The sequence below is a fragment of the Microbacterium altimontanum genome, from assembly GCF_058349865.2.
Window position 1 is genome coordinate 1 of the sequence record NZ_JBYRJB020000003.1, and the last position, 54,316, is coordinate 54,316.

The following is a 54,316-nucleotide window of genomic DNA, read 5'->3' on the forward strand; positions in this document are numbered from 1 at the left end:
GGGTCCAGCCACACGCCCCGGTCTTGATTCGCCCGCACATGCCGGGTCTGCAGGGATTCGGTGTGCGCGCGTTCCCGGGCCGCGTGTGCCCGGGTGCGGAACTTCCCCGCTGGCAGCACCGTCGCCGGTCCCGCCACGGCCGCGTCGAACCGGGCCCAGCTGTCCGGGTCGTCGGCGGGCAGGGACCCGGCCAGCCCCGCGGTGGTGGCCGCGTTGCGGTCATCCACGTCCCCGGCCACAAACGCCGCCCACACGGTCGGGCAGCGTTCCTGCAGCAGTTCCGCGTCGGCGGCACGGGAGCGCACCAGGGTTTCGGACAGGTGGGTGCGCACGGCGAGGTCGCAGACCGCGGCGCGCACCGCCATCCCGCCGTTCCGCGCGGACTTGCGCGATGCTCCGGTCGCGGGGGTCGACCCAGCCCGGGTCGAGGGTCGGGTCGGGTCCGCACCACGGGTCCGGGCACGCGGCCGCGTCGGCGAGCACCCGCGCGAACAGTCCCCACTGCCGGGCGGCCAGCCGCCGCATCCCGGCCGTGACCTCACCGACATCCTCCACGGCGACATCGTGCGCGGCACCGGAGGTGAAGATGTCCCCACCCCACCCCGGCTCCGGCGCCTCACCGGGAACGAGCATGTCGTTCTCGTCGACGCACAGCTCCGGATCGAACCCCTCAGAGTCCAGCACCGGCGCCGACGAAACCTTCATACCCTCACTGTAGGAGTCACCTCCGACATTCGAACCGGGCTCTGAAGGGCAGTGGTCGAGTCTCGACATCCATGGCTCCGCGATCGTAATCGGCTCCATGGACATCCGAACCGCGTCGCTAGACTCGTCCACGGACCGACGACGCTCCGAGATCCACCTCTCTCACACCCAAGGAGTCATCCGTGGCACTTATCGAGGCTGTCAACGCGCGCGAGATCCTGGACTCACGCGGCAACCCGACCGTCGAGGTGGAGGTGCTCCTCGATGACGGCGTCGTCCAGCGCGCGGCCGTTCCCTCGGGCGCGTCGACCGGCGCCTTCGAGGCCTACGAGCTGCGCGACGGCGACAAGAGCCGCTACGGCGGCAAGGGAGTGCTCAAGGCCGTCGCCGCCGTGGTCGACGAGCTCGGCCCCGCGATCGAGGGGGAGGACGCGACCGACCAGCGCCTCATCGACTCGATCCTCATCGACACCGACGGCACCGAGAACAAGTCGCGCACCGGCGCCAACGCGATCCTCGGCGTGAGCCTGGCCGTCGCCAAGGCCGCCGCCGACAGCGCCGACCTGCCGCTGTTCCGCTACCTCGGCGGCCCCAACGCGCACATCCTTCCCGTCCCGCTGTTCAACGTCATCAACGGCGGCGAGCACGCCGACAACGGCATCGACATGCAGGAGTTCTTCCTCGCGCCCATCGGCGCGGGAAGCTTCGCCGAGGCGCTGCGGTGGGGCGCCGAGACGTACCACGTCCTGAAGGGCGAGCTCAAGGCCGCCGGCTTCTCGACGGGCCTCGGCGACGAAGGCGGCTTCGCCCCCGATCTGCCCAGCAACCGCGAGGGCCTCGACTTCCTCGTGAAGGCGATCGAGAAGGCCGGCTTCACCCCCGGCAGCGACATCGCGCTGGGTCTGGATGCCGCGGCCACCGAGTTCTTCAACGACGGTGTGTACCGCCTCGACCAGAAGGACTGGAGTGGCCCCGAGCTCATCGAGTACTACGCCGGACTCGTCGACGCCTACCCGATCGTCACGATCGAGGACGCCCTCGCCGAGGACGACTGGGACAACTGGAAGCTGCTCACCGACAAGCTCGGCTCGAAGATCCAGCTCGTCGGCGACGACCTGTTCGTCACGAACCCCGAGCGCCTCGCCGAGGGAATCCAGCGCGGCGTCGCCAACTCGCTCCTGGTGAAGGTGAACCAGATCGGCACCCTCTCCGAGACCCTCGATGCCGTCGAGCTCGCGCACCGCTCCGGCTACACGACGATGTTCTCGCACCGCTCCGGCGAGACCGAGGACACCACGATCGCCGACCTCGTGGTCGCCGTGAACTCGGGTCAGATCAAGTCCGGCGCGCCCGCGCGCAGCGAGCGCGTCGCGAAATACAATCAGCTTCTGCGCATCGAAGACGAGCTGGGCGACGCGGCGGAGTTCATCGGCCGCGCGGCGTTCCCGCGCTTCAAGGGCTGAGACCGCCCGGCGCACCGGCCGACACACGAGAGGGGGAGTCGAGATGACGAGTTCGGCTCCCCCTTCTCGTCCGCGCGGCAGGGATGACGCATCCCGCCGTCCTGTCGACGTGCGAGGCTGGCTCGCGGGATCCCGCATCTCGGGCTTCACCGTCATCATGCTGGGCCTCGTCGTGCTCGCGGTGTTCGTGCTCGTTCCGACGATCGGCACCTATGTCGGGCAGCGCCAGCAGATCGCCGCGCTGCACCACGCCGTGCAGCTCACGAAGGACGAGGTGGCGGTGCTCGAGCGACAGCGGGAGCGGTGGAGCGACCCGGCGTACATCACGACGCAGGCGCGCGAGCGGCTCTACTATGTGCGGCCCGGCGAGATCCCGTACCTCGTCGACGACGACCTCGACGCGTCGGACGTCCCACGGGAGAAGGCCCGCGTGAGCGACGAGGTGGAGGCGACGCACACCGACTGGATGTCGCAGCTCGTGCGCTCGGTCGCACAGGCGGGGCTCGCCCGCACCGCGACGGGACCGGCCGATCCCGTGTCGCCGAAGCCGTCGCCCTCGGCGACGCGCTGATCCGCAGCATCCGGCCGGCGGCCTCTCCGCAGCAGCCGGCGGCCACTTCCGCCCGGGAACCGGCCGATCTGCATCACCGGATCCGGCATCCGCCGATCAGCACCGTCCCAGCACCCGCCCGCTAGCCTTGACCGCGTGACGACCCCGCCGTTCCCGCCCGTGACCGACGCCGACCTCGCGGTGCTGCGCACCCAGCTCGGCCGCCCGGCTCGCGGCGTCGTCGGCATCGCCGCCCGCTGCGTGTGCGGCAATCCCACCGTCGTCGCCACGTCTCCGCGTCTTCCCGACGGCACGCCGTTCCCGACGTTCTACTACCTCACGCATCCCGCCGCGACCGCCGCGATGTCGCGCCTCGAAGCGGATCAGGCGATGCGCGAGCTGCAGGACGAGCTTCAGTCCGATGAGCAGTTGCAGGCCGCCTACCGGCGCGCCCACGAGGCTTACCTCGCCGACCGCGCCGCCTTCGGCGACGTGTCGGAGATCGACGGCATCTCCGCCGGCGGCATGCCGGTGCGCGTGAAGTGCCTGCACGCCCTCGCCGGTCACGCGCTCGCCGCCGGTCCGGGCGTGAACCCGATCGGCGACGCCGCGCTCGAACGGTCCGACTGGTCGCCCGCCCGCTGCGCGTGTGTGGAGCCGGGCCCGCTGCTCGGCACCGGGGAGCCCGGATGAGGCGCGCGGCCGTCGCCCTGCTCGCCGCAGCGATCGCCGTGCTCGCCTGCACGGGTGCGGCGGCGGTGCCCGAACCCGAGCCGACCGGCGATCCTGTGCGGTCGCAGGAGTACTGGCTCGCCGGCAACGGCGTCGAGAAGGCGTGGAAGACCACGAAGGGCGATGGCGTGCGGATCGCCGTCATCGACACCGGAATCGGTCACGCCCCCGAGCTCGACCCCGCCGTCGTGGGCGGAACCGACGTCTCGGGCGCCGGTCGCCCCGATGGCCGCACGCCGGTCGGTGCCGTCGACGCGAACCACGGCAGCTGGGTCGCTTCGCTCGCCGCCGCCCGCGGCACTGGGAAGGACACCGGGATGATCGGCGTCGCGCCCGAGGCCAACCTCCTGTCGATCTCGATCGGTTTCCCCGACGCCAGCCCGCCGGTACCGTTCGTGAAGCAGGTCGCGAAGGCCATGCGCTGGGCGGTCGACCACGGCGCCGACATCATCAACCTCTCGTTCACCACGAACGCGCTCGACTGGGACGCCAGCTGGGACGACGCGTTCCTGTACGCCTACCAGCACGATGTCGTCGTCGTGGTCGCGGCCGGCAACCGGGGGAACGGCACCGAGCGGGTCGGTGCTCCCGCCACGATCCCCGGCGTGCTCACCGTGGCGGGCGTCGACCCGTCGGGACACGCCAGCGTCGAAGCCTCGACGCAGGGCATCACGATCGGCGTGGCGGCGCCGAGCGAAGAGCTTCTCGGCGTCTCGGCCGACGGCGAGGTGATCGTGTGGGACGGCACGAGCGGTGCCGCGCCGATCGTCTCGGGCATCGCGGCGCTCGTCCGTGCGGCGCATCCCGAACTCGACGCGGCCAACGTCATCGAGCGCATCATCAAGACCGCGAAGCCGGCGCCCGGCGTGACGCAGGTGCCGAGCCCCCTGTACGGCTACGGGATCGTGGATGCTGCGGCCGCCGTGTCGGCGAAGGTTCCGACGGTGTCGCAGAACCCGATGGGCGACCTCAAGGAATGGGTGCGCCTGTACCGGCGGGCGCCGGCGCAGCAGCAGCCGACCCCCACCGAGAAGCCCGTCGAGGTGTCGCCGCTGCCGCCCGCCGACACAGTCACGCGGGCCGGATCGCCGCTGCTGCCGAGCCGCGAGCGGGTGCTGTACGGCTCGCTCCCGCTCATGGCCGCGACGCTGCCCGCTATACTGGTGGGGCTCGGCGTCACCGCAGCTGCCCGACGCATCCGATCGGCGCGCGCACCTCGCACGCCTCGCCGTTAGATTCCCTAGGAGTTCTCCCCACCGTGAACACCGCTGTGACCACCGTGCCCAAGATCCTCGTCGTCGGCGGTGGATACGCCGGCTTCTACACCGCCTGGAAGCTCGAGAAGCACCTGCGACGGGGCGAGGCCGAGGTCACCATGGTCGACCCGCTGCCCTACATGACCTACCAGCCGTTCCTGCCCGAGGTCGCCGCCGGATCGGTCGAGCCGCGTCACGCCGTGGTCGCGCACCGCCGCCACCTCAAGCGGACGACGGTGATCACGGCGAAGGTCACCGGGATCGACCACGCGAACAAGACCGCGACGATCACCGGCCCCGACGGGCAGAGCTGGCAGCACCCGTACGACCAGATCGTCGTGACCGCGGGTGCCGTCTCGCGCACGTTCCCGATCCCCGGCATCGCCGACAACGCGATCGGCCTGAAGACGATCGAAGAGGCCGTCGCGGTGCGCGACCGCCTGATGAGCAACTTCGACCGTGCCGCGGCGATGCCGGCCGGTCCCGCCCGCGACCGCCTCCTCACCGTCATCGTCGTCGGCGGCGGCTTCGCCGGCATCGAGGCGTTCGCCGAGCTGCGCTCACTGGCCTCCGCCCTGCTGAAGGACTACCCGCAGCTCACGTTCGACGACACGCACTTCCACCTCATCGAGGCGATGGGCCGCATCATGCCCGAGGTGTCGCTGCCCACGAGCGAATGGGTGCTCAAGGACCTCGCCAAGCGCGGCGCGTACGTGCACCTCGACACGCAGGTCACGAGCGCCGTGGACGGCAACGTCGAGCTGTCGACCGGCGAGACGATCCCGTCCGACCTCATCGTCTGGACCGCGGGCGTCATGGCGAACCCGACGGTGGTGCGCGGCGGCGACCTTCCCGTAGAGGAGCGCGGACGCATCCGCACCCGTGCCGACCTGCGCGTGGGAACCGCGGAGGAGCCCGTCGAGGGCGCCTGGGCCGCGGGCGACGTCTCGGCCGTTCCGGATCTCAGCGGCGGCGGCGTCGGCGGGTACTGCGTGCCGAACGCCCAGCACGCCGTGCGTCAGGCGAAGCTGCTCGCGAAGAACCTCGTCGCCGTGCTGCGCGGTGAGCTACCCAAGGACTACTTCCACAAGAACCTCGGCGCCGTGGCGGGCCTCGGCCTCTACGACGGCGTGTTCCAGTCGGGCAAGTTCGCGCTGAAGGGCTTCGTCGCCTGGGTCGCGCACCGTGGATACCACGGCCTGGCGATGCCGACGTGGGAGCGCAAGTGGCGCGTGCTGTGGGGCTGGTGGAACAACTTCTGGCTCGGCCGCGACATCGTGAGCCTCGAGGCCGTGCAGGCCCCGCGCGCCGCGTTCGAGCAGTTCGCCGCGCGTCCGCGACCGCCGCAGCCGGCCGAGGCAGCGCCCAAGCCCATCGAGACGCGCGCCGGCGACGTCGAGAAGAAGCCCGCGGCGAAGAAGCCCGTCGCCAAGAAGGCTTCCGCTTCGGCCTGATCGCCGTCTGCCACGAGACCCTCGCACCATCCGGTGCGAGGGTCTCGTGCGTGCCGCGGCGGTGCCCGGGCCGGTAGCCTGGCTGCAGGCCCCCGTAGCCCAATCGGCAGAGGCAGGCGACTTAAAATCGCTTCAGTGTCAGTTCGAGTCTGACCGGGGGTACGCCGCGGACGCGCCTCCCGTCTCGCCTCGCGGACCCCGCCGCGACGCCGCGCGGATCCGTCGAGCAGAGCCCGCGGCGCGCTCTATGCTGGACGAGTCGTCGATGCGCGAAGGAGCCCGAACCGATGAGCCTCGACATCCTCGCCGCTCGGCCGTACGCCGGCGCGGCCCCGTGGACCGACCCTGCCGCGTACTGGTCGGCGATGACGGATGCCGTGGCCGACGTCTCCGGACCGGTCGCCGCCGTGAACCTCCAGGCGCTGCGCCACAACGCGCTCGACATGGTGGTGCGGGCGGGCGGCGTGCCGATCCGCGTCGCGAGCAAATCGGTGCGCGTGCGAGAGATCGTCGACGCCACGCTGGCGATGGCCGGCTACCACGGTGTCCTCGCGTTCACGCTGCCCGAGGCCCTGTGGCTGGCCGCACACGGTCTCGATGACATCGTCGTCGGCTACCCGACCGCGGATCGTGCAGCGATCGCCGCGCTCGCGTCCGATGCCGACGCCGCCGCGCGCATCACGCTCATGGTGGACTCGACCGCGCAGCTCGATCTCATCGACGCCGTGGCGGCGCCCGGCTCACGCGCGCCCCTGCGGCTGTGCATCGACGCCGACGCCTCCTGGCGGGCGCCGGGCTTCGGCCATGTGGGAGTTCGCCGGTCGCCGGTCCACGAGGTCGCCGAGGTCACAGCGCTCGCGCGGCGGATCGCCGCACGCGACGGCTTCAGCCTCGTCGGCCTCATGATGTACGAGGCCCAGATCGCCGGTCAGCCCGACCACGACGGCGCCTCGGATCCGGTTATCCGCTGGATGCAGCGCCGCTCGGCCGACGAGCTGCTCGCGCGACGGGGCGCGATCGTCGCCGCGCTCCGCGAGGTCACGGCGCTGGAATTCGTCAACGGCGGCGGCACAGGCTCGCTCGAGCTCACGGCATCCGATCAGTCCGTGACCGAGATCACCGCCGGAAGCGGCCTGCTCGCCGGCCACCTGTTCGACCGCTACCGCGCCTTCCATCCCGCGCCTGCGGCGGCATTCTCTCTCGAGGTCGTGCGCAAGCCCGCCGACGACATCGCCACCGTGCTCGGCGGGGGATGGATCGCCTCGGGGCCGCCGCTCGCCTCGCGTCAGCCGCTGCCGGTCTGGCCCGCGGGGCTGAAGACGCTCGGCCGGGAGGGCGCCGGCGAGGTGCAGACCCCGCTCCAGGGAGAGAGCGCGCGCGGGCTCCGGGTGGGCGACCGCGTGTGGTTCCGGCACGCCAAGAGCGGGGAGCTCGCCGAGCGCGTCGACGCCTACCGGCTGATCGACGGAGGGCGGATCATCGGCGAGGCGCCGACGTACCGCGGCGAGGGGAAGGCGTTCCTGTGACACGTCCCGGCGGAGAATGGCGCAACTGGGGCCGGTCGGCGAAGGCCCACCCGCAGCGGGTCGAGTTCCCCTCGAGCACCGAGGCAGTGCGCCGCGCCGTGCAGTCCGCGGCGCGTCGCGGTCTGCCGGTGAAGGCCGTGGGAGCCGGCCACAGCTTCACCGGCATCGCCGTCGCACCGGGAGTGCTCCTCGACCTGTGCGACCTCACCGGGGTCGTGCGCGTCGACCGCGAACGTGGCCGCGTGACGCTGCGCGCCGGCACCCGGCTGCACCAGATCCCCGCGCTGCTGAAGCCCTACGGCCTGGCGATGGAGAACCTGGGCGACATCGACCGGCAGTCGATCTCGGGAGCGATCTCGACCGGAACGCACGGCACCGGCGTGCGGTTCGGCGGCCTCGCGACACAGGTGGTGGGCGCTGTGCTCGTCACCGCCGACGGCGAGCTGCTGACGGTCGACGAGGAGCAGAACAACGAGCTTCTCCCAGCCGTCGCACTGGGACTCGGCGCGCTCGGCATCCTCGTCGAGGTCACGCTCCAGTGCGTGCCGTCGTTCATCCTGCACGCCGTCGATGAGCCGGGGCCGCTCGAAGCGACGCTCGACGGGCTGCACGAGCGCGCGGCGGCGGCCGATCACTTCGAGTTCTACTGGTTCCCGCACACCGACATCGGCCTCACCAAAACCAACACCCGGCTCCCCGGCGACGCCCCACGCCACCCGCTGCCCGCCGTCGGCCGGTGGATCGACGAGGAGTTCCTCTCGAACGGCGTCTACCGGGCGGTCTGCGCGGCGGGCACCGCCGTGCCCGCCATCATCCCGGCGTTCTCGCGGCTCGCGGTCAAGCTCACCGGCGACCGCGAGTACACGGAATGGTCGAACCGGGTGTTCACGCAGAACCGCGGAGTGAGGTTCCGGGAGATGGAGTACGGGCTCCCCGTCGAGAACCTGCGACCGGCGTTCGATGCGCTGCGCGCGCTCATCGACGAGCGGGGCTGGCGCATCTCGTTCCCGGTGGAGGTGCGCTTCGCGGCGGCAGACGATGTGTGGATGTCGACGGCGCACGGCCGCGCCACCGGATACATCGCCGTGCACCGCTACTGGCGTGAGAACCCGACCGAGTACTTCGAGGCTGTCGAGCAGATCATGCTGGGCTTCGGCGGCCGCCCGCACTGGGGGAAGATGCACACACTGGATGCGCCGGCCCTGCGGGAACGGTATCCGCGCTTCGATGACTTCGTCGCGCTGCGCGACCGGCTCGATCCCGACCGGATGTTCCAGAACGCGTATCTGCGCCGCGTCCTCGGTGAGTAAGGCCTGGGAGAACAACCCCTTCCCACGGCCGTCGGAATGCTCGCCATTAGGATGGGGGCAGATCGAACGGAGTCGCGCGCAATGGAATGGTTGATCCCGGTCCTCATCGTGGTCGCAGTGATCCTCATCGTGGGGATCTATCTGTGGGCCACGTACAACTCGCTGGTGCAGCTCAACGTGCGCGTCGACGAGGCGTGGAGCGACATCACGGTGCAGCTGAAGCGGCGCGCCGACCTGCTGCCGAACCTCATCGAGGCGGTCAAGGGCTATGCCGCCCACGAGAAGGCCGTCTTCGAGAACGTCACGCAGGCGCGCGCCGAGACGCTGAACGCCGGCGGTCCTGCCGCGGCCGGTGTCGCCGAGGGACACATGCAGCAGGCGCTGAAGTCGCTGTTCGCGGTGGCCGAGGCGTACCCGCAGCTCCAGGCCAGCCAGAACTTCCTGCAACTGCAGCACAACATCGTCGACACCGAGGACAAGATCCAGGCGTCGCGCCGCTTCTACAACGGCGGAGTCCGCGAGCTGAACACCAAGATCAAGGTGTTCCCGAACAACCTGTTCGCGCGAAACCTCGGCTTCCACGAGCGGGAGTTCTTCGAGGTCGTCGACGGCGCCGCCATCGCGGAGCCGCCGCGCGTGCAGTTTTGACACGTGGCGCGGGGGAGCGCTGAGCGGTGTACTCGGCGATCGCGCGCAACAAGCGCAACACGTGGTTCATCCTCATCGCGTTCGTGCTCCTGCTCGGTGCGCTGGGCGCGCTCGCGGGTTGGCTCGCCGGGCACAACTGGTGGATCACCGCATTCATCCTCGTCTTCGCCGGCGGCTACGCCACGGTGCAGTACTTCTGCGCCGACCGTGAGGCGCTCGCCCTGTCGGGCGCGTTCGAGGTGACGAAGGAGTCGGCGCCCCGGTACTACCGGATCGTCGAGAACCTCTGCATCACGACCGGCACGCCGATGCCGCGGCTGTACGTCGTCGAGGACCCGGCGCCCAACGCGTTCGCGACCGGCCGGGATCCCGACAAGGCGGCGATCACCGTGACGACGGGGCTGTTCGAGATCATGACCGACCGCGAGCTCGAGGGGGTCCTCGGCCACGAGCTGGGCCACATCCGCAACTACGACATCCGCGTCTCGATGCTCGTGTTCGGGCTGGTGGTCGCGATCGGGATCATCGCCGACGTCATGCTGAGGGTCGCGTTCTTCGGCGGCGGACGCCGTTCGAACGGCAACGGGGGACAGGCGCAGCTCGTGTTCCTCCTGTTCGGCGTCGTGGCCGCGATCGTCGCGCCGCTTCTGGCCGGCGTCGTGCAGGCGGCGATCTCGCGGCAGCGCGAATACCTCGCCGACGCGACGAGCGCCATGACGACCCGCGACCCCGACGGACTCGCGTCGGCCCTCGGCAAGCTCGCCGAGTACGGCCGTCCGCTGCAGAAGGCGAACACGTCGATGGCGCACCTGTGGATCGCCGATCCGCTGCGGCCGGGCGCCGTGGCCCGGATGTTCGCGACGCATCCGCCGCTGCCCGACCGCATCGCGCGCCTGCACAGGATGGGCGGCGAGTTCTGAGCGACACGCGCACCGGGCGCGTCCGGTTGCGGCCCTAGACTGGCCGAGTGGCAGAGACCGACGGCAAGCCCCGCACGTCGTGGCGTGACGCCCTGACGCAGCGCACGGTGGACACCCGGATCGGCGCAACGGTCCCGCGGGGTCTGCGCGTCGCCACCGCCTACTCATGGCGGCTCCTCGTCGTCGCGGGAGCTGTGGCGCTGGCGATCTGGCTCATCATGCAGCTGAAGCTCCTCGTCATCCCGCTTTTGGTGGCGATCCTCATCACGGCGCTCCTGTGGCCGGTGTTCTCCTGGATGCTGTCGCACCGGGTGCCGCGGTGGCTGTCCATCGTGATCTCGGTCATCGGCACGCTCGTGATCGTGACAGGGCTGCTGTGGCTCGCGATCTGGCAGATCACACTTCAGGCGCATTCGGTGCGCGAGCGCACCGTCGCCGGCGTCGCGCAGCTGCGGCAGTACCTCATCGACGGCCCGCTGCAGCTCACCCCGACGCAGATCGACGGGTTCCTCGGTCAGGCGTGGTCGGTCCTGCAGGAGCAGGCGTCGCTGCTGTGGACGGGCGCCCTCGCGATCGGCAGCACGGTCGGCCACATCGCGACCGGAGCGCTTCTCGCGCTGTTCATCCTGCTCTGCCTGCTCGCCGACGGCGGCGGCATCTGGCGGTGGACGGTGCGCCTGTTCCCGCGCACGGCACGCCCCGCCGTCGACGGCGCGGGCCGCACCGGCTGGAGCACCGTGGTGAACTACGCGCGGACGCAGCTGCTCGTGGCGACGATCGACGCCGTCGGCATCGGCCTCGGCGCGTTCCTCCTCGGCGTGCCGCTGGCCGTCCCCGTCGGCGTGCTCGTCTTCCTCGGCTCCTTCGTCCCGATCGTGGGCGCCGTCGTCACCGGCGCCGTCGCCGTCTTCCTCGCGCTGGTCTACAACGGCTGGTGGATCGCCCTGTGGATGCTCGTCGTCGTCCTCGGCGTGCAGCAGCTCGAGGGACACATCCTCCAGCCGCTGCTCATGGGCTCCGCCGTCAAGGTGCACCCCCTCGCCGTCGTGCTCGTCGTCGCCGGCGGCGCGATGATCGCCGGGATCCCCGGCGCCCTGTTCGCGGTGCCGCTGGCCGCCTTCGTCAACGTCGTCGCCGTCTACCTGAGCCGGCGCGGCTGGGAGGACGCAGGCCAGTTCCACGCGCCCGACCTCATCTGGAACACGGTGCCCCGCACCAGGAAGAGCGGTGCATGAGCGCTCCCACCCTCGCCGACTTCGACGACGCCGCGGCGACGCTGAGGGGGGTGATCACCGCGACCCCGATCGACCAGTCGCTGTACCTCTCCGATCTGCTCGGCGTGCCGGTGCACCTCAAGCTCGAGAACCTGCAGCGCACCGGGTCGTTCAAGATCCGCGGAGCGACGTACCGGCTGTCGCGCCTCACCGACGCCGAGCGTGCGCGGGGGGTCGTCGCCGCTTCCGCGGGCAACCACGCCCAGGGCGTCGCGCTGGCGGCGCAGGAGCTCGGCATCCACGCGACGATCTACATGCCGCTCGGCGTTCCGGTGCCGAAGCTCCTCGCCACGCGCGGTTACGGCGCCGACGTCGTGCTCGAGGGCGAGACCGTCGAGACGCCGCTGCGCCTGGCGGCGGAGTTCGCCGAGCGCACGGGCGCCGTGCTCATCCACCCCTTCGACCACCGGGATGTGATCGTCGGGCAGGGGACCCTCGGGCTCGAGCTGTGGGATGCGATCCCCGACCTCGACACGGTGATCGTCGGGATCGGCGGGGGAGGGCTCATCGCCGGCGTCGCTGCGGCCGTCAAGGCACGGGCCGCCGCGGCCGGACGCACGGTGCGGGTGATCGGCGTGCAGGCGGAGAACTCCGCGGCGTATCCCACGTCGCTCGCCGCCGGAGAGCCGCTGCAGGTGCCGACGGCTCCCACGATCGCCGACGGCATCGCGGTGGCGCGACCCGGCGACGAGCCGTTCGCGATCATCCGGGAGCTCGTCGACGAGGTCGTCACGGTGACCGAGGACGACATCGCGCGGGCCCTGCTGGTGCTGCTCGAGCGCGCGAAGCAGGTCGTCGAGCCGGCCGGCGCCGTGGGCGTCGCGGCCATCCTCGCCGGCAAGATCCGGCCCACCGGCACGACGGCGACCATCCTCTCGGGCGGCAACATCGACCCGCTGCTGCTGCAGCGCGTCGTGGCGCACGGGCTCGCGGCATCCGATCGGTACATGACGCTGCGCATCCCGCTGCCCGACCGGCCGGGTCAGCTCGCGCGCGTGTCCGAGCTGCTCGCGCAGGCGGGGGCCAACGTCATCGAGGTGCTGCACACGCGGCACGGTCAGGGCATGCAGATCAGTGAGGTGATCCTGCAGCTCAGCGTCGAGACCCGCGGCGCCGAGCACCGGGCCCTCGTGATCGAGACGCTGCACACCGCCGGGTTCGACCCGATCGTCGTCGAGGACTGATCCGGCCGCGGCCGGCTACTGGCCGTTGTACGTCTCGACCTTGACGATCTCGACGGCGATCTCACGCCCGTTCGGCGCCGTGTAGGAGGTCTTGTCGCCTTCCTTGAGGCCCATGATGGCGGTGCCCAGGGGCGACGCTTCGCTGTAGACGTCGAGCTCGCTGTCGGCGGCGATCTCGCGGTTCCCGAGCAGGAAGACCTCCTCGCCGCCCGCGACGACCGCGGTCACGACGGTGCCCGACTCGACGGTGCCGTTGCTCTCGGGCGCGTCGCCGACGACGGCGTTCTTCAGCAGCGACTGCAGAGTGCGGATGCGCGCCTCCTGCTTGCCCTGCTCGTCCTTCGCGGCGTGGTAGCCGCCGTTCTCCTTGAGGTCGCCCTCTTCGCGTGCCGCTTCGATGCGCTTCGCGATCTCCTCACGGCCCGTGGTCGAGAGGTGTTCGAGCTCGGCGGCGAGGCGGTCGTACGCCTCCTGGGTGAGGAAGGTCACCTGAGCGTCTGAAGACACGTCTTCTCCTTCGGTCGATGCACTTGTCTGTGCAGGGATGGATGCGTTCTCTGACTCCGCATCCGCGGTCGATGCAGATGCCAAGACGCCCCGGCACCGGGCCAGGGCGTCTGAGATCCGGCCCAGCCTATGCCACCCAGCAGGTGTTCACCAAACCGTTCGTCGCCTCGGCGACGGTGGGGATCGTCTCGGAGTACGCCTGCATGTGGTCGGTGGAGGGGGGAAGTTTGACGACCTTCCAGCCGACGATCCCGTGCTCCGGATCGTCGGCCTCCAGTACGCAGACGACCTCGGATCCGACGGGGGCGGTGAGCTGGAACTGCACCTGGACGGACCGATGGTCGATGACCTTGTACCCGGTGCCGACGGCGTCGACGTTCCCGGAGGTGGCGAACGCCGACCACGCGAGGAACGCCACGGCGGCGAGCCCGGCCACCCCGACGCCGACCCACATCCACACGCGTCCGCGGGCGGCGTGGGTGCGACCGTAGCGGTCGTCGAGCATCTCCTGGGTTGTCATGCGGGCTCCGTCGGGGGAATAGGCTTGATCCAAGGCTATGCGCTCCCGCGCGGAATGAGGAAAGATGCACGCTGCGATCGCCGCTCTCGCGGTCCTCGCCGACGCCACCCCCAGCCCCACTCCGACGAGCCCGCCGGCCGAGACCGTGACGCCCGGGACGTGGGGATTCGTGGCGATCGCCGTCCTGGCCGTCGCCGTCGTGCTGCTGCTGTGGGACATGATGCGCCGCATCCGCCGGGCCCGCTATCGCGCGCAGGTGCAGGAGGAGCTCGACGCGGAGCAGCGCGAGGCCGAGCAGGCCGCGGACGCCACCGCGACCGATGCCCAGGACGTCGACGCCGCCGACGACGAGGACCGTCGCGACTGACGTCAGCCCGCGTGGTACGCGGGCGCCAGCGAGATCAGCAGGCAGGCGGTCCAGTGGCACAGGAACGCCAGGACCGTGCACACGTGGAAGATCTCGTGGAAGCCGAAGCGATGCGGCCAGGGATTGGGCTTCTTGAGGGCGTACACGACGGCGCCGAGGGTGTACAGCACGCCGCCGACGATCACCAGGACCATCATCGGGACGCTCGCCTGGAACAGCGGCACGATGTACATGACCGCCGCCCAGCCCAGCACGAGGTAGAGCGCGACGTAGAGCCAGCGCGGCGCATTGATCCAGAACACCCGGAAGAGGATGCCGAGGATGGCCCCGGCCCAGACCAGGGAGAGCAGCAGGACCGTCTGGGGCGTCGGCAGGGCGAGCACCGCGAGCGGAGTGTACGTGCCCGCGATCAGCAGCAGGATGTTGGCGTGGTCGATGCGCTTGAGCACCGCTTTCGTGCGGGGCTTCCAGTTGAAGCGGTGATACAGCGCGGAATTGCCGAACAGCAGCAGCGACGTGATCATGAAGACCGTGGCGGCCCACTTCGCCGGTGTGCCGTGTGCGAGAACGATCAGCACGATGCCCGCGGCGATCGCGACGGGGAACGTGCCGGCGTGGATCCAGCCGCGCCACGTCGGCTTGATGTCCACGGCGGCATCGTGCGCCGCCGCCTCCAGGAGGGGCAGCTGCGGCATGTCGGCGCCGGTGTCGGCGGGCACCTGCGACTCGGGCTCGGGACGTCGGGAACGGCGGCTCACCCTCCTGAGCCTAAGGCGCCTCGCATGCCGTGGGTCGTACATAGGGTTCGCATGGCATGAAGCGGTAGCGTGGGATGGTGATGTCCACGCGGCCGAATCAGGGGCAGGGTCCCCTCTATCGGCTCTACATCGGCCGGCTCCGCCGCCAGATCGCCCCGGAATCAGTGCCGCACCACGTGGCGATGATGATCGACGGCAACCGGCGCTGGGCGCGTCAGCTCGGCTACGCGACGGCCGCGGAGGGCCACCGCGCGGGCGCCGCGAAGATGCGCGAGTTCCTGGAGTGGTGCGACCGGGTCGGCGTGAAGGTCGTCTCGCTCTACCTGCTCTCGCTCGACAACCTCCGCAAGCGGCCGCCGCTGGAGCTGTCAGATCTCATCGAGATCATCGCGGAGCTCGCCGAGAACCTTTCGCACGTGCGGGACTGGCGCGTGCAGCACGTGGGGCGCAGCGACGGTCTCCCGCCGGCCCTCGCCCGCGTGCTCGCCGACGCCCAGGCCCGCACCGCGCAGAACACCGGGCTGCATGTGAACCTCGCGGTCGGCTACGGCGGGCGCGGTGAGATCGTCGACGCGGTGCGCAGCATCATCGCACAGCACGACTCCAGCGGCGGCACGCTCGAGGAGCTCGCGGCCAGCCTCACGCCCGAGCAGATCGGCGAGCACCTCTACACCGGCGGCCAGCCCGACCCGGACCTCGTGATCCGTACATCGGGCGAGCAGCGGCTGAGCGACTTCCTGCTGTGGCAGTCGGCGCACAGCGAGTTCTATTTCGTCGAGGCCCTCGGTCCCGACCTGCGCGAGGTGGACTTCCTCCGCGCGATCCGGGATTACGCCGACCGCGACCGGCGCTACGGCGGGTAGCCGCTCGGTCCCACGGCGAGGTTCTCCTTCGTCGAGGCGCTCGGCCCGGACCTGCGCGAGGTGGACTTCCTCCGCGCGATCCGGGACTACGCCGATCGTGACCGGCGCTACGGCGGGTGACGGGCCGCTGTCCAGGGACCGTTCGCCTGTCGCATATCGACCTTCCCGGCGCCGTGAGGGTCGATTCGCGACAGGTGAGCGGTCCGTGGGCGAGTGCGGCACCGTGACACAATGACACGGTGACCGATCTGGAGCCCTACCTCGCCTCGTTCGACGCCGAGCCCGGGTACCTCGACTGGGCGGCGTTCGGGCCGCTCTCGGCGACGGTGCGCGCGGAGGCCCAGGCCGACGGCGAGCTGCTCGGCAACGGACGCCGCTCCAGCATCGATCTCGTGGCCTCCCGGTCGACGCTCGCGCGCGAGATTCTCGCGGACCTTCTCGATGCATCCGTCGACGACGTCGTGCTGCAGCCCTCGACGACGTACGGGCTCATGCAGGCGGTGTACGGCCTCTCGGGCGCCCTCCTCGTCTCGCGCGCCGAGTTCCCGAGCGTGCCCGTCGCGGCCACCCGTGCGGCCGCGCTGCGTGACGACCTCGAGGTGCAGTGGTTCGAGCCGCGCGACGGGTTCGTCACCGCCGATGCGGTGCGAGAGGCCCTGACCGACGAGACGACAGCGGTGGCGGTGAGTCTCGTCGACTACCGCACGGGGTACACGGCCGACCTCTCCGCTCTGCGCGACGTGATCGGCGACCGGCTGCTGATCGTCGACGCGGTGCAGGGGTTCGGGGTGGTCGAGGCCGACTACGCCGCCGCCGACGTCGTGTGCGGCAACGGCTACAAGTGGCTGCGCGCCGGCAAGGGCACGGGATGGGCGCGCTTCGGTGAGCGGGCGATGGAGCGCATCGAACCGGTGCTCTCCGGTTTCGCCGGCGTCGATTCAGATCCGCTCGCCGCCGAGACGGTCGGCGGACCGGCACCCACTGCGGCGGCGTTCACGGTGACCGGTGCGGACTTCCTCGCGGCCGGGCGTCTGGCGACCGCGCTCGACGAGGTGCGGTCGGCCGGGGTGGCGGCCATCGCCTCGGCCGTCGCGGATCGGGCGGACGAGATCGTCTTCTACGCCGACCGCTACGAGATCCCGCTCGTCACGCCGCGGGAGCGCGAGCATCGCGCCGGCATCGTTGCGCTCGCGCCGACGGTGCAGGATGCGTCCGCCCTGGCCGCGGCGCTGCTGAACCGCGGAGTGACGTTCACCGCGCGGTCGGGCCAGATCCGGCTCGCCCCGCACGCCGCGACCGGCGAGGACACCATGCGCCTGCTCGGCGACGCGTTCGCCGCGTTCGCGTCCGCTCGCACCTGGTAACCCGACCCGTCGGCGAAAGTTCCTCAGCCGACCGCGTGTCGAGCACGCGTCCCCGGCACTGGACGGCTTACGTTCATGGCATCGGACACGGCGTCCGATCGAGTCGGCCGAACGGATCGCGACTCGTGGTCATCCGGTCGACTCGTAAGAGCCGGGACGACGTCCCGGGGCGGGAGCGGGTTGTGACCACACGAGCACCACAGCACCAGCTGATCGACGACACCATCGACGAGGCGGAAGACCTCGATGCGTCGCTGTGCACCTACGTCCTCGACACGTCGGTGCTGCTGAGCGATCCGCGGGCGTTCTTCCGCTTCGCCGAGCACTCCGTCGTGATCCCCGTCGTGGTGATCACCGAGCTCGAGGGGAAGCGCCACGACCCCGAGATCGGCTACTTCGCGCGGCAGGCTCTGCGCCACCTCGACGAACTGCGTGTCGAGCATGGGCGGCTCGACTTCCCCGTGCCGGTCGGCGAGGGCGGCACCCTGCGGGTCGACCTGGGGAACACCGACACGTCGGTGCTCCCGGCGGGCCTGCGGCTCGGCGACAACGACACCCGGATCCTCGCCGTGGCGATGCACCTCCTGCAGGACGGCCAGGATGTCACCGTCGTCTCGAAGGACCTGCCGATGCGCGTCAAGGCCGCATCGCTCGGCATCACCGCCGAGGAGTACCTCGCCGAGCAGGCGGTGGACTCGGGATGGACCGGCATCGCCCAGCTCGACGTCTCCGGCGACGAGATCAGCGATCTGTACGAGACCGAGATCGCGGTCGACGACAGCGTGCGCGGGCTGCCCGTGAACACCGGCCTCGTGATCCACTCCGAGCGCGGATCCGCGCTCGGCCGGGTCACCGGCGACGGCGCGTTCCGGCTCGTCCGGGGAGACCGCGAGGTGTTCGGGCTGCACGGCCGCAGCGCCGAGCAGCGCATCGCGATCGACCTGCTGCTCGATCCCGAGGTGGGCATCGTCTCGCTCGGTGGACGCGCCGGAACCGGCAAGTCGGCGCTGGCACTGTGCGCGGGGCTGGAGGCCGTTCTCGAGCGCCAGCAGCAGCGCCGGATCATCGTGTTCCGGCCGCTGTTCGCCGTCGGCGGCCAGGAGCTCGGCTACCTGCCCGGCGACCAGCAGGAGAAGATGAACCCGTGGGGCCAGGCGGTGTACGACACGCTCGGCTCCGTGGTGTCGGCGAACGTGCTCGACGAGGTCATGGCCCGCGGTCTGCTCGAGGTGCTGCCGCTCACGCATATCCGGGGCCGCTCCCTGCACGACGCGTTCGTCATCGTGGACGAGGCGCAGTCGCTCGAGCGCAACGTGCTGCTCACGGTGCTCAGCCGCATCGGGCAGAACTCCCGGGTCGTGCTCACCCATGATGTCGGGCAGCGCGACAACCTGCGGGTCGGGCGCCACGACGGCATCGCCTCGGTGATCGAGACGTTGAAGGGGCACGACCTGTTCGCGCACGTGACCCTGACCCGGTCGGAGCGCTCGCCGATCGCGGCGCTCGTCACCGACCTGCTGGACGGCGGCGAACTGTCCTGAGCATTCCGTCGGCGGCCGGGATGCATCATTTCCGGCCGCCGACGCGATGAGAACCCTCTCAGTGAGAGGAGTCTCACCCCCTCCGGCGCGATATCACGGGTGCCAGGAGGCAGTATGGAAGGACGGGCGACGAGCCCGTGGAGGGATGTCGAATGGACGCGCGGGCAGCGCTGTTGATCGGCGGTGGAACGGCCGTGGTCGCCTCTGTGGCCGTCGCCTCCACCGTCGCGATCTCGAGCGCCGCGGCGCTCACCGATCGGACCGGCGTGCCGTTGGCGGATTCCGCCATCGTCGTGCACGGCAGCCCGGCGGCCGCGCCGTCCACGTCCACCCCGCAGGTGGCCGAACGCGCCAGCGACACGTCGTTGACCGCCTCGGCCGGAGCAGCGCAGGGAGTGCAGACGGTGCCGGCCCCCGCGGCCCAGCTCGTCGCACGGCAGAGTCCCGAGCAGCAGAACAACGAGAAGCAGAGCGCGGCACACGAGAGTGTCGCGGCGGCGCCGCAGGTCACGGCGACGCATCCGGGTCCGGCGAAGGCGTCTCGTTCTGCGGCGCGGGTGGCGAAGAAGCCGCGGCCCTCGTCGCCGGCGGTGGCCGAGAAGCCCGCGCAGAGCAGCGACTCCTCCCGTGCGGCGGCGAACCGCGGCACCGTCGCTTCTCGCCGGGGCGCGCGCGATGACACCCTCCGGCTCATCGAGCAGTGGCGCGAGCGGATCCGCGCCAGCTTCGAACGCGGCGCCCGTGCCGGCGCCGCCGCACTGATCCCCGCCGATACGGCGGACACAACGTCCGGTTCCGGCCATCCCCAGGCCGAGATCGGATCGCAGAGAGAGCAATCGCACCGTTCCCCAGACAGACGCGATTGACCCGGGTTCGGCGACTTCTGATCGTCACCCGCCTCCAACCCCCGGCGTCCCCCAGCGCCGGGGGTTTCTGCATGCCCGGGGACGTCTGACCCTGCCGCGGATCAGCCCCAGCGGTACCCGGCGCCGCGCACCGTCGTGATGCGGTCGTGCCCGAGCTTGCCGCGCAGGTACCGCACATAGACGTCGACGACGTTCGAGCCCGGGTCGAAGTTGAGCCCCCACACCTCGCTGAGCAGCCACTCGCGCGTGAGCACCTCGCCCGGGTGGCGCAGGAACTGCTCGGCGAGCGTGAACTCGCGAGCGGAGAGCTCGATCTCACGACCGTCCACCGTGGCGCGGCGGGCGAGCAGGTCGAGCACGACATCGTCGCGCGCGAGGATGTAGTTCTTGCGCGGCGTCGCCTCACGCAGCCGTGAGCGCACGCGCGCGAGAAGCTCCTCGAACGTGAAGGGCTTCGGGACGTAGTCGTTCGCGCCGGCGTCGAGTCCCTCGACGGTGTCGTGTGTGCTCGTGCGTGCGGTGAGCATGATGACGGGCATCGTGGAACCCGAACCGCGCAGGGTGCGGAGCACCTCGAAGCCGTCCATCTCGGGCAGGCCGATGTCGAGCAGCAGCAGGTCGTACTCGCCGGTCAGGGCCATCTCGAGCGCCGCATCGCCCTCCTCGACGATCACCGGTTCGTAGCCGGCGGCCTCCAGTCCCTTGCTGACGAACGCCGAGATGTGAGGCTCATCTTCGGCGATGAGGATCCGTGTCATTCCGCTGCCTCTCGTTGGAGCACCACGTCGCCGGCGCGCACCGGCTGTGGGAGGGTCTCGGCGCCGGTCCGCACCGGCACCCGCACAGTGAAGGTGGCTCCGCCACCCGGGGTGTCGGTCACGTCGCACGTGGCGCCGTGTGCCTTCACGATGGCATCGACGATCGCAAGACCCAAACCCGACCCGCCGACGGTGCGCTTGCCGCCCGCGCGATCGAAGCGCCGGAAGATGCGGTGCCGGGCGGCCGGAGGGATCCCCGGACCGTGGTCGCGCACCCACAGATACACCTCGTGGGTCGTGGCGGTGCTGCCGATCTCGATCGGGGAGCCCTGTGGCGTGTACTTGGCGGCGTTGTCGGCGAGCTGCAGCCAGGCCTGCAGCAGACGGTCCGGCTCACCCTGGATGCGGACGTCGGCCACGGCATCCATCGTCCACGGGTGGTCGGGGATCACCGCCACGAGCTCGCCGACCCTGCGGGTCAGGGAAGCGACGTCGACCTCGCGGATCGTGAACGACTCACCGCCCTCGACGGCGGCGAGCATGTCGATGTCCTGCACGAGACGGGTCATCCGGTCGAGCTCGGCGATGCCCAGCGCGCGCGTGTTCGCGACGTCGTCGGGGTCGGTGGCGTTCATCAGCTCGAGATGGCCCCGCACGATCGTGATGGGCGTCTTCAGCTCGTGGCGCACGTCGTCGAGGAGCTGCCGCTGCACGTCGACGGAGCCCTCGATGCGGTCGAGCATCGAGTTGACGGTGCGGGTGAGGTCGGAGATGTCGTCGTTGCCCTCTGCGGGCAGGCGCGCTCCGAGATCGTCGATCGTGATGGCGTCGGCCGTCTCCCGCAGGTGTCGGATGGGGGAGAGCAGCCGGCCGGAGACGAACCATCCCACGCCGCCGATCGCGGCGAGCATCGCCAGGGCGGCGATCGCGTAGGTGATCGCCGAGGCGAGCACGGGGCGCAGCTCGGCATCGAGGTCGACGGCACGGATGTACGTGCCGGCCGCGCCGTCGCCGGGCATCGTCACGGGGACGGCGATGTACCGCAGCGACCCGCTCGGGGCGGCCACGGTGCCGAGAACGGCGGTGCCGGCATCCTGTGCCTCGGCGGACGCCCGTTCGATGAGGGCGTCGTCGTCGGCGATGCTGAAGCCGCTCAGGGTGCTGGGCTGGTACCGCGGCACGCCGTCGACGACCGCCACGGCGCCCTCGTTCTGCGCGGGGACGAGGCTGCGCACGGCCTCCTGCAGGAATGCCGCGAGTGACGAGAACTTCGTGATGTCGATCTCGGGCACCGTCGCGGTGGTGCCGTCCGACGGCCGCGGCGTCGCGGACGGGCCGGCGTCCGCGGAACCGGCGACGGTGTGGAGCATCGCGACCTGCGCGCGCAGGCGGTCGTCGACGCTCGCGAGCACGCGCTCACGCTGCACCACGAACGTCACGCCGCCGACCACCGACAGGCCCACGCACGCCACGGCGAGGATCGCCCCGAGGATCCGGGTGCGAGCCGAGATCGGGCGGCGCGCGCGGTGCACGGAGCCATTATCACCCGCCGCGGCCACCAGCACCCGGCGGCGGTTCACCCGGCGTGCGTCATCGAGAGCAGGTCGAGCTTCTCGTCGAGCTGCGCCTCGGTCAGCTCGCCGCGCTCGACGTAACCGAGGTCGATCACCGCTTCGCGCACCGTGATGCCCTTCGCCACAGCGTGCTTCGCGATCTTCGCGGCAGCCTCGTAGCCGATGAGCTTGTTCAGCGGCGTCACGATCGAGGGCGACATCCCGGCGAACGCCGCCGCGCGCTCGAGGTTCGCCTCGAGGCCGTCGACGGTCTTGTCGGCGAGGACCCGCATGGCGTTGCTGAGCAGACGGATCGACTCGAGAAGCGCCGTGCCCATCACGGGGATCGCGACGTTGAGCTCGAACGCGCCCGAGGCACCCGCCCAGGCCACCGTCGCGTCGTTCCCGACGACGCGCGCGCACACCATGAGCGTCGCCTCGGGGATCACCGGGTTGACCTTGCCCGGCATGATCGACGAGCCCGGCTGAAGGTCGGGGATGTGGAGCTCGCCGAGGCCCGTGTTGGGGCCGGAGCCCATCCACCGCAGGTCGTTGTTGATCTTCGTGAGCGACACGGCGATCGTGCGCAACGCGCCGGACGCCTCGACGAGGCCGTCGCGGTTGGCCTGCGCCTCGAAGTGGTCCTTGGCCTCGGTGATCGGCAGCTCGGTCTCGGCCGCGAGCAGCTCGATGACCTTCTGCGGGAAGCCGAGCGGCGTGTTGATGCCGGTGCCGACCGCGGTGCCGCCCAGGGGCACCTCGGCGACGCGGGGGAGCGCGGCGCGGACCCGCTCGATCCCCAGCCGCATCTGCCGCGCGTATCCGCCGAACTCCTGGCCGAGGGTCACCGGAGTCGCGTCCATGAGATGCGTGCGGCCCGACTTGACCGCATCCTTCCACAGCTCCGCCTTCGCTTCGAAGGCGACGGCGAGGTGGTCGAGCGCCGGGATGAGGTCGTCGATGAGCGCCTGCGTCACGGCGATGTGCACCGACGTCGGGAACACGTCGTTCGAGGACTGCGACGCATTGACGTGGTCGTTCGGGTGCACGGCGGAGCCGAGGGCACGCGTCGCGAGGCTCGCGAGCACCTCGTTCATGTTCATGTTCGAGCTCGTGCCCGAGCCGGTCTGGTAGGTGTCGACGGGGAACTGGTCATCGTACCGGCCGCTGATGACCTCGTCGGCGGCTCCCGCGATGGCGTCGGCGATCGCCGGATCGAGCACGCCGAGCTGCTTGTTCGCCTGCGCGGCGGCCTTCTTGATGCGCGCGAGCGCCGCAATCTGGGTGGACTCCAGCCCCGAGCCCGAGATCGGGAAGTTCTCCACCGCGCGCTGGGTCTGCGCGCTGTACAGGGCGGACGCCGGCACGCGCACCTCGCCCATCGTGTCGTGCTCGATGCGGTAGTCGATGTCGGTCACTTCTTCGTTCCTCCTGAGTGCTGAGTGGATGCGGCTCACAGGCCGGGGATCGTCACGGGGCCTTCGACGACGTGCGGCACGACGGTGCCCTCGCCGAGCTGGTAGATGCCGCCGACGATGCCGAGGCGCCCGTCGGCGACCGCGTCGGCGACGATGGACGACGCCTGGAGCAGTTCGGCCACGGTCGTCCGCAGGTGCTCACGGCCGACCTCGGCCGCGTCGGCGGAGTCGGGCGTCACCCCGCTCGCGCGGGCGATCCGGTGGACGGCCGGCACGATGGGCGCGATGAGGCGCCAGATCTGCGCCGGAAGCTCGGGGGCGTCGGGGCGGGTGCTGTCGATGGCCGACCGCACGGCGCCGCATGCTTCGTGCCCGAGGACCACGAGAAGCGGGACACCCAGCACCGCCACCGCGAACTCGATGCTGCCGAGGGCCGAGGGCGAGACGACCTGGCCGGCGTTGCGCACGACGAACATGTCGCCCAGGCCCTCGTCGAAGACGATCTCGGAGGCCGGGCGGGAGTCGGAGCAGCCGAAGACGACGGCGTGCGGATGCTGCCCGTCGGTGAGCTCCCGGCGCCGGTCGGCGCTCTGACGCGGATGCAGCACAGTGCCCTCCACGAACCGGGCGTTCCCGGCGGCGAGGCTGTCCCAGGCCTCCTGCGGGGTCAGCTGCACTCGCGTCGATGTCATCGCGTTTCCTCTCGCATCGCTTCGATCTGGTCGGTCAGGCCGGCTGCCGCCACCGCTGCCGTGCGGGCATCGGACGCGCCGTAGATGAGGATGCGGTCGGGCCCTGCCTGAGTGCCGATCGCATAGCTGATGTTCGCGCTCTGGGTCGCGTCGCCGATCGCGTAGCGCGTCCACTCGACGCCATCGATCGTCACGGTGCCGTCGGACGCGGCGCCGCCCAGGAGTCGCGCATCCCACGCAGTGTCGGCGTCGAAGCCCTGCGCGACGCGCAGGAAACCGGCGCTGGCATTGGTGGCGTACACGACCGTCCACGTCGCTGTGTCATCACCGCCGACGGCGGCGGAGTTCGCGTGCCAGTCGCCGGGAACGTGCGGGACGACGACCGTGCGACCGTAGGACGTGGACGCGGTCTTCGCGAGGGCGGGCACGTCGACGGACGTGCTCGCGCCGAGATCGCCGCGGGGGACGATCATCACGATGACGGCCACGACGGCAAGTGTCGCGAGCAGCGCGGCGATGAGGTTGCGGGCCGTCTGGCTCGACCGGTAGACCTGCGACGACGCGGCCTTGCGCTGAGCGGTCTCCTCGGCGGTCTCGGGCCTGCCGAGCTCTGCGACGACGCGTCCGGTGCCGGCCATCAGGCCTCGGCCTCCGCGCGAGCCGCATCGAGACGGCGCTTGGCGCCGAGCAGCCACTCCTCGCAGCGGTTCGCGAGCGCCTCGCCGCGCTCCCACAGCGCGAGGGAGTGCTCCAGGGTCGGCGCACCCTGCTCGAGCTCGGAGACCACGCGCACGAGCTCGTCGCGGGCCTGCTCGAATGTGAGGGAGGCGACCTCGGTCTCGCCCGCACCGGGTTCCGTCATGTCTTCCAGCTTAGTTCGCGTCGCCGACGGCCTGCTCGGGCACCTCGCCGTCGCTGGTGGCGCCGATCGATCCGCGTTCCAGGGTGACAGTCAGGCGTGTGCTCGGCGGGGCCTGCTGCGCGTCGCGCAGGATCGTGCCGTCGGCGAGGTGCGCGATGGCGTAGCCGCGGGCGAGCGTGGAAGCCGGCGAGAGTGCGCGCAGCGACGCGCGCAGCTCGGCGACGCGGCGCTGCTGGGCGTCGACGCGACGGTCGACGATGTCCCGGCCGCGGGCGGTGAGCATCCACAGGTCCTGTGTGCGTCCCTGGAGCATCGTCGAAGGATCGCGCAGCACCGGCCGGCTGCGCAGCTGTTCGAGCTGCGCGATGTCGTGCGACACGCGTGCCGTCAGGCGCGTCGCGAGGCGCGCGCGCAGCTGTCCGACGAGAGCGCGCTGCTCGCCGACATCCGGCACCGTCCGCTTCGCCGCATCCGTCGGCGTCGACGCGCGCAGGTCGGCCACGTCGTCGAGCAGCGGGTGGTCGTTCTCGTGCCCGATGGCGCTGACGATGGGGGTGGATGCCGCTGCCACGGCCCGCAGCAGGCGCTCGTCGCTGAAGCCGAGGAGCGTCTGCGGATCGCCCCCGCCACGCGCGATGATGATGACGTCGACCTCGGGATCGGCGTCGAGACGGGCGAGGGCCGCGAGCGTCTCGGGGACGCACCGGTCGCCCTGCACGGCCGCGTGGATCGTGCGGAACCGCACCTGCGGCCAGCGCAGCTCGGCGTTGCGGTGCACGTCCTTCTCGGCGTCGCTGCGCTCGCCGGTGATGAAGCCGATGCAGTGCGGCAGGAACGGCAGGCGCTTCTTGCGCGCGGCGTCGAACAGGCCCTCGGCGCGCAGCCGCACGCGCAGCTTCTCCAGATTCTCAAGCTGGTCGCCGAGCCCCGCGTGACGCATCTGTGAGACGGCGAACGTGAAGTCGCCGCCCTTGACGTAGTAGTCCGCCTTGACGCACGCCACCACACGGTCGCCGACCTGCAGATCGTCGGCGAGGCGCATCCGCACACTCGACCACAGCCGGAACGACAGCGTGGCGTCGGTGCCGAGGTCCTTCATCCGCCCGTACACGGCGCCGCCGCGCAGATTCCAGCTCGTGAGCTCGCCCTCGACCCAGACCGATCCCCAGCGCTGCACGAAGCCGTGGATCGTGTCGTTCAAACGCGACACAGAGGTCGGGGCGTCGCTCGTGGAGTCGCGGGGATGCACGCTGTCGCCGGGAGGCGCCTGTCCGGGCACCTCGGCGGGGCGGAACGTCGTCATGGGGTCCTTCCGTCACCGGCACCCGTTCGACGCGGCTCGGCCGCCGTCCGGGTGCCCGCCCGTAGAATCGAGGGGTGAGCACCCCCGCTGTTCGTCTTCCCGTGCCCCGCGTGCCGGCGAGGATGCGGGACGAGCCGCTCCAGGATATCCCGGTGGTCGGACACAAGCGGGTGCTGCTGGCCGCCCCGCGCGGATACTGCGCGGGCGTGGACCGGGCGGTGGTCACGGTCGAGCGGGCGCTCGAGCGGTTCGGCGCGCCGGTGTACGTCCGCAAGCAGATCGTGCACAACGTGCACGTGGTGAGCGACCTGGAGGCGAAGGGCGCAGTGTTCGTCGACGAGGTCGACGCGGTGCCCGCGGGCGCGCACGTCGTCTTCAGCGCCCACGGCATCGCGCCGGCGGTGCGGGATGCCGCGGCGGAGCGCGGTCTGCAGACCATCGACGCGACGTGCCCGCTGGTGACGAAGGTGCACCGCGAGGCCGTGCGGTTCGCCCGCGACGGCTTCGACATCCTCCTCATCGGGCACCCGGGGCACGAGGAGGTGGAGGGCACCGCGGGCGAGGCGCCCGACCGGGTCACGGTCGTCGCGTCGCCGGAGGAGGCCGACACCGTGCAGGTGCGCGATCCGTCGAACCTCGTCTGGCTCTCGCAGACCACCCTCTCGGTCGACGAGACCCTCGCGACCGTGCAGCGGCTGCGGGAGCGGTTCCCCGAGCTGCGCGATCCTCCCACCGACGACATCTGCTACGCGACCCAGAACCGGCAGACGGCGATCAAATCGATCGCGGCCGCCGCCGACCTCGTGCTGGTCGTCGGCTCGGCGAACTCCTCGAACAGCGTCCGGCTCGTCGAGGTCGCGCTGCAGGCGGGAGCGACCGCCGCCCATCGCATCGACGACGTCCGGGAGATCAGCCAGGAATGGCTGTCCGGGGTCGCCACGGTCGGCGTGACGAGCGGAGCATCGGTGCCCGACGCGCTCGTCGACGAGGTGCTGGCGGCGCTCGCCGAGGCCGGCTACCGCGACGTGGAGGAGGTGCGCACGGCGCAGGAGGATCTCGTGTTCGCGCTGCCGAGCCGACTGCGCGAACCCGCTCAGACGCCCCCCGCCGCCGAGGCCACAGGGGCGTCGGAATCATTCGGAGGAGGACGCCGATGAGCACGCCCGACCCGCGCCCTCGCCCGCAGTACGGCGAGTATGCGACCCCTGCCGAGCAGAAGGCGCGCATCGCGCATCCGCAGCCGCCCGCCGTTCACACGCCCGCCCCGTCCTCGCACCCCGTGCCCTCTGGCGCAGGTGGGGGCCGTCCGGCTTCGTCCGCCGCGCCGCATCCCGTCGACCGCGTCGTCACCTTCGCCCTGCTGGCGTACGGCGCCTTCAACGTCATCACCTCGGCGATCGCGTTCTTCGACCTCGCCGGCGTGGCCGACATGACGTACCGGATGATGGGCATCGCCGGTTCCTTCACGAGCACGCCGACCTCGCGAGCGTGGGGAATCGCGGCGGCGGTGCTTCTCGTCCTCGGATACGCGGCCACCGTGTGGCTGTCGATGCGGACGATGCGCCGGGGCCGCCTGTCGTGGTGGATCCCGATCGCCGGAGCCGTGGTGACGTACATCGTGGTCTCGGTGTGCGTGTCGATCCCGCTGATGAGCGACCCGGCGTTCGCGGCCTACCTGCACGCCGGTTGACCAGGAGAGGGGGAACATGCGTCGTCTCGTGCGTCTGTGCGCTCTTCCGCTCGTCGTCGCTCTCGCCGCCTCGCTCGCGGCGTGCGGCGGCGGGGCCGTCCAGACGACGGCGGGCCTGTCGACGGCCGACACGTCGGCCGGCACCGCGGTGGTCGACGCGGACGGCCGGGCCGTCTACGTCTACACGCGTGACACACCGGGCTCGGGCAGGAGCGCGTGCAGCGGCGAGTGCGCGGCGACCTGGCCGGCTGTCACGGTCGGTTCGGGGGCGATCGAGGCGGCCGACATCTCGGCGACCGTGGACGTGATGCACACCTCCGACGGGACGGACCAGCTCACCCTCGACGGCTGGCCGCTGTACTACTTCGACGGCGACACCGCCCCGGGGATGATCAAGGGCCAGGGCATCGGCGGTGTCTGGTGGCTGGTGGGTCCCGACGGCACCCAGCTCACCGACATCGGCCGCTGAGCGACGCCCCGCCGGAACGGGGACGACGGGATGCCGCGGCCCACGGGATGGCGCCGATCGGGCTACGACGGGATGAGGCCGCTCCAGACGGCACGCGCACCGGCGTCGCCGGCGAGCACGAGGACGATGACGGTGCCGGTTCCGACGCCGAGGGCCAGCACCGCCTGCGCGATGTCGGCGCCGCGCCGCAGGCGGCGTGCCCCGCTGCCCATGCGGGGGCGCGCGAACCGGAACCAGACCCATTGCGCGATCGACGCTGCGCCGAGTGCGACAGCCCAGGGCACGAGCATCGTTCCCAGCTGTTCGTGCCGGCTGATCGCGGGCGTACGCCCCACCGCGTCGGCCAAGGACTCGCCGGCGACCACGGTGAGCGGTGCGAGGACCGCGACGACGATGCCGGCGAGCGGGGTGACGGCGCCGAGCCGGCGGCGCGCCGTGGGCCAGAGCGCGGCGAGCGCGACGGCGATGACGGCGAGCGGAGTCAGCACCACCGTAGCGTGCACGATCAGGGGATGCAGCGGGAGCCCCGCGAATTGGAGCACGTCGACGGCGCGTTGAGGTCCCATACTCGAGACAACGAGACGACCCGCGCCGGAGTTCACCTCGAGCATCCCGGCGACATCGTGAACCCGGCGCCGCGCTGTCTCGTGCTCACGGGTGAGGGGGTGGCGGATGGCGGTGCGGGAGCACGATCAGCACGCGCAGGAGCGGCTGCTCGCACTCTATGACGCCCACGCCGGTCCGGTGCGGCGCTACGTCGCCCGGCTCACCGGGGATGTCGTGGGGGCCGACGACATCGTGCAGGAGACGCTGCTGCGCGCCTGGCGCACGCCACGCGTGCTCGCGCAGGATCCCGCGGAGATGCGCGCCTGGATGTTCACGGTCGCCCGGCACCTCGTGATCGACGAGGCCCGCAGCGCACGGCGCCGCCACGAACGGACGGTCGCCGACCCGCCCGAGCGCGTCTGGGCCGACGACACCGATCGCCTCATCGAGGCGATCGTCGTCGAGGAGGCGCTCCGCGGGATCAGCGCCGACCACCGCGCGGTCGTGATCGCCGCGTACTACGACGGTCGCAGCGTCGCACAGATCGCGGCGGCGTTCGACATCCCGGAGGGAACCGTGAAATCGCGACTCCACTACGGTCTGCGCGAGCTGCGGCTGGCGCTGCAGGAGATGGGGGTGACCCGATGAGCGATGACCCGTTCGCGCAGTGGGATGCGGCGTTCGTGCTCGGCGCGCTCTCGCCCGCCGAGCGTCACGAGTACGAGGAGCACCTCGCGCACTGCGCCGAATGCCGGCGTGCCGTCGCCGAGCTGACGCCGACCGCCGGGCTGCTCACCCGGGTGAGCGCCGACGTCGCGCGCTCGACCATGGTGCCCGCCGCGCCCGCCGAGGGGCGCGATGAGCTGGCCCGTGCGCGGTTCGCCATCCGCGCCCGCACGCGGATACGCCGCACGCGGTGGATCGCCGGAGCAGCGGCAGCGGTCCTCGTCGCGGTGGGGGTTGCGATCCCGCTCGGCTTCGCCGCCGCCGACCGCCCCGCCGCCTCCTTCGCCCTGCAGGATGTCGTGGACGTGCCGCTGACCGCCTCGGTGCAGCTGCACACGACCGACTGGGGCACTCGCATCGACCTCGACTGTCGCTACCCGAAGACGACCGGCGGGCCGGCCGACGGGTGGGAGTATGCGCTCGCTGTGGTGGGCGACGATGGGTCCGACACCGTCGTCTCGACGTGGCGGGCACGTCCGGGCGCCGACGCGCGGGTGAGTGCCGGCACGGCGCTGCCGGCGACCGAGATCCGCGCGGTGGAGATCCGCACGATGACGGGCGTCGTCATCATGCGGCATGAGCTCGGTGCGAAGACGGAGTGAACCCGGCGGGCGTCGATCTCGTTCTCACCCCAGACGGGATGCGTCCGCACCGCCGTCGCACGGAGGGAGTCCTCATGCTTCGCAGAATCGTCATGGCGGGAACGCTGTCGCTCCTGCTCGCACTCGCCGGATGCGCCGGCGGATCGTCGCCCGCGGCCACCACGGCGCCCGCCGGAGGCGGGGGAGACGCGTATGGATCGTCGGCCTCGCAGCCTGCCACGGGCGGTGACGCGCTCAAGACCGCCACGACGCCGCTCGGCGACATCGTCGTCGATGGGCGCGGGATGACGGTGTACATGTACGACGCCGACACGCAGGGCACGAAGGCGAGTGCATGCACGGGCGCGTGCCTCAGCGCCTGGCCGCTCGTCACCACGGGCACCGCCGCGCCCCGGCTCACCGGGGTCACCGGCACCGTGGGGACGATCGCGACGGCCGACGGCGGACGTCAGGTGACGCTGAACGGCTGGCCCCTGTACTACTACGCGGGCGACGGGAAGGCCGGCGACACGACCGGCCAGGGAGTCGGCGGCGTGTGGTGGGTGCTCACCCCGGCGGGCGAGCGCGCGACAGGGAAGGGCTGAGCGCAGACGACGGATGCCCCGGCCAGTGGCCGAGGCATCCGTTCGCGCTGCGTCGTGTCGGGACGACTACGACTGGCTCTGACCGTAGGAGCCGAGCTGCTTGGTCGCCTCGACGACGCGGGCGGCCATCGCGGATTCCGCGACCTTGCCCCAGGCCCGAGGGTCGTATTGCTTCTTGTTGCCGACCTCGCCGTCGACCTTGAGCACGCCGTCGTAGTTCTGGAACATGTAGCCGGCGACCGAGCGGGTGAAGGCGTACTGGGTGTCGGTGTCGATGTTCATCTTCACGACGCCGTTCGCGACGGCGAGGGCGATCTCCTCGTCGCTCGACCCGGAACCGCCGTGGAAGACGAGATCGAGGGGCTTCGGGCCGTTGCCGAAGCGCTCGGCGATGCCCTCCTGGATCTCACCCAGCAGCTCGGGGCGCAGCTTGACGTTGCCCGGCTTGTAGACGCCGTGCACGTTGCCGAAGGTGAGAGCGGCGATCCAGCGGCCCGCGTCGCCGAGACCGAGCGCCTCGACGGCCTTCGCGACGTCGCCGGTCGTCGTGTAGAGGGCATCGTTCGTGCCCTCGTGCTTCACGCCGTCCTCTTCGCCGCCGACCACGCCGATCTCGACCTCGAGGATCGCGTTGATGTTCTTCAGGCGGGGGAGAAGCTCCTTCGCGATCTCGATGTTCTCGTCGAGCGGCACCGCCGAGCCATCCCACATGTGCGACTGGAAGATCGGGTTCCGACCGGCCTTGACCTCTTCTTCGGATGCCTCGATCAGCGGGAGAACGAAGTCCTCGAGCGCCGGCTTGGGGCAGTGGTCGGTGTGCAGCGCGATGGTGATCGGGTAGTTCTTTGCGACCTCGGTGGCGAAGCGGGCGAAGGCGAGGGCTCCGGTGGCGCGCCCCTTGACGGTGTGACCGGCGAAGTAGTCGGCGCCGCCGGTGGTCACCTGGATGATGCCGTCCGAGCCGGCCTCGGTCAGGCCCTGGAGGATCGCATTGATGCTCTGCGAGCTCGACGCGTTGATCGCCGGGTACGCGAAGCCGCCGGCCTTCGCGCGGTCGAGCATCTCTGCGTACTGTTCAGGTGTTGCGACGGGCATGTCTGCGCTCCTTCGGCAGGGGTGTGGATCGTGTCAACTCTAGCGAAGCGGCCTCGCGCGTGACCGTGGTGTGACCGGCGCGCTCAGAGCTGCGTGTCCTGACTGCCTCGAAAGAATCGCGAATCCTTCAGGCTGATTGCATGAAAACAGCCGGCATTTCTGCGCCGTCCCCGGCTATCGTGGCGACATGGTCAGCCTTACCGCAGAGTTCAGCACGCCCGCCGTCGACGCCGACGGGCGCACCACGCCGCTGCGTCCTGACCGGAACCTGGCGCTCGAGCTCGTGCGGGCGACGGAGGCGGCGGCGATCCGGGCGGTGCCGTTCATCGGCCGCGGCAACAAGGAGGCGGCCGACGGCGCGGCCGTCGATGCGATGCGCGCGTTCCTCACGACGGTGAGCTTCGACGCCACGATCGTGATCGGCGAGGGCGAGAAGGACCACGCGCCGATGCTGTTCAACGGTGAGCGTGTGGGCAACGGCACGGGGCCGAAATGCGATGTGGCCGTGGATCCGATCGACGGCACGTCGCTGACGGCGGCCGGGCGGAACAACGCGCTCTCGGTGATCGCCGTGTCCGACCACGACACGATGCTGGATGCGTCGAGCGTCTTCTACATGGACAAGCTCGTCACCGGACCCGCAGGGGTCGGTGTCGTCGACATCCGTCTTCCCATCGGGGAGAATATCCGGCGTCTGGCGAAAGCGCTGGGAAAGCCCGTGGAGGAGATCGTCGTGTCGGTGCTGCACCGCCCGCGGCACGAGCAGCTGATCGAGGAGATACGCGAGGCCGGCGCCGGCACCCGCCTCATGAGCGACGGCGACGTCGCGGGCGGCATCAACGCGGCCCGGCACGGCGCACGCACCGACATGTGCGTCGGCATCGGCGGAAGCCCTGAGGGGATCGTCACCGCGTGCGCGATCAAGGCGCTCGGCGGCCACATCCAGGGACGGCTCTGGCCCCGCGACGACGACGAGAAGCAGCGCGGCGTCGACGCCGGGCTGAAGTTCGACGATTTCGTGTACGAGGCGGACGACCTCGTCCACGGCAACAACACTCTCTTCGTGGGGACGGGTGTCACCAACGGCGAGCTCGTCGCCGGTGTCCGCCGCGAGGCGGAGTACGTGTACACGGAGAGTGTGGTGCTGCGCGGCGCTTCGGGCACGCTGCGCCGGATCTCGTCGGAGCACCTCGTCTCCAAGTGGCTCTGAGCGTCCCTTCCGGGATGACACACGGCGCAGTCACGCGCGGCTCTGTGACTGATGAGACTGGTGTGACGGCAATACGCCGGATTCCCAGAGCCGGGTGGAAGAATCGTCGCATGGCACCACAGGCCGCAGATTCCCACCCGCGCACCGGCGCACACGCCGTCGTCGCCGACGCTCTGGCGCGCACGGGTGCGCACCCCAAGATCGAGATGGACCCGGCTCGTCGCCCCGACGTGCTGTTCCGCGTGCGTCACGCGGAAGGCGAGCAGGTTTCAGCGTGGTGGATGATCGGCGCATTCGTCTTCGTGTCGGGGGCCGTCATCGCGCTGCTGAGCTTCATTCCGGGCGGACAGTAACCTCCATTCGCGCGCGCACGTCGCCGAGATCGGCGTGCATCTCGAGGTCGCCGTCCGCGTCCCGGCCGTTGACGTCCCGGCCGTCGACGTCCCGGCCGTCGACATCCCGGCCGTCGCCGGCGTCGAGCAGTTCCGGTGCGGTGAGTCGGCGAGTGGTCTTCTCCACGACGGCCGGCTGCGGCAGCGCGTCGAGCTTGGTCTGGTCGATGCCGGGAAAGCGCCGAGCGCTCACCAGCACGCGGGACTCCAGTGAGCCTGCGAACCGGTTGTAGCTGTCGACCGTGCGCTCGATCGCCTTGCGCAGATCGTCGGCGTGTCCCGCGAGTGACGCGAGGCGGCCGTACAGCTCGTTGCCGAGATCGAACAGCCGTCGCGCCTCCTGCGAGACGTCCTGCTGCGTCCACGTGTAGGCGACGGTCTTCAGCACGGCCCAGAGATTGACCGGCGAGGCGAGCGCCACCCGCTTGCCGAAGGCATACTCGAGCAGGGCGGGATCCTCCTCCAGCGCGGCGGCCAGCAGCGACTCGCTCGGGATGAAGCAGATGACGAACTCGGGGCTCGAGTCGAGGCCCGCCCAGTACGTCTTCCGGGCGAGGGCGTCGACGTGCGCGCGCACGGCCTTCACGTGCTTGCCGAGCAGCGCCTGCCGGCGTGTGAGCTCATCCCCGGTCGCGGTGACCGGGATCGCCGACGCCTCGAGATACGCATCCAGTGGCACTTTCGCGTCGACGGCCAGCGACTTGGCGCCGGGGAGCCTGATCACCATGTCGGGGCGTCCCGCCCCCGCGTCGGTAGAGATCGAGGTCTGCACATCGAAGTCGACGTGCTGCGCGAGCCCTGCCGCCTCGACGACGCGCCGCAGCTGCGTCTCACCCCACACCCCGCGCGTGCTGCCCGAACGCAGTGCGCCGGCCAGCGATTCCGCGGTCGCCCGCAGCGCCTCGCCGGTCTCGGCGCTGCGACGCAGCTGCTCGGCGACGGAGCCGAACTGCTCGTGCCGCTCATGCTCGAGAAGCTCGACCTTGCGCTGCATCGACTGCAGCGACTCCCGCACGGGCTCCAGAGCCCGCAGCACGCTTTGCTCGCGGCGCTCGCGCTCCTCCCGCATCGCCCGTTCGGCATGCGCGCGGTCGGCGGCGTCGTCCAGCCGGCGCTCCTGCTGCTCGAGCTGCTCGCGCAGCGCGTGCGCCGCCGTTTCGGCGGCCGCCGCGCGCGCGGAGAGCTCTGTGACGGCGTGCGCGGCGCGGCCCGCGCGCAGCGCCCAGCCGGCCGCGAAGCCGGCGGCGAGCATGACGAGGGCGATCAGCACAGTCACGACAACCATGTGCCCAGCATGGAGGAGGCCTCCGACATCGCTTCGGCCGCCCGCTCACGTCGCACCCGCCGCCCCCTAAGATGACTCGGTGACGTGGACGATCTGGCTCTCGCTGCTCGCCGCCTGCGTCGTCATCAGCCTCACCCCGGGCGCCGGGGCGATCAACACGATGTCCAATTCCCTCAATGAGGGGTGGCGGCGGTCGATCTTCGGGGTGATCGGCCAGCAGATCGCGCTCGTCGTGCACATCGCGATCGTCGCGGCGGGTGTCGGGCTGCTGGTGGCGCGCTCGGAGGTGCTCTTCGAGACCATCCGCTACCTCGGGGCGGCGTACCTGGTGTACCTGGGCATCCGGATGATCGTCACCCGGCCGGTTGTCGCTGCCGACGTGGCCGATCCGTCCCGGCGTCGCGAGAGCGCCTGGTCGATGATCCGGCGCGGATTCTGGGTCAACATCCTCAACCCGAAGGCGATCGTGTTCTTCCTCGCCTTCGTGCCGCAGTTCATCCGTCTCGATCAGCCGCCGCTCGGCCAGTACCTCATCCTCGTCGCGACCGTGATCGTCGTGGACGTGCTCGTGATGTGGTTCTTCTTCGCCGCCGCCGCGAAGCCGTTCCGGCGGCTGGTGCGCACCCCGCGCGGGCAGAAGATCCTCGATGTCGTCTTCGGCACGCTGTTCATCGCCGTCGCAGGTCTGCTGCTTCTGGTTCGCTGACGCATCCGCTCACGCCACGGCGAAGACGGGTTCGCGCACCGGAGCGGCGGCGTCGATCGTCTTCACCGACAGGGAGTGCGCGGCGGCGAGGTCCTCGACGTCGGATGCGGCGACCCGACGGGCGGCGTCGATGACGATGTGCGCGCAGGCGAGCGCATCCGCGGTGGCATCGTGATGGGCGAAGCCGGTGAAGCCGGCGGCCGCCGCGGCTGACGGCAGCCGGTACGACGGCAGCTCGTACGCCTTCCGCGCGAGCTGCAGGCTGCAGAAGTAGCGGTACGGAGGGCAGAGGTCGCCGGCCGCCTCGCACGCGCGGCGGAGCACCGCCATGTCGAACCCGGCATTGTGTGCGACGAGGACATCGGCGCCGGCGAACGCCGCGATGTCGTGGAGCTGATCGCTCCAGCTCTTCGCGCCGAGGACGTGTTCGGGGCGTATGCCGTGGATCTGGATGTTCAGGTCGAAGAACGCGTCGTGCCCGAGCGGCGGCCGGATGAGCCATCCCGCCTGAGCAACGACCTTCCCCGCCCGCACCCTCACCAGCCCGACGGCGCAGGCCGAGGCACTGCTGGAATTCGCCGTCTCGAAGTCGATCGCGGTGAAATCCAGTGGCACGGTTCCACTGTGCCGCCAGGCGCCCGCAAGGCCGGGAGGCGCGCCGCGGCGTCGGAGAAGCACGCCGGATCGGCCGAGAACGGCCCCGGCGGCGTCTGCGCGGTCTCTTCAGCCTGCTTCTGTCGCGCCGTAGGGTCGAGGCATGGCCACACGCGAAGAGATGTCCCGCTCGTTCGGCGCTGCCGCCGATGCCTATGAGACCGGACGGCCGGGCTACCCGGCAGAGGCGGTGGCATGGATGCTGCAGCCCGTCGTGCGACCGGGGGCCCGGCCGCGCGTCGCCGATGTGGGAGCGGGCACCGGCAAACTCACCCGCGTGCTCCTGGAGATCGGAGCGGAGACGGTGGCCGTGGAGCCCGACGTGGCGATGCTCGAGCGGCTGCGCGAGACGGTGCCCGGGGTGCCGACGTTCGTCGGGACCGCCGAGGCGTTGCCGCTGCCCGATTCCGCCGTCGACGCCGTGGTGCTCGGGCAGGCATGGCACTGGGTCGATGTCACGGCAGGGTCGGCCGAGATCGCACGTGTGCTGCGGCCCGACGGCGTGTTGGGGCTGATCTGGAACATCCGCGACGAACGCGTGGAGTGGGTCGCGGAGATGACGCGGATCATGCACGGCAGCAATGCCGAGGTCATGATCGCCGGAGGCGGGCCGTCGGTCGCCGCGCCGTTCGGCGATCTCGAGGAACGCACCTGGGAGTGGACGCGTCGGATGACGCGGGACGGCCTGTGGAGCATGGTGCGCTCGCGCAGCTACGTCATCACGGCGGAGCCGGCCGAGCGAGAGCGGATCGAGCGTGAGCTGGACGCGCTGTTCGATCGCATCGGAGCGAGGTGCGACACCGCCATCGACCTGCCGTACGTGACGCACGCGTATCGGGCTGTGCGGGACTGAAGCCGCCCGATCGGCGGCGGGGCCGCGGCATCCCGCCCCGTAGACTGGTTGCCCGTGGCCCTCACCATCGGAATCGTGGGACTGCCCAATGTCGGCAAGTCCACCCTGTTCAACGCCCTGACCAAGAACCAGGTGCTCGCGGCGAACTATCCGTTCGCGACGATCGAGCCCAACGTCGGCGTGGTGAACCTGCCCGACGCGCGCCTCGACCGGCTGGCGGAGCTGTTCCACAGCGAGCGGATCGTGCCGGCGGCCGTGTCGTTCGTCGACATCGCCGGCATCGTGCGGGGCGCGTCGGAGGGCGAAGGACTCGGCAACCAGTTCCTCGCGAACATCCGCGAGGCCGACGCGATCGCGCAGGTCGTCCGGGGATTCACCGACTCCGACGTCGTGCATGTCGAGGGCGAGGTGAACCCGCGGGCCGATCTCGAGACGATCGGCGCCGAGCTCATGCTCGCCGACCTGCAGACGCTCGAGAAGGCGATCACGCGGTACGAGAAGGAAGTCAAGGGGCGCAAGACCGACAAGGCCGTGCTCGACGCCGCGCTCGCCGCCAAGGAGGCGCTGGACCGCGGCGTGCTGCTGTCGGTGGCGGGCCTCGATCTCGAGCCGATCCGCGAGCTCGGGCTGCTCACCGCGAAGCCGTTCATCTTCGTGTTCAACGTCGACGAGAGCGTGTTGACGGATGCTGCGCGGAAGGCCGAGCTGGAGGCCCTGGTCGCCCCGGCCCACGCGGTGTTCCTCGACGCCAAGATCGAGTCGGAGCTCATCGACCTGGACCCTGAGGATGCCGCGGAGCTGCTCGCTTCGACGGGACAGGAGGAGTCGGGTCTGGATCAGCTGGCGCGCATCGGATTCGACACGCTCGGGCTGCAGACGTATCTGACGGCGGGTCCGAAGGAGGCGCGCGCCTGGACGATCGGCAAGGGCTGGAAGGCACCGCAGGCGGCCGGCGTGATCCACACCGATTTCGAGAAGGGCTTCATCAAGGCCGAGGTCATCTCGTTCGAGGACCTCGTGGAGCTCGGCTCGGTCGTCGAGGCCCGCGCACACGGGAAGGTGCGCCTCGAGGGCAAGGACTACGTGATGCAGGACGGCGACGTCGTGGAGTTCCGCTTCAACGTGTAGGCGCGCGCAGTTCTGCGGGTTCTTGCCTGCGAATATGGCACCATGCCTCGCACAGCCAAACTCACTGCGACCCTCGCCGGTCTCGTCCTCGCGGGAGCGGCGCTCGCCGGATGCACCGCTGCCACAGCGCCACAGGTGGGGGACGCGTCATCGCACCCCACCACGAGCGCCACGCCCACCCCGACCTATCTGACCGCGTTGCCCGAGTGGGCCAAGGCGTCCACGCCGTGGCTCATCTATCCGGATGGCTTCACGTGCTCTGGCACGGAGGGCTGCCCCAACGATTACCGCGCCGCGTTCGGTGAGCCTGGCCCCGTGCTGCCTGACGGCGTGGAGTACTACGACTCTGCAAAGGACGACTGCGTGATCGTCGAGCCTGCCGGCGTGGACTGCATGGACCGCAACGGCTGACTCTCAGCCGGCGCGCGATCCCAAAGCTCGCGCAGCGGATCGCGAAAGTACTTGAATAGATGGAAAGTGTGTGCTTGCATGACAAGCACGAACACGTCCTGCACTGACACCTTTCCCACCTGGAGGCCTCATGTCGACACCAGAAGACGCCAGCGCCACGCCGCTGTCGACAGCCGCGGAGGCTCTGGGCGCGGCCGATGCAGTCGCTCGCCGTATCCGCTCGCGGCGGCGGTGGTACGTCGCCGGGGCGCTGGTCATGGCGGCGGCCCTGACCGCATTCACCGTCGCATTGGCATCGTGGCCCGAGCGTCTCGCCGAGGTGATCATCCCCGGCTTGATCGTCGTCGCCGCGATCCTCGCCGTCCTCGCCTGGTGCGGCAAGACTGTTCCTGCCGCCACCACGGCGTGGACGAATCGCGCCGTCCTTCTCAGCGGCGGACTCATGGTCGTGGCGCTGCTCCTGATCCGGCTGCTCCTTCCCGAGGGCTTCTCCGCATGGGCTGTCGTCGTCGGCCTGTTGCCGGGCCTGCCCTTCGTCCACCTCGCGTGGCGGGTGGGTCGCGCGTGACACACCCGCGCCAACGGCTCGACGACCTCATCCATTCGCCGGTCAGGCTCTCGATCATGGCCGCGCTCCGCTCCGCGGACGCCGTTCACTTCGGACTGCTCCGGGACACGTTGGAGGTCAGCGACTCGCTGCTGTCCAAGCACCTCGCGTCGCTCGAGGCGGGCGGCTACATCCAGGTCACGAAGGGGTATGCCGGACGTCGGCCCCGCACGTGGTATTCCCTCACTCCCGAGGGCCGGACGGCATTCGACGCGTACATCGTGGCGCTCCGCGAGATCGTGAACGCGCCCGATCTCTAGTTGTGGCCCCTCACGTGGTCAGGTCGAGGGGGCGCAGGCGGCGCACGTCGAACTCGAGGTCGAGGGAGAGTTCGATCGGGCCGAACTCCCTGGCGATTCCGATCAGCTCGCGCGCCCAGCGCCCGACGCGATCCCTGAGGTGCACCATGCCCCAGCGCAACGTCGGTCGCTCGTCGATCGGGATGTACACGGCGACGCCCCGGTCGTAGTACTTGAGCCCCTGACCGCAGGCGAACGCGACGGACTTGTCGTCATTGGCGAGGGACCAGAGCACCTCCTCGCGGGTCGGCGCGGGTCGGGCGGGCCCGTCGTCACGACGCATTGCGGGAGAGACCGCAGTCTCCCAGTACTCCGGCACCGGTAGGCCGGACGGCAGGATGTCAAAGCCGGCGAGTTCGTCGAGCGAAACCGACACGCGATCCGCGAGCTCATGCTCACGTCCGACCATCAGCACGATCGGCTCGGTGAAGGCGGCCGCCCCGACTGTGAGGTCGGGCTCGTCCACCGGCAGCCAGAGGAGCGCGACGTCGACGTCGCCGTTCCGGATCGGGGTGAACGGGTCGTCGATGCGGATCTCGCGCATGCGGAAGTCGACCTGAGGGAAGCGGCTCCGGAACGTGGCCGTCATCGGCGCCAGATCCTGCCACATCGGACCCATGACACCGAGCGTCACGGTGTCCGGACCGGCGAGCGCGGAGTTCGTCGCTGCTTCGACGCCGTCCAGGATGCGTCGGTAGCCCGCTTCGAGGTCGTTCCGCAGCTGGACACCGAGCGGAGTCAAGGCCACCTTGCGGCTGGTGCGCTCGAACAGCGGAGCGCCGATCCGCTTCTCCTGCTTCGCGATCGACTGGCTCACCCGCGGCGGCGAGATGAACAGCTTCTCGGCGGTGCGGCCGAAGTGCAGTTCCTCGGCGAGCGTCAGGAAGATCTCGATGTCGCGCAGCTCCACCTACGTCATCCTTTCGATCGTTAACCCGGAGCGCAAGCATCGTTTCGCGACTGGACATTGTTCGGGATCTGGCCGCCCGCGAGGCTCGTAGACATACCGAACAGCACCACGGCAAGGAGAAATGACATGACTTCGATGACCCTCACCACGCCCCGGATGTCCAGCCCGGTCGCGATCCTCGACGGAGCCTCGGGGGCGATCTTCGCGCTCATGAAGGCTGCTCGGCAGACCGACCTCGCGCACTCGACGCTCGAACTTGTCCACCTGCGCGTGAGCCAGATCAACGGCTGCAGCGCCTGCGTGGACGCCGGCGTGAAGTCGGCCAAGCGGGCGGGCGAGACGGACGAGCGTCTGCACGCGGTGGTCGCCTGGCGCGAGATGCCGTACTTCACCGATGAGGAGCGCGCTGCGCTCGCGCTGGCGGAGAGCGCGACCCGGCTCGCCGACCGACCCGACGCCGTCTCCGATGACGTGTGGGATGAGGCGGCGAGCTTCTTCGACGAGCGCCAACTGGCCGCACTGGTCCTCTACATCGCGACCACGAACCTGTTCAACCGGCTCAACGCGACCACCCGGCAGACCGCCGGCGGCTCCTGGAGCTGAGCCGGCCGCTTCCTGAGCGACGACCTGCCCACGAGACACGAAAGGCACGATGATGGCAACTGTACGAACGCACCACTACACCGTCGAAACCGGCAACCTGGCCACGATGCTCGAGCGCCGCACCAGCCTGATCGACGGCATCCGCTCGGCGAATCCGGCCTTCACCGACGCGACCCTGATCAGGCTGGAGGACGGCTCCTACCTCGACATCTGGCGCTGGGACTCGGCGGAGGACATGCAGCGTGCGGCGGAGGCCGCGGCCGACGTCCCCCTGGTCGGGGCCACGCTGACCCTGACGGCTGACCATGTGGTCACCGACGGGGAGATCCTCGACGAACGCTAGGCCACATCGTCCCACAGCGGCGCCCGTGCCTCCGGCAGGCACCGGCGCCGTTTCGCGCACACACCGGCGCTCGAAGCGCCATGATCTACCCATGAGTGCGAACGAGACGTCTGCAGGAACGGAAATCGATGCGATCATCGCTGGCGCCGGAGGGTGGCGGGCGGAGACGATGGACAGGATTCGTCGCGTCATCCTGAGCGCCGACGAGGAGATCGTCGAGGACATCAAGTGGAGGAAGCCCTCGAAACCGGAAGGCGTCGCCACCTGGGTGTGCCAGGGGAACGTCTGCATGGCAGACCTCCTGAAGAGGGCCGTGCGGCTGACCTTTCCCAAGGGTGCGCGGCTGGACGATCCGGCGGGCCTGTTCAACGCGCGGCTGGAGGGCGACACCGTCCGGGCGATCGATCTCTTCGAGGATTCGGAGATCGACGACGATCAGCTTCGGGAGCTCGTCCGTCGAGCGGTTGAAGAGAACCGGCGCGGCTGATGAGGACGGGGTCGCATGCCCTGCCGCGAGCGGTCGGCCGGATCCGTTGCCACCGTTTAGGGTCGAAGGTGACGCTTCACGCAAGAGAAACGGATGACGATGAGCGAGATCCAGACCTTCGAGCCCGAAGGGCGCGCCATCCCGTACGTGGACGAGGGAACCGGGCCGGCGGTCGTACTCGTCCCCGGACGCGGACTGAACACGGCCTACCTCGGCACTCTCGCGGGGATGCTCACCGAAGCAGACCACCGCATCGTCCGCGTCGGCACCCGCCGACCCTCCGACGGGCGTGACGACACGGTCACACTCCATGACCTCGCGCAGGACGTCATCGACCTCATGGACCACTTGGGGCTCGCCGACGCGTGGATCGGCGGGCACGCGTTCGGCGGCGCGGTGGCTCGCACCGTCTCGCTCGACCACACCGACCGCGTGAACGGGGTTCTGCTGCTCGGAGTGCAGACGGCCCAGACGGATGCGCGGGCGCATGATGACGAGGCGCTCGCCGGCGCCCGCGACGCCGATGTCGAGGCGCTGCAGGATGCCGCTCTCGCGGCAACGCCCGAGGCCGAGTGGGCCGAGCTCGCGCCCCACGTTCCCGTGCTCGTGATCCAGGGAACCGCCGACACGGTCACGCCCGCCGAGAACGGCGAGGCGCTCCGGGAATCCGCCCCCGATCGCGTCAGCGTCGTCACCGTCGAGGGCGGGGCTCATGGGTTCCCGGCGTCGCACGCGGGGCCGGCAGCATGGGCCATCGAGGACTACCTCGACTGGGACTGACACTGTCTGCGGCTCCCGCTGCCGTGATCAGACATCGGCGGCGGAGTCAACGCCCTGTCCGACCCATCCGCTGACGTCGGAAGCTGGCGTTCCATCGAGGTGGAAGGCAGTCGGCATGAAGGCGTTGACATGGCAGGGCAAGCGCAAGGTGACGGTGGAGTCGGTGCCCGATCCGGTGATCGAGCAGCCGACGGATGCCATCATCCAGTGACGTCGACCGCGATCTGCGGCTCCGACCTGCACCTGTACGAATTGCTCGGCCCGTTCCTCGACGCCGGAGACATCCTCGGTCATGAGCCGATGGGCGTCGTCGTCGAGGTCGGCGCGGAGGTGACGGAGCTCGCGGTCGGCGACCGGGTCGTCATCCCGTTCAACATCGCCTGCGGCCACTGCTTCATGTGCCGCCGGGGCCTCCAGTCCCAATGCGAGACCACCCAGGTGCGCGAGTACGGCACCGGTGCCGCGCTGTTCGGCTACACGAAGATGTACGGGCAGGTTCCCGGCGGGCAGGCGGAATATCTCCGCGTCCCGCTCGCCGACTACAACCACATCCGCGTGGGGAGCGACCTGCCCGACGACCGGTACCTCTTCCTCAGCGACATCCTGCCCACCGCCTGGCAGGGCATCGAATACGCCGATGTGCCCGAAGGCGGCACCATCGCCGTCATGGGACTCGGCCCGGTGGGACAGTTCGTCTCGCGCATCGGCGTGCACCACGGGTTCCGCGTGCTCGCCGTCGACCCCGAACCGGTCCGACGCGAGATGGCGGAACGGCACGGAGTGCTCACCTATGACCTCACCGCCGACGTCGTCGACACGCTCCGCGATCTGACCGAGGGCCGCGGAGTGGATGCTGCCGTCGACGCCGTGGGGATGGAGGCGCACGGCAGCCCGGCGATCAAGTTCGCCCAGACCGCCGTGGGACTGCTGCCCGAGTCGATCGCGCAGAAGATGATGGAGACGGCGGGCATGGACCGCCTCGCCTCGCTGTACTCGTGCGTCGACGCCGTGCGGCGCGGCGGCACCATCTCCCTCAGCGGCGTGTACGCGGGCGATGCCGACATCCTGCCGATGAAGACCCTGTTCGACAAGCAGATCGGCGTGCGCATGGGCCAGTGCAACGTCAAGAACTGGATCGATGCCGTGCTGCCGCTCGCCGAGGACCCGACGGATCCGCTCGGGGTCATGGACCTCGTCACCCACCACGCGCCGCTGGATGACGCGCCCCGGCTCTACGACACGTTCCAGAAGAAGGAGGACGGCTGCGTCAAGGTCGTCCTGCAGCCCGGCACACGCTCCGTGTCGCCCTCGGTCGCCGACAGCGCGGAGTGATCCCGGGGTGGGCGAACAGCGTGAGCCGGAGACCGCCGAGGAGCTGATGCGGTCGCGCTTCTCCGCATTCCGGTCCGGGGATGCCGGGTGGCTGCTGCGCTCCTGGCACCCCTCGACGCGCCCGGCGGAGCTCGACCTGGCGGACAACCCTCGCTGGCGCGGACTGCAGATCGTCGACACCGTCGGCGGCGGCCGCCAGGACGACGAGGGAGTCGTCGAGTTCCGCGCGACGTACCTCGCGGAGGACGGCGGGATCGGGATCCTGCACGAGCGCTCCCGCTTCGAGCGGGAGGGCGGGCGGTGGTTCTACGTCGACGGCGACGTGCAGGAGGATTGAGGCGGCGGGCGATCAGTCCCCGGCCTTGCCCTTCTCCTTCGGCTTCTTCGGGGCCTTCTCGCCGGGGCCGCCGCCGTTCTTCTTCCCGCTGTCGCTCGCGTGCTGGTTCGGCTGCTGGCCGGATGTGCTCTTCGTCTGTGTGGAGCCGCCTCCTGCGCCGCCGGTGGTCGTGGTGACGGGATCCACCGTCGGCGCCGGCCCGCTCTGCGTCGTGTTCGAGGATCCGTTCTGCGTGGAGTCGCGGGTGGAGTCCGCTCCCGTTCCCTGCGTCGCGCCGGGCTCCGGCAGGACGACGACCCGTGTGCCCGACGACGGATTGTCCGCAGTGCGGGGAAGAGTGCTGCCCAGCCACACGGCCCCCGAGATCGCCATCGCCGCGGCGGCCGTGCCGATCGCCGCGGTCGCGATGCGCCGCCGGCGACCACGAGACGGAGGCCGCCGGTGCGCGACCGGCAGCGGAGCCGGCAGCGTGAGCGGCTGCGTTTCGGTCGGGAAGCCGGCGACGATGCGGCCGACCTCGGCGGCCGTCGGCCGGGTCTCGGCGTCGCTCGCCGTCATCCGTCTGAGAAGCTGCCCCCACTCCGCACCCAGACGGTCGGGCACGTCGGGAGGGTTGAGCAGGCGAGCCATCACGGCCGCGATGCCCGTCGCGTCGGGGAAGGCGCGCTCGCCGGTGAGCGCCTCCAGCAGCAGCAGGCCAAGCGCATAGATGTCGGCGGCAGGGCTGGGCGCCTCACCGCGCAGCTGCTCCGGGGCCAGATAGGCGGCCGTGCCGACCACCGTGCCCGGCGACGTGATGCGCGTGCCGTCGATCAGGCACGCGACACCGAAGTCGGTGAGCTTCGCCTCGGCGCCCGCCGCGTCGTGTCCGGAGGGGCTGAGCAGGACGTTCGAGGGCTTCACGTCACGGTGCACGATGCCCGCGGCGTGCACGGCTTCGAGCGCCGCGGCGAGATCGGATGCGAGTCGCCTGGCGTCCACCGGCGCCATGGCCCCCTCGTGAAGCCGCTGCGCCAGCGTGATGCCGTCTACGAACTCCATCACGAGGTACGGCTGCTGGCCGGGCACGATCTTCCCGTCGTACAGCGTGACGAGCGAGGGGTGGTCGAGGGAGGCGAGGACGTTCATCTCGGTGCGGGCGCGCTCGGGAGACCCGAGCACGTCGGCTCCGCTCCGCATGATCTTGACCGCCACGGTCCTGCCGAGCAGCAGATCGTCGGCGCGGTACACCTCGGCCATGGCGCCCTCGCCGACGCGCTCGAGCAATTGGTATCGACCGTCGAGTATCGCGGTGGTCGCTGTCTGCTCCTGCGCAGGGTTCACGGCCCGGTCCTCCTCGGCCGCACGGGATCACGGCACCACGCGAGAGTAGCGGAGTCGGAGGAAGCCACGTTTCCGCTTGACATTCCGACGCGGACGTGCCAGCCGCGCGCGAGGGTGACAGGATGACGGTATGCCCGAGTCTCCGGAGGTGCAGGCGCTCGCCCAAGCCCTCGACGAGCGCGTCGTCGGACGCCGCGTCGTTGCGGTCGATCTCATCGAGTTCCGCGCCCTGAAGACTCGCCGGCGCCCGCTCGAGTCGATCGTGGGGGAACGCATCACCGGTGTACAGCGCCGCGGCAAGCATCTCGACATCGCCCTGGAGAAGGCTCACCTGGTCGTGTCGCTCGGCCGTCACGGCTGGCTCCGCTTCACCGAGGGAACAGCCGAGGTGCCCGACGACCCGGATGCGCCGGCTCTGGCCGTTCTGACGATCGAGGGCGGAACGCTCGAGTTCGCCGACGCCGGGGCCTGGGTCTCCCTCGGCCTCTCCGTCGTCGACACCGCGGAGGAGGTCGCCGCGATCGCCGGACTCGGCCCCGACCCGCTCGGTCCGGAATTCTCACGCACCGACGTCGACGCGGCGGTCGCGCGGCGCCGCAAGCAGCTGAAGGCGATCCTGCAGGAGCAGTCGTCGTTCGCGGGTATCGGCAACGCGTACTCCGACGAGATCCTGCATCGCGCGCGGCTCTCGCCGGTCGTGCACGGGGACACACTGTCGGACGATGAGCTGGAGCGGCTGTTCGCCGCCATGCGAGATGTCGTCCGGGGTGCCGCCGCCGACCGGCGCGGAGTGCCGATCGACGAGCTGAAGCGGGCGAAGACCGCCGCGATGGCGGTGCACGGACGCGGGGGAGAGGAGTGCCCCGTGTGCGGCGGTATGATCGCCGACCTCTCCTTCGGCGGCACGACGGCTCAGTACTGCCCGACGTGCCAGACCGCCGGCGTGCGGCTGGGCTGAGCGGAAGCCCCGTGAACTCGCCGTCGAGCCTGCCGGACGTCCTCGCCGGCATCCCGGCCGACATCTGGCCGTCCCTGCTCGGCGTCGTCGTGCTCGCCGCGATCACCACGGCGGTCCTCATCGCCTTCCGCGTGCCGCACATCCTCTCTCCCGCCGTCGCGATCCTCCGGGGCGCCGTGCAGCTCGCCGTGATCAGTGTCATCCTCAGCGGCATCATCACGAGCCCGGTCTGGATCGGGTGCGCTCTCGTCGTGATGTTCGGCGTCGCCGCATCCGTCGCCACCGGCCGCATCGGCCGATCGTGGCGCGCGCTCGTGATGATGGCGAGCTCGATCGCAGCGGGCATCCTCATCGCCGGCCTCACGGTGTTCGCGACCGGGGCGCTCGCGTTCACGTCGCGCTACGCCCTCGCGATCGGCGCGATCATCATCGGGAATGCGATGACCATCGCGACTCTCACCGGGCGGATGTTCACCGCGGCCGTGAGCGACCACTGGGACGAAGTGGAGGGCTGGCTCGCGCTGGGTGCGCCCCCACGCGTCGCGACCATCCGGCTCGCTCGGCAGGCGGTCCGCGACGCGCTGATCCCCACCGTCGACCAGACGAAGACGACGGGCCTCGTCGTGCTGCCGGGCGCCTTCGTGGGTGCGATCTTCGGCGGCATCTCGCCTCTCGAAGCCGGACGGTTCCAACTCGTGGTGCTCGCGGCGATCCTCGCCGCCGGCTCGGTGACCGCGGTGCTCGTCGCCACGTGGCTGGGGCCGGTGCGGGTGAAGCCCGCCGTGCTGCGGTGACGGATGCTCTCGCTCGACGCCGTGGGGTGACGGCCGCAGACTCGTGTGATACCTTGCAGTTCTAGTTACCTAACAGTGCGAGGTATGAGACATGCGCATCGGCAAGGACCTCGTCGCCGCATCGGCGACACCGCTCGTTCTCGGCATCCTCGCCGACGGCGAGTCCTACGGGTACGCGATCCTGCAGCGCATCGGGGAGCTCTCCGGAGGGCGGCTCGATTTCAGCGACGGCATGCTCTACCCGCTGCTGCACCGGCTGGAGAGGCTCGGGCACATCGAATCGTCGTGGAACACCTCGGCGGTCGGCCGACGGCGGAAGGTGTACCGCCTCACGTCCGGCGGCCGGGCTGCTCTCGTCGAGCACCACCGGCAGTGGAGCGTCGTGAACGATGCGCTGCAGCGCGTCTGGCGCGGCGGAGCTCAGCTCGCGCTGGGAGAGATCTGACATGGGCGCCGACCTCGAATCGCGCGTCGCCGAATGGCGGGCCTACCTCTCCCGCCGCGCCGTGCTCCGCACCGACGACGTCGATGAGCTGGAAGCCCACCTGCGCGATCAGATCGACGGACTCGTGCAGCGCGGTCTGTCGTCCGACGAGGCGTTCCTCATCGGCGTCGGCCGCATCGGCCGCATCGACGAGCTCGCCCGGGAGTACGCGACCGAGCATTCCGATCGCCTCTGGAAGCAGCTCATCGCCGACGGATCCGCACGGCAGCAGGCGTCGCGCGGCCGGTTCCTGCTCGCCCTCGGCCTCGCCGTGGGAGCCGCGATCGCGGTGAAGATCCCGGCACTGCTGAGCGGTGATGCGGGCGGTGGCGACCTGATGCTGCGCAACGCCGTGCTCCTCGTCCTCCCGTTCCTCGCCGTCTACTTCCTCGTGCGGCACCGTGCGTCGGCCGCCACCATCGTCGCCGTCGCCGCACCGTTCGTCGCGGCGGCCGTGGTGGTGAACGCGTACCCGTTCGCGGCCGGTGGCGACACGGAGCTGCTCGCGGCAGGGCATGTCGCGGCGGCGCTGTGGCTGGTGACGGGCATCGCCTATGTGAATGGACGATGGCGATCGGCCGGCCCGCGGATGGACTTCGTGCGCTTCAGCGGCGAATGGTTCGTCTACTTCGTGCTGATCGCCCTCGGCGGGGGAGTGCTCGCGGGGCTCACCGTCGGCGTCTTCGCCGCGATCGGACTCGACCCGAGCGTGTTCGTCTTCGACTGGCTCCTGCCCTGCGGGGCGGCCGGTGCCGTGGTCGTCGCGGCCTGGCTCGTGGAGGCGAAGCAGAGCGTGATCGAGAACATCGCCCCCGTGCTGACCCGCGTGTTCACGCCGCTCGTCACCGTGCTGCTCCTGTCGTTCATCGTCGCCGCCGCGCTGCACGGCAGCTTCGTCACCGACGGCCGCGACCTGCTGATCGTGTTCGACATCGTCCTCGCTGTGGTCGTCGCTCTCCTGCTCTACTCCGTCTCGGCGCGGACACCCGAATCGCCACCGTCATGGTTCGAGTGGCTGCAGCTCCTGATGATCGCCGCCGCGCTCGTGGTCGACGTCCTGGTGCTGATCGCGATGATCGGGCGCATCGGCGAGTCGGGGACGACGCCGAACCGCCTCGCGTCGCTGGGCGCGAACCTCATCCTGCTCGCGAATCTCGCCGGAGCCGGGTGGCACCACGTGCGATTCCTCCGCTGGCGCGAAGGCTTCGCCCGGGTGGAACGCTGGCAGACCGCGTTCCTGCCCGTCTATCTGCTGTGGGCCGCCGTGGTCGTTCTGGTCTTCCCGCCGACGTTCGCCTTCGCCTGACCCGCCGCACGCATGGCGCGGGTTAGCATGGCAGCATGGCGACCTCGAACCTCCCCACCCCGACGCTTCAGCCCGTTCCCGCGAACGAGAACCTCCTCGTCAGCGATGAGGGTGCTTCGTGCTGCGGCGGAGGCTGCTGCTCCGCCGAGTGACGGCCGCGGGCGGCTGACGTCCTCCGGCCGCCGCGACGACTGACGGCCGGAGTCGGTCGGCGCGTGCTCAGTGCGCGGCGTGCTCCACGTCGTCGGCCGGTTTGCGGATGAGGAACGACCCTGCGATCACCGGCAGCGCGACGATCGCGGAGATGAGGAACGCCGTCTGCGTCCCGCCGGCCGTGAAGGTCCCCGGCGCTGCGCCCTGCGTCGCCGAGATCGCGGTCATGACGGCCACCATCACCGCGATCCCGGCCGCACCGGCCACCTGCTGCACCGTGCCCACCACGGCGCTGCCGTAGGAGTAGTGACGCGGCGGCAGCGACGCGAGCGACGCCGTGAACAGCGGCGTGAACGACAGTGCGAGCCCGATCGAGAGCGCGGTCTGCATCACGACGATGAACCACACGGGCGTGGTGGCGTCGAGCGTCGTGTAGACCCAGAGGACGGCGGCGGCGATGATCCCGCCGGGCACGAGCAGCACGCGAGTGCCGCGGCGGTCGTACACACGACCGATCAGCGGACCGCCGAGGCCCATGGCGAGCGATCCGGGAAGCAGGATGAGTCCCGAGTCGATCGCCTTCAGGCCGTGCACGTCCTGCAGGTACAGCGGGAGCACCGTGATCGCGCCGAAGAACGCGAACGACAGCAGCGCCATCTGCGCGATCGACAGCGAGAAGTTGCGCGACCGGAACACGCGCAGGTCGAGCAGCGCATCGTCCACCCGCTGCAGGCGCACCTGCCGCAGCAGGAACAGCACGAGACCGATGACGCCGACCACGAGTGCCACGATCATCCAGGTGCTCGATCCCGTCCGGCCCGACGTGGCGGGCTCCGCCGCCGAGCCGATCTGGCTGAGGCCGTAGACGAGACCGCCGAAGCCGAACGCCGACAGCACGACGGACAGCGGGTCGATCGGCGCGCGGGTGCGCTCGCCCAGGTTGTGGATCCAGCGCGCACCGACGCCCAGCGCGATGAGGGCGATCGGCAGCACGACGCCGAAGTTCCAGCGCCAGCCCACGGTGTCGAGGAGGGCGCCCGACAGCGTCGGACCGATCGCGGGAGCGAGCGCCATGACGATGCTCACGCGGCCCATCATCCGGCCCCGGGAATGCGCGGGAACGACCGTCATGAGCGTCGTCATGAGCAGCGGCATCATGATCGCGGTGCCGGAAGCCTGCACGACGCGTGCGACCACGAGCATCCCGAAGCCCGGGGAGAGGAACGCCAGCAGCGTGCCCGTGGAGAACAGCGACATCGCGGCGATGAACACCGCCCGCGTCGTGAACCGCTGCAGCAGGAAGCCGGTGATGGGGATGACGACGGCCATCGTCAGCATGAACGCCGTGGTCAGCCACTGGGCGGCGACGGCGGTGATGTCGAGGTCGTGGATGAGGTGCGGGATCGCTACACCCATCGTCGTCTCGTTGAGGATCGCGACGAACGCGGCCAGCAGCAGCAGCCAGATGACGCGTGAGTCGTCGCGTGCCGGCACGGTCAGCGATCCGGTGGAGGCGGATTCGGGGGCGGCCATTGGTGACTCCTCGATGAGGGCCGGACAAAGGGGGGCGTCGGCGAGATCGTGGCCCGACAAAGCGAACTCCAAGGATAACGGCGACGGCGGACATCCCATTCCCCCGGTCCGTGGCACCATGGCGGGATGGAGCGAGCGGTGCGGCACACGGGGATCACTGTGCGCGGGCTCGTGGGACTGGCGGTCGGGCTCGCCGTGGGGTTCCTCGCCGGAAACTGGCTGAACCTTCCGGCGGCGATGCTCGCCGGGTGGACGGCGGCGGCGCTCACGGCGTCGATCTGGGCTCTCCTGGTCGTGTGGCGGATGGATGCGGCGGCCACCCGCGTCCACGCCACGGCGGAGGACCCCGGGCGACGCATCAGCAGCCTCGTCGCGCTGCTGGGAAGCGCGGCGAGCCTGGGCGGCCTCGTCATCGTGCTCATCGAGCACACCGGGGCGAAGGGTGCGATGGCGTTCGCCCTGGCGGGCCTCGCCCTGGTCAGCGTCGCAGCGTCGTGGCTGCTCATCCAGACGGTGTACGTGCTGCGGCTCGCCGACACGTACTACCGCGAGCCGGTCGGCGGCATCTCGTTCAACCAGGACGGCGACCCGGCGTACACCGACTTCGTCTATGTCGCGTTCGGGGTCGGACTGACGTACCAGGTGGCCGACACCAACGTGCACTCGAACGACATGCGCCGGGTGATCATCGCCCAGTCGCTGCTGGCGTATCTGTTCGGCGCCGTGCTTCTGGGCACGGTGATCAATCTGCTCGCCGGGCTCTGACGTCCGCCGCCGTCAGTAGGCTTGCCGGGTGAGCATGGGCGGTCGAGGCGGGGGAGGCGCAGCCTTCCACGGCGTCGACGCGCGAGCGCAGCGGGCGCTGAACGCGCAGGCGCCGAACGTCCCTCACCTGGGGCGGCGCGTGGCGCAGCTGTTCCGGCCGTACGTCGGGCGGCTGATCCTCACTGTCGTCCTCGTCATCGTCGGCGCAGCGGTCGCGGTCATCCCGCCTCTCATCGTCCAGCGGGTGTTCGACGACGCCCTGTTCCCGATCGCCGGCGGCGGACCGGATCTCGGCCTGCTCGTCCGTCTCGTGCTCCTCATGGTGCTGCTGTTCCTCGCCTCGGCGGGCCTCGGCCTCGGCCAGACCTGGCTCACCTCGACGGTCGGCAACAGCGTCACGGGCGACCTGCGGGTGCGCCTGTTCGAGCATCTGCAGGCGATGGAGCTCGGCTTCTTCACCCGCACCAAGACCGGCGTCATCCAGTCCCGGCTGCAGAACGATGTCGGGGCCGTCTCGGGCGTGCTCACGAACACCGTGACGAGCATCCTGGGCAACGTCGTCACCGTCATCGCGTCGCTCGTCGCGATGATCCTCATCGACTGGCGCCTGACGATCATCGCCGTCGTGCTGATGCCCGTCCTCGCCGTCGTGCAGCGGCGGGTCGGGCAGGTGCGCGCCCGGATCGCGGCCCAGACGCAGGAGTCGCTGTCGGAGCTCACCTCGATCACGCAGGAGACGCTGAGCGTCTCGGGCATCCTGCTGTCCAAGTCGTTCAACCGGCAGCGGACGGAATCCGCGCGCTACGCCGACGAGAACCGCAATCAGGTGCGCCTGCAGGTGCGCCGGGCGATGAGCGGCCAGGGCTTCTTCGCCCTCGTGCAGGTGCTCATGGCGAGCGTCCCCGCGGTGATCTACCTCGTCGCCGGGTACTTGATCGCCGGGGGAGCCGGCGCGATCACGGCGGGCACGATCGTGGCCTTCACCACGGTGCAGGCGCGGCTGCTGCAGCCGCTCATGGGGCTCATGCGCGTCGCACTCGACCTGCAGACCTCGAGCGCGGTGTTCGCCCGCATCTTCGAGTACCTCGACCTCGTGCCGGCGATCACCGATGCTCCCGACGCCATCGGGGTGGAGGATGCGCCGGGGCCGCTCGGCGCGGTGGAGTTCCGCGACGTCGTGTTCCGCTACCCGGACGCGAGCGCTGACGCCCGCCCGACGCTGCGCGGCATCTCGTTCGTCGCCGGGCCCGGCCAGCACGTCGCCTTCGTCGGGCCGTCGGGCGCCGGCAAGACCACCGTGCTGTACCTCACTCCACGGATGTACGAGGCCTCCGGCGGCACTGTGCTGTTCGCCGGCGCCGACGTGCGGACGTTGCGCAACGAGTCGATCATCGACTGCGTCGGGATCGTCTCGCAGGAGACCTATCTCTTCCACGCGACGATCCGCGAGAACCTCCGCTACGCCAAACCCGACGCGACCGATGCGGAGATCCAGGATGCGTGCCGGGCGGCCAACATCCACCACATCATCACGGGCTTCGAGCACGGGTACGACACGATCGTCGGGGAGCGCGGCTATCGGCTCTCCGGCGGCGAGAAGCAGCGCATCGCGATCGCCCGCGTGATGCTGAAGGATCCGCCCGTGCTGCTCCTCGACGAGGCGACGAGCGCGCTCGACACGGTGTCGGAGCGCGTGGTGCAGGAGGCGCTCGAGGCGGCATCGCGCGGCCGCACGACCCTCACGATCGCGCACCGGCTGTCGACCGTGATCGGCGCCGACGTCATCCACGTCGTCGACGCCGGGAGGATCGTCGAGTCGGGCACCCACGCCGAGCTCATGGCCCTGGGCGGGCTCTACGCGCAGCTCGCCGCGCAGCAGCTCGCCTCGACTCGCGTGCTCACGGCCGAGGCGCGCGACCGCGCGGGAGCGGCGGCGGCTCATCCCGAGCGGCGGGCCGACCGTGCTCCCGGCGACGAACCGCGTTCCGAGGCTCCCGGCGACGATCCGCGCGCCGAGGCTGCCGGCGACGATCCGCGCCCGGAGGCTTCCGCCGGGGCGACCGGCGGAGACGAGGGCTGGCTCATCGACGCCGAGCGTGGCGGCAGCGGCGGCTGACCACCGTTCAGGCGACCGACGACACCGCGGCGACGGATGCGGCGACCGCGTCCGCGACACCGTCGAGGCCGTGCCGCAGGCCGTGCGGGAACGTGAACCGGACCGCCGTCTGCGCGGTCTCGCGATCGACGCCCATCGCGACGAGCACATGCGACGGCTCGTCCGCTCCGGCCGCGCACGCCGATCCCGACGATGACACGACGCCGCGGCGCTCGAGCTCGAGCAGCACCGCCTCGCCGCTCGTCCCCGCGAACGTGAACGAGGCCGTCCCCGGCAGGCGGTGCATGGGATGCCCGGTCAGCCGGGCCTGCGGCACCGCGGCGAGCACCCGCGCGATGAACGCGTCGCGGATCGGGGCGACGGCCGCGGCGTCGGCGGCGCGCTCGCCCTCCGCGAGCTCGAGCGCCACAGCAAGGCCCACGGCACCCGCGACGTTCTCGG

General features: G+C 70.6%; 59 protein-coding genes, 1 tRNA gene and 2 pseudogenes (1 of these 62 cut by a window edge). 43 read left to right on the top strand and 19 right to left on the bottom strand.

Annotation, left to right across the window (positions count from 1 at the left end):
• Positions 1-365, bottom strand: a pseudogene (locus tag AC3RX1_RS04695) (HNH endonuclease signature motif containing protein); the annotation flags it as partial.
• A 522-nt stretch (positions 366-887) separates the two neighbouring features.
• On the opposite strand from AC3RX1_RS04695, the gene eno reads away from it, so the two are divergent.
• From eno to ilvA, 12 genes are all read left to right on the top strand, one after another.
• A complete protein-coding gene (eno, locus tag AC3RX1_RS04700; RefSeq protein ID WP_491500095.1) occupies positions 888-2,168 on the top strand; it encodes a phosphopyruvate hydratase in 1,281 nt (426 codons plus the stop codon).
• A 43-nt stretch (positions 2,169-2,211) separates the two neighbouring features.
• The gene (locus tag AC3RX1_RS04705) at positions 2,212-2,739 is read left to right on the top strand and encodes an FtsB family cell division protein (RefSeq protein WP_491500096.1); all 528 of its coding nucleotides are present in this window, start codon (positions 2,212-2,214) and stop codon (positions 2,737-2,739) included.
• A 135-nt stretch (positions 2,740-2,874) separates the two neighbouring features.
• Entirely contained in the window at positions 2,875-3,411 is a 537-nt protein-coding gene (locus AC3RX1_RS04710) for a DUF501 domain-containing protein (protein WP_491500097.1), read from the top strand.
• Positions 3,408-4,685 carry a S8 family serine peptidase gene (locus tag AC3RX1_RS04715; RefSeq protein WP_491500098.1) on the top strand — a complete coding sequence of 426 codons (1,278 nt, stop codon included), beginning with the start codon at positions 3,408-3,410 and terminating at the stop codon, positions 4,683-4,685. The genes AC3RX1_RS04710 and AC3RX1_RS04715 overlap by 4 nt, the downstream gene beginning before the upstream one ends.
• A gap of 44 nt (positions 4,686-4,729) precedes the next feature.
• On the top strand, positions 4,730-6,160 hold the full coding sequence (locus AC3RX1_RS04720; RefSeq protein WP_491500541.1) for an NAD(P)/FAD-dependent oxidoreductase: 1,431 nt from the start codon (positions 4,730-4,732) through the stop codon (positions 6,158-6,160).
• An 88-nt stretch (positions 6,161-6,248) separates the two neighbouring features.
• Positions 6,249-6,322: transfer RNA gene (locus tag AC3RX1_RS04725), tRNA-Leu, on the top strand.
• Between the two features lie 125 nt (positions 6,323-6,447).
• Positions 6,448-7,686 (top strand): alanine racemase, encoded by a 1,239-nt coding sequence (locus AC3RX1_RS04730; RefSeq protein ID WP_491500099.1) that lies wholly within the window; start codon positions 6,448-6,450, stop codon positions 7,684-7,686.
• Complete coding sequence (locus AC3RX1_RS04735; protein WP_491500100.1) at positions 7,683-8,996, top strand: D-arabinono-1,4-lactone oxidase; 1,314 nt, start codon at positions 7,683-7,685, stop codon at positions 8,994-8,996. The genes AC3RX1_RS04730 and AC3RX1_RS04735 overlap by 4 nt, the downstream gene beginning before the upstream one ends.
• Before the next feature lie 81 nt (positions 8,997-9,077).
• Positions 9,078-9,644: a LemA family protein gene (locus AC3RX1_RS04740; RefSeq protein WP_491500101.1), complete on the top strand. Its 567-nt coding sequence runs from the start codon at positions 9,078-9,080 to the stop codon at positions 9,642-9,644.
• Between the two features lie 26 nt (positions 9,645-9,670).
• Positions 9,671-10,564 carry a M48 family metallopeptidase gene (locus tag AC3RX1_RS04745; RefSeq protein ID WP_491500102.1) on the top strand — a complete coding sequence of 298 codons (894 nt, stop codon included), beginning with the start codon at positions 9,671-9,673 and terminating at the stop codon, positions 10,562-10,564.
• 47 nt (positions 10,565-10,611) lie between these two features.
• A complete protein-coding gene (locus AC3RX1_RS04750; protein WP_491500103.1) occupies positions 10,612-11,799 on the top strand; it encodes an AI-2E family transporter in 1,188 nt (395 codons plus the stop codon).
• The gene (ilvA, locus tag AC3RX1_RS04755) at positions 11,796-13,022 is read left to right on the top strand and encodes a threonine ammonia-lyase (RefSeq protein WP_491500104.1); all 1,227 of its coding nucleotides are present in this window, start codon (positions 11,796-11,798) and stop codon (positions 13,020-13,022) included. The genes AC3RX1_RS04750 and ilvA overlap by 4 nt, the downstream gene beginning before the upstream one ends.
• A gap of 15 nt (positions 13,023-13,037) precedes the next feature.
• On the opposite strand, the gene greA is transcribed toward ilvA, so the two are convergent.
• Together greA and AC3RX1_RS04765 are read right to left on the bottom strand one after the other, a co-directional pair.
• Positions 13,038-13,529, bottom strand: a complete 492-nt coding sequence (gene greA / locus AC3RX1_RS04760) for a transcription elongation factor GreA (protein ID WP_491500105.1) — start codon at positions 13,527-13,529, stop codon at positions 13,038-13,040.
• Positions 13,530-13,656: 127 nt separating this feature from the next.
• On the bottom strand, positions 13,657-14,049 hold the full coding sequence (locus tag AC3RX1_RS04765) for a DUF4307 domain-containing protein (RefSeq protein WP_491500106.1): 393 nt from the start codon (positions 14,047-14,049) through the stop codon (positions 13,657-13,659).
• Positions 14,050-14,113: 64 nt separating this feature from the next.
• Between AC3RX1_RS04765 and AC3RX1_RS04770 the strand changes: the two genes are divergently transcribed.
• Positions 14,114-14,416 (top strand): DUF4381 family protein, encoded by a 303-nt coding sequence (locus AC3RX1_RS04770; protein WP_491500107.1) that lies wholly within the window; start codon positions 14,114-14,116, stop codon positions 14,414-14,416.
• A gap of 2 nt (positions 14,417-14,418) precedes the next feature.
• Here AC3RX1_RS04770 and trhA read toward each other — a convergent pair whose 3' ends face one another.
• A complete protein-coding gene (gene trhA, locus AC3RX1_RS04775; protein ID WP_491500542.1) occupies positions 14,419-15,111 on the bottom strand; it encodes a PAQR family membrane homeostasis protein TrhA in 693 nt (230 codons plus the stop codon).
• Between the two features lie 143 nt (positions 15,112-15,254).
• On the opposite strand from trhA, the gene AC3RX1_RS04780 reads away from it, so the two are divergent.
• The 4 genes from AC3RX1_RS04780 (at position 15,255) to AC3RX1_RS04795 (ending at position 19,808) form a co-directional block, all read left to right on the top strand.
• Positions 15,255-16,037: an isoprenyl transferase gene (locus AC3RX1_RS04780; RefSeq protein WP_491500543.1), complete on the top strand. Its 783-nt coding sequence runs from the start codon at positions 15,255-15,257 to the stop codon at positions 16,035-16,037.
• 239 nt (positions 16,038-16,276) lie between these two features.
• Positions 16,277-17,401, top strand: coding sequence for an aminotransferase class V-fold PLP-dependent enzyme (locus AC3RX1_RS04785; RefSeq protein ID WP_491500108.1), 1,125 nt, complete (start codon positions 16,277-16,279; stop codon positions 17,399-17,401).
• Positions 17,402-17,625: 224 nt separating this feature from the next.
• On the top strand, positions 17,626-18,942 hold the full coding sequence (gene phoH2, locus AC3RX1_RS04790; protein ID WP_491500544.1) for an RNA 5'-3' helicase PhoH2: 1,317 nt from the start codon (positions 17,626-17,628) through the stop codon (positions 18,940-18,942).
• Positions 18,943-19,094: 152 nt separating this feature from the next.
• The gene (locus AC3RX1_RS04795) at positions 19,095-19,808 is read left to right on the top strand and encodes a hypothetical protein (RefSeq protein ID WP_491500109.1); all 714 of its coding nucleotides are present in this window, start codon (positions 19,095-19,097) and stop codon (positions 19,806-19,808) included.
• Positions 19,809-19,909: 101 nt separating this feature from the next.
• On the opposite strand, the gene AC3RX1_RS04800 is transcribed toward AC3RX1_RS04795, so the two are convergent.
• Genes AC3RX1_RS04800 through xseA form a run of 7 tightly spaced genes read right to left on the bottom strand, consistent with a single transcriptional unit; the run spans position 19,910 to position 26,394 of the window.
• Positions 19,910-20,566: a response regulator transcription factor gene (locus AC3RX1_RS04800; protein ID WP_491500110.1), complete on the bottom strand. Its 657-nt coding sequence runs from the start codon at positions 20,564-20,566 to the stop codon at positions 19,910-19,912.
• The gene (locus AC3RX1_RS04805) at positions 20,563-22,146 is read right to left on the bottom strand and encodes a sensor histidine kinase (protein WP_491500111.1); all 1,584 of its coding nucleotides are present in this window, start codon (positions 22,144-22,146) and stop codon (positions 20,563-20,565) included. Before AC3RX1_RS04805 ends, AC3RX1_RS04800 begins: the two co-directional genes overlap by 4 nt.
• Complete coding sequence (locus AC3RX1_RS04810) at positions 22,143-23,537, bottom strand: class II fumarate hydratase (protein ID WP_491500112.1); 1,395 nt, start codon at positions 23,535-23,537, stop codon at positions 22,143-22,145. Before AC3RX1_RS04810 ends, AC3RX1_RS04805 begins: the two co-directional genes overlap by 4 nt.
• 35 nt (positions 23,538-23,572) lie before the next feature.
• Positions 23,573-24,229, bottom strand: a complete 657-nt coding sequence (locus AC3RX1_RS04815) for a carbonic anhydrase (protein ID WP_491500113.1) — start codon at positions 24,227-24,229, stop codon at positions 23,573-23,575.
• Positions 24,226-24,867 (bottom strand): DUF4245 family protein, encoded by a 642-nt coding sequence (locus tag AC3RX1_RS04820; protein WP_491500114.1) that lies wholly within the window; start codon positions 24,865-24,867, stop codon positions 24,226-24,228. The genes AC3RX1_RS04815 and AC3RX1_RS04820 overlap by 4 nt, the downstream gene beginning before the upstream one ends.
• Positions 24,867-25,091 (bottom strand): exodeoxyribonuclease VII small subunit, encoded by a 225-nt coding sequence (locus tag AC3RX1_RS04825; protein ID WP_491500115.1) that lies wholly within the window; start codon positions 25,089-25,091, stop codon positions 24,867-24,869. Before AC3RX1_RS04825 ends, AC3RX1_RS04820 begins: the two co-directional genes overlap by 1 nt.
• Positions 25,092-25,101: 10 nt before the next feature.
• Entirely contained in the window at positions 25,102-26,394 is a 1,293-nt protein-coding gene (gene xseA / locus AC3RX1_RS04830; RefSeq protein WP_491500116.1) for an exodeoxyribonuclease VII large subunit, read from the bottom strand.
• A 122-nt stretch (positions 26,395-26,516) separates the two neighbouring features.
• Between xseA and AC3RX1_RS04835 the strand changes: the two genes are divergently transcribed.
• From AC3RX1_RS04835 to AC3RX1_RS04845, 3 genes are read left to right on the top strand one after another with little or no spacing between them, the layout of a single operon-like run.
• A complete protein-coding gene (locus AC3RX1_RS04835; protein WP_491500545.1) occupies positions 26,517-27,551 on the top strand; it encodes a 4-hydroxy-3-methylbut-2-enyl diphosphate reductase in 1,035 nt (344 codons plus the stop codon).
• Entirely contained in the window at positions 27,548-28,084 is a 537-nt protein-coding gene (locus AC3RX1_RS04840; RefSeq protein WP_491500117.1) for a DUF6264 family protein, read from the top strand. Before AC3RX1_RS04835 ends, AC3RX1_RS04840 begins: the two co-directional genes overlap by 4 nt.
• A gap of 16 nt (positions 28,085-28,100) precedes the next feature.
• Positions 28,101-28,553, top strand: coding sequence for a COG4315 family predicted lipoprotein (locus AC3RX1_RS04845; RefSeq protein WP_491500118.1), 453 nt, complete (start codon positions 28,101-28,103; stop codon positions 28,551-28,553).
• A 62-nt stretch (positions 28,554-28,615) separates the two neighbouring features.
• Here the strand turns inward: AC3RX1_RS04845 and AC3RX1_RS04850 are convergent, their stop codons facing one another.
• Positions 28,616-29,119, bottom strand: a complete 504-nt coding sequence (locus AC3RX1_RS04850; protein ID WP_491500119.1) for a DUF2231 domain-containing protein — start codon at positions 29,117-29,119, stop codon at positions 28,616-28,618.
• Between the two features lie 106 nt (positions 29,120-29,225).
• On the opposite strand from AC3RX1_RS04850, the gene AC3RX1_RS04855 reads away from it, so the two are divergent.
• From AC3RX1_RS04855 to AC3RX1_RS04865, 3 genes are all read left to right on the top strand, one after another.
• A complete protein-coding gene (locus tag AC3RX1_RS04855; RefSeq protein WP_491500120.1) occupies positions 29,226-29,747 on the top strand; it encodes a sigma-70 family RNA polymerase sigma factor in 522 nt (173 codons plus the stop codon).
• The gene (locus AC3RX1_RS04860; RefSeq protein WP_491500121.1) at positions 29,744-30,427 is read left to right on the top strand and encodes a zf-HC2 domain-containing protein; all 684 of its coding nucleotides are present in this window, start codon (positions 29,744-29,746) and stop codon (positions 30,425-30,427) included. Before AC3RX1_RS04855 ends, AC3RX1_RS04860 begins: the two co-directional genes overlap by 4 nt.
• 74 nt (positions 30,428-30,501) lie before the next feature.
• On the top strand, positions 30,502-31,011 hold the full coding sequence (locus AC3RX1_RS04865; protein ID WP_491500122.1) for a COG4315 family predicted lipoprotein: 510 nt from the start codon (positions 30,502-30,504) through the stop codon (positions 31,009-31,011).
• A gap of 66 nt (positions 31,012-31,077) precedes the next feature.
• On the opposite strand, the gene fbaA is transcribed toward AC3RX1_RS04865, so the two are convergent.
• The gene (gene fbaA, locus AC3RX1_RS04870; RefSeq protein ID WP_491500123.1) at positions 31,078-32,106 is read right to left on the bottom strand and encodes a class II fructose-bisphosphate aldolase; all 1,029 of its coding nucleotides are present in this window, start codon (positions 32,104-32,106) and stop codon (positions 31,078-31,080) included.
• Between the two features lie 187 nt (positions 32,107-32,293).
• On the opposite strand from fbaA, the gene glpX reads away from it, so the two are divergent.
• Complete coding sequence (gene glpX / locus AC3RX1_RS04875) at positions 32,294-33,316, top strand: class II fructose-bisphosphatase (RefSeq protein WP_491500124.1); 1,023 nt, start codon at positions 32,294-32,296, stop codon at positions 33,314-33,316.
• Between the two features lie 110 nt (positions 33,317-33,426).
• Positions 33,427-33,669 (top strand): UDP-N-acetylmuramyl pentapeptide phosphotransferase, encoded by a 243-nt coding sequence (locus AC3RX1_RS04880; protein ID WP_491500125.1) that lies wholly within the window; start codon positions 33,427-33,429, stop codon positions 33,667-33,669.
• Here AC3RX1_RS04880 and AC3RX1_RS04885 read toward each other — a convergent pair.
• Positions 33,650-34,993 (bottom strand): DNA recombination protein RmuC, encoded by a 1,344-nt coding sequence (locus tag AC3RX1_RS04885; protein ID WP_491500126.1) that lies wholly within the window; start codon positions 34,991-34,993, stop codon positions 33,650-33,652. The genes AC3RX1_RS04880 and AC3RX1_RS04885 overlap by 20 nt on opposite strands.
• Before the next feature lie 79 nt (positions 34,994-35,072).
• Here AC3RX1_RS04885 and AC3RX1_RS04890 point away from each other — a divergent pair, with 79 nt between their 5' ends.
• Positions 35,073-35,699, top strand: coding sequence for a LysE family transporter (locus AC3RX1_RS04890; RefSeq protein WP_491500127.1), 627 nt, complete (start codon positions 35,073-35,075; stop codon positions 35,697-35,699).
• A gap of 9 nt (positions 35,700-35,708) precedes the next feature.
• Here the strand turns inward: AC3RX1_RS04890 and AC3RX1_RS04895 are convergent, their stop codons facing one another.
• The gene (locus AC3RX1_RS04895) at positions 35,709-36,314 is read right to left on the bottom strand and encodes an exonuclease domain-containing protein (protein WP_491500128.1); all 606 of its coding nucleotides are present in this window, start codon (positions 36,312-36,314) and stop codon (positions 35,709-35,711) included.
• Positions 36,315-36,456: 142 nt separating this feature from the next.
• Between AC3RX1_RS04895 and AC3RX1_RS04900 the strand changes: the two genes are divergently transcribed.
• The 5 genes from AC3RX1_RS04900 to AC3RX1_RS04920 all read left to right on the top strand — a co-directional run bounded on the left by AC3RX1_RS04900 (position 36,457) and on the right by AC3RX1_RS04920 (position 39,612).
• Entirely contained in the window at positions 36,457-37,206 is a 750-nt protein-coding gene (locus tag AC3RX1_RS04900) for a class I SAM-dependent methyltransferase (RefSeq protein WP_491500129.1), read from the top strand.
• 54 nt (positions 37,207-37,260) lie between these two features.
• Complete coding sequence (gene ychF, locus AC3RX1_RS04905; RefSeq protein ID WP_491500130.1) at positions 37,261-38,334, top strand: redox-regulated ATPase YchF; 1,074 nt, start codon at positions 37,261-37,263, stop codon at positions 38,332-38,334.
• A 42-nt stretch (positions 38,335-38,376) separates the two neighbouring features.
• A complete protein-coding gene (locus AC3RX1_RS04910) occupies positions 38,377-38,745 on the top strand; it encodes a hypothetical protein (RefSeq protein WP_491500131.1) in 369 nt (122 codons plus the stop codon).
• A 130-nt stretch (positions 38,746-38,875) separates the two neighbouring features.
• Positions 38,876-39,313, top strand: coding sequence for a hypothetical protein (locus tag AC3RX1_RS04915; RefSeq protein WP_491500132.1), 438 nt, complete (start codon positions 38,876-38,878; stop codon positions 39,311-39,313).
• On the top strand, positions 39,310-39,612 hold the full coding sequence (locus AC3RX1_RS04920) for a winged helix-turn-helix domain-containing protein (protein WP_491500133.1): 303 nt from the start codon (positions 39,310-39,312) through the stop codon (positions 39,610-39,612). Before AC3RX1_RS04915 ends, AC3RX1_RS04920 begins: the two co-directional genes overlap by 4 nt.
• A gap of 10 nt (positions 39,613-39,622) precedes the next feature.
• Here the strand turns inward: AC3RX1_RS04920 and AC3RX1_RS04925 are convergent, their stop codons facing one another.
• Positions 39,623-40,561 (bottom strand): LysR family transcriptional regulator, encoded by a 939-nt coding sequence (locus AC3RX1_RS04925; RefSeq protein ID WP_491500134.1) that lies wholly within the window; start codon positions 40,559-40,561, stop codon positions 39,623-39,625.
• A 126-nt stretch (positions 40,562-40,687) separates the two neighbouring features.
• On the opposite strand from AC3RX1_RS04925, the gene AC3RX1_RS04930 reads away from it, so the two are divergent.
• The 6 genes and pseudogenes from AC3RX1_RS04930 to AC3RX1_RS04955 all read left to right on the top strand — a co-directional run bounded on the left by AC3RX1_RS04930 (position 40,688) and on the right by AC3RX1_RS04955 (position 44,443).
• The gene (locus AC3RX1_RS04930; RefSeq protein ID WP_491500135.1) at positions 40,688-41,164 is read left to right on the top strand and encodes a carboxymuconolactone decarboxylase family protein; all 477 of its coding nucleotides are present in this window, start codon (positions 40,688-40,690) and stop codon (positions 41,162-41,164) included.
• A gap of 52 nt (positions 41,165-41,216) precedes the next feature.
• A complete protein-coding gene (locus tag AC3RX1_RS04935) occupies positions 41,217-41,507 on the top strand; it encodes a hypothetical protein (protein ID WP_491500136.1) in 291 nt (96 codons plus the stop codon).
• A gap of 25 nt (positions 41,508-41,532) precedes the next feature.
• Positions 41,533-41,994, top strand: coding sequence for a DUF1801 domain-containing protein (locus tag AC3RX1_RS04940; RefSeq protein ID WP_491500137.1), 462 nt, complete (start codon positions 41,533-41,535; stop codon positions 41,992-41,994).
• Between the two features lie 99 nt (positions 41,995-42,093).
• Entirely contained in the window at positions 42,094-42,774 is a 681-nt protein-coding gene (locus AC3RX1_RS04945) for an alpha/beta fold hydrolase (RefSeq protein ID WP_491500138.1), read from the top strand.
• A gap of 115 nt (positions 42,775-42,889) precedes the next feature.
• Positions 42,890-44,106: pseudogene (locus AC3RX1_RS04950) on the top strand (alcohol dehydrogenase catalytic domain-containing protein).
• Between the two features lie 7 nt (positions 44,107-44,113).
• A complete protein-coding gene (locus AC3RX1_RS04955; RefSeq protein WP_491500139.1) occupies positions 44,114-44,443 on the top strand; it encodes a YchJ family protein in 330 nt (109 codons plus the stop codon).
• A gap of 12 nt (positions 44,444-44,455) precedes the next feature.
• Here the strand turns inward: AC3RX1_RS04955 and AC3RX1_RS04960 are convergent, their stop codons facing one another.
• The gene (locus AC3RX1_RS04960; RefSeq protein WP_491500140.1) at positions 44,456-45,766 is read right to left on the bottom strand and encodes a serine/threonine-protein kinase; all 1,311 of its coding nucleotides are present in this window, start codon (positions 45,764-45,766) and stop codon (positions 44,456-44,458) included.
• Positions 45,767-45,896: 130 nt separating this feature from the next.
• Between AC3RX1_RS04960 and AC3RX1_RS04965 the strand changes: the two genes are divergently transcribed.
• From AC3RX1_RS04965 to AC3RX1_RS04980, 4 genes are all read left to right on the top strand, one after another.
• Positions 45,897-46,724 carry a DNA-formamidopyrimidine glycosylase family protein gene (locus tag AC3RX1_RS04965; protein WP_491500141.1) on the top strand — a complete coding sequence of 276 codons (828 nt, stop codon included), beginning with the start codon at positions 45,897-45,899 and terminating at the stop codon, positions 46,722-46,724.
• Positions 46,725-46,735: 11 nt separating this feature from the next.
• Entirely contained in the window at positions 46,736-47,518 is a 783-nt protein-coding gene (locus AC3RX1_RS04970; protein ID WP_491500142.1) for an ABC transporter permease, read from the top strand.
• A gap of 91 nt (positions 47,519-47,609) precedes the next feature.
• Positions 47,610-47,963, top strand: coding sequence for a PadR family transcriptional regulator (locus AC3RX1_RS04975; RefSeq protein WP_491500143.1), 354 nt, complete (start codon positions 47,610-47,612; stop codon positions 47,961-47,963).
• 1 nt (position 47,964) lies between these two features.
• Positions 47,965-49,308, top strand: a complete 1,344-nt coding sequence (locus AC3RX1_RS04980; RefSeq protein WP_491500144.1) for a permease prefix domain 1-containing protein — start codon at positions 47,965-47,967, stop codon at positions 49,306-49,308.
• Between the two features lie 219 nt (positions 49,309-49,527).
• On the opposite strand, the gene AC3RX1_RS04985 is transcribed toward AC3RX1_RS04980, so the two are convergent.
• Positions 49,528-50,994, bottom strand: coding sequence for an MDR family MFS transporter (locus AC3RX1_RS04985; RefSeq protein ID WP_491500145.1), 1,467 nt, complete (start codon positions 50,992-50,994; stop codon positions 49,528-49,530).
• Between the two features lie 126 nt (positions 50,995-51,120).
• Here AC3RX1_RS04985 and AC3RX1_RS04990 point away from each other — a divergent pair, with 126 nt between their 5' ends.
• Both AC3RX1_RS04990 and AC3RX1_RS04995 read left to right on the top strand, forming a co-directional pair.
• Positions 51,121-51,759, top strand: coding sequence for a DUF1345 domain-containing protein (locus AC3RX1_RS04990; RefSeq protein ID WP_491500146.1), 639 nt, complete (start codon positions 51,121-51,123; stop codon positions 51,757-51,759).
• A 34-nt stretch (positions 51,760-51,793) separates the two neighbouring features.
• On the top strand, positions 51,794-53,875 hold the full coding sequence (locus AC3RX1_RS04995) for an ABC transporter ATP-binding protein (RefSeq protein WP_491500546.1): 2,082 nt from the start codon (positions 51,794-51,796) through the stop codon (positions 53,873-53,875).
• Positions 53,876-53,882: 7 nt separating this feature from the next.
• Here the strand turns inward: AC3RX1_RS04995 and AC3RX1_RS05000 are convergent, their stop codons facing one another.
• A protein-coding gene (locus AC3RX1_RS05000) for a cysteine desulfurase family protein (protein ID WP_491500547.1) crosses the window boundary here: on the bottom strand, positions 53,883-54,316 show its 3' portion. Its footprint extends 706 nt past the window's final position; the window shows 434 of its 1,140 coding nt (coding positions 707-1,140); the start codon falls outside the window, past its right edge; the stop codon is at positions 53,883-53,885.

Bases quoted from the DNA above. Each gene is read 5' to 3' on its own strand.
- AC3RX1_RS04705 (WP_491500096.1), top strand. From the start codon at position 2,212: ATGACGAGTTCGGCTCCCCCTTCTCGTCCGCGCGGCAGGGATGACGCA.
- AC3RX1_RS04715 (WP_491500098.1), top strand. From the start codon at position 3,408: ATGAGGCGCGCGGCCGTCGCCCTGCTCGCCGCAGCGATCGCCGTGCTC.
- AC3RX1_RS04730 (WP_491500099.1), top strand. From the start codon at position 6,448: ATGAGCCTCGACATCCTCGCCGCTCGGCCGTACGCCGGCGCGGCCCCG.
- AC3RX1_RS04740 (WP_491500101.1), top strand. From the start codon at position 9,078: ATGGAATGGTTGATCCCGGTCCTCATCGTGGTCGCAGTGATCCTCATC.
- ilvA (WP_491500104.1), top strand. From the start codon at position 11,796: ATGAGCGCTCCCACCCTCGCCGACTTCGACGACGCCGCGGCGACGCTG.
- AC3RX1_RS04765 (WP_491500106.1), bottom strand. From the start codon at position 14,049: ATGACAACCCAGGAGATGCTCGACGACCGCTACGGTCGCACCCACGCC.
- AC3RX1_RS04770 (WP_491500107.1), top strand. From the start codon at position 14,114: ATGCACGCTGCGATCGCCGCTCTCGCGGTCCTCGCCGACGCCACCCCC.
- trhA (WP_491500542.1), bottom strand. From the start codon at position 15,111: ATGCCGCAGCTGCCCCTCCTGGAGGCGGCGGCGCACGATGCCGCCGTG.
- AC3RX1_RS04780 (WP_491500543.1), top strand. From the start codon at position 15,255: ATGTCCACGCGGCCGAATCAGGGGCAGGGTCCCCTCTATCGGCTCTAC.
- AC3RX1_RS04795 (WP_491500109.1), top strand. From the start codon at position 19,095: ATGGACGCGCGGGCAGCGCTGTTGATCGGCGGTGGAACGGCCGTGGTC.
- AC3RX1_RS04800 (WP_491500110.1), bottom strand. From the start codon at position 20,566: ATGACACGGATCCTCATCGCCGAAGATGAGCCTCACATCTCGGCGTTC.
- AC3RX1_RS04815 (WP_491500113.1), bottom strand. From the start codon at position 24,229: ATGACATCGACGCGAGTGCAGCTGACCCCGCAGGAGGCCTGGGACAGC.
- AC3RX1_RS04820 (WP_491500114.1), bottom strand. From the start codon at position 24,867: ATGGCCGGCACCGGACGCGTCGTCGCAGAGCTCGGCAGGCCCGAGACC.
- AC3RX1_RS04825 (WP_491500115.1), bottom strand. From the start codon at position 25,091: ATGACGGAACCCGGTGCGGGCGAGACCGAGGTCGCCTCCCTCACATTC.
- xseA (WP_491500116.1), bottom strand. From the start codon at position 26,394: ATGACGACGTTCCGCCCCGCCGAGGTGCCCGGACAGGCGCCTCCCGGC.
- AC3RX1_RS04835 (WP_491500545.1), top strand. From the start codon at position 26,517: ATGCGGGACGAGCCGCTCCAGGATATCCCGGTGGTCGGACACAAGCGG.
- AC3RX1_RS04840 (WP_491500117.1), top strand. From the start codon at position 27,548: ATGAGCACGCCCGACCCGCGCCCTCGCCCGCAGTACGGCGAGTATGCG.
- AC3RX1_RS04845 (WP_491500118.1), top strand. From the start codon at position 28,101: ATGCGTCGTCTCGTGCGTCTGTGCGCTCTTCCGCTCGTCGTCGCTCTC.
- AC3RX1_RS04850 (WP_491500119.1), bottom strand. From the start codon at position 29,119: ATGGGACCTCAACGCGCCGTCGACGTGCTCCAATTCGCGGGGCTCCCG.
- AC3RX1_RS04855 (WP_491500120.1), top strand. From the start codon at position 29,226: ATGGCGGTGCGGGAGCACGATCAGCACGCGCAGGAGCGGCTGCTCGCA.
- AC3RX1_RS04860 (WP_491500121.1), top strand. From the start codon at position 29,744: ATGAGCGATGACCCGTTCGCGCAGTGGGATGCGGCGTTCGTGCTCGGC.
- AC3RX1_RS04865 (WP_491500122.1), top strand. From the start codon at position 30,502: ATGCTTCGCAGAATCGTCATGGCGGGAACGCTGTCGCTCCTGCTCGCA.
- fbaA (WP_491500123.1), bottom strand. From the start codon at position 32,106: ATGCCCGTCGCAACACCTGAACAGTACGCAGAGATGCTCGACCGCGCG.
- glpX (WP_491500124.1), top strand. From the start codon at position 32,294: ATGGTCAGCCTTACCGCAGAGTTCAGCACGCCCGCCGTCGACGCCGAC.
- AC3RX1_RS04880 (WP_491500125.1), top strand. From the start codon at position 33,427: ATGGCACCACAGGCCGCAGATTCCCACCCGCGCACCGGCGCACACGCC.
- AC3RX1_RS04885 (WP_491500126.1), bottom strand. From the start codon at position 34,993: ATGGTTGTCGTGACTGTGCTGATCGCCCTCGTCATGCTCGCCGCCGGC.
- AC3RX1_RS04900 (WP_491500129.1), top strand. From the start codon at position 36,457: ATGGCCACACGCGAAGAGATGTCCCGCTCGTTCGGCGCTGCCGCCGAT.
- AC3RX1_RS04910 (WP_491500131.1), top strand. From the start codon at position 38,377: ATGCCTCGCACAGCCAAACTCACTGCGACCCTCGCCGGTCTCGTCCTC.
- AC3RX1_RS04915 (WP_491500132.1), top strand. From the start codon at position 38,876: ATGTCGACACCAGAAGACGCCAGCGCCACGCCGCTGTCGACAGCCGCG.
- AC3RX1_RS04930 (WP_491500135.1), top strand. From the start codon at position 40,688: ATGACTTCGATGACCCTCACCACGCCCCGGATGTCCAGCCCGGTCGCG.
- AC3RX1_RS04935 (WP_491500136.1), top strand. From the start codon at position 41,217: ATGGCAACTGTACGAACGCACCACTACACCGTCGAAACCGGCAACCTG.
- AC3RX1_RS04945 (WP_491500138.1), top strand. From the start codon at position 42,094: ATGAGCGAGATCCAGACCTTCGAGCCCGAAGGGCGCGCCATCCCGTAC.
- AC3RX1_RS04965 (WP_491500141.1), top strand. From the start codon at position 45,897: ATGCCCGAGTCTCCGGAGGTGCAGGCGCTCGCCCAAGCCCTCGACGAG.
- AC3RX1_RS04975 (WP_491500143.1), top strand. From the start codon at position 47,610: ATGCGCATCGGCAAGGACCTCGTCGCCGCATCGGCGACACCGCTCGTT.
- AC3RX1_RS04980 (WP_491500144.1), top strand. From the start codon at position 47,965: ATGGGCGCCGACCTCGAATCGCGCGTCGCCGAATGGCGGGCCTACCTC.
- AC3RX1_RS04985 (WP_491500145.1), bottom strand. From the start codon at position 50,994: ATGGCCGCCCCCGAATCCGCCTCCACCGGATCGCTGACCGTGCCGGCA.
- AC3RX1_RS04990 (WP_491500146.1), top strand. From the start codon at position 51,121: ATGGAGCGAGCGGTGCGGCACACGGGGATCACTGTGCGCGGGCTCGTG.
- AC3RX1_RS04995 (WP_491500546.1), top strand. From the start codon at position 51,794: ATGGGCGGTCGAGGCGGGGGAGGCGCAGCCTTCCACGGCGTCGACGCG.